The 54,917-nt window shown below is 65.0% G+C and carries 56 protein-coding genes and 2 tRNA genes (2 of these 58 cut by a window edge); 38 read left to right on the top strand and 20 right to left on the bottom strand.

The window, feature by feature from the left end:
* Window positions 1-412, bottom strand: partial view of a tRNA guanosine(34) transglycosylase Tgt gene (gene tgt, locus DB032_RS15375; protein ID WP_107800248.1) — the start only. The gene continues 704 nt to the left of window position 1, outside the view; only the first 412 of its 1,116 coding nucleotides appear in the window; it begins with the start codon at window positions 410-412; the stop codon falls past the left edge of the window.
* Between the two features lie 160 nt (window positions 413-572).
* Between tgt and DB032_RS15370 the strand changes: the two genes are divergently transcribed.
* The 11 genes from DB032_RS15370 to DB032_RS15320 all read left to right on the top strand — a co-directional run bounded on the left by DB032_RS15370 (window position 573) and on the right by DB032_RS15320 (window position 8,901).
* Window positions 573-649 (top strand) — tRNA-Ile (locus tag DB032_RS15370).
* Between the two features lie 175 nt (window positions 650-824).
* Window positions 825-2,726: a threonine--tRNA ligase gene (gene thrS / locus DB032_RS15365; RefSeq protein WP_107800247.1), complete on the top strand. Its 1,902-nt coding sequence runs from the start codon at window positions 825-827 to the stop codon at window positions 2,724-2,726.
* Window positions 2,727-2,767: 41 nt separating this feature from the next.
* Window positions 2,768-3,292, top strand: a complete 525-nt coding sequence (gene infC / locus DB032_RS15360; protein WP_081556240.1) for a translation initiation factor IF-3 — start codon at window positions 2,768-2,770, stop codon at window positions 3,290-3,292.
* Between the two features lie 167 nt (window positions 3,293-3,459).
* Window positions 3,460-3,657, top strand: coding sequence for a 50S ribosomal protein L35 (gene rpmI, locus DB032_RS15355; protein WP_019103239.1), 198 nt, complete (start codon window positions 3,460-3,462; stop codon window positions 3,655-3,657).
* Between the two features lie 12 nt (window positions 3,658-3,669).
* Complete coding sequence (rplT, locus tag DB032_RS15350) at window positions 3,670-4,029, top strand: 50S ribosomal protein L20 (protein WP_019103240.1); 360 nt, start codon at window positions 3,670-3,672, stop codon at window positions 4,027-4,029.
* Window positions 4,030-4,184: 155 nt separating this feature from the next.
* Window positions 4,185-5,168 (top strand): phenylalanine--tRNA ligase subunit alpha, encoded by a 984-nt coding sequence (gene pheS, locus DB032_RS15345; RefSeq protein WP_107800246.1) that lies wholly within the window; start codon window positions 4,185-4,187, stop codon window positions 5,166-5,168.
* Window positions 5,169-5,189: 21 nt separating this feature from the next.
* Entirely contained in the window at window positions 5,190-7,547 is a 2,358-nt protein-coding gene (gene pheT, locus DB032_RS15340; RefSeq protein WP_107800245.1) for a phenylalanine--tRNA ligase subunit beta, read from the top strand.
* A gap of 75 nt (window positions 7,548-7,622) precedes the next feature.
* Window positions 7,623-7,925: an integration host factor subunit alpha gene (locus tag DB032_RS15335; RefSeq protein ID WP_019103243.1), complete on the top strand. Its 303-nt coding sequence runs from the start codon at window positions 7,623-7,625 to the stop codon at window positions 7,923-7,925.
* Window positions 7,906-8,271, top strand: a complete 366-nt coding sequence (locus tag DB032_RS15330; RefSeq protein WP_107800244.1) for a MerR family transcriptional regulator — start codon at window positions 7,906-7,908, stop codon at window positions 8,269-8,271. Before DB032_RS15335 ends, DB032_RS15330 begins: the two co-directional genes overlap by 20 nt.
* An 18-nt stretch (window positions 8,272-8,289) precedes the next feature.
* A tRNA-Pro gene (locus DB032_RS15325) sits at window positions 8,290-8,366 on the top strand.
* 235 nt (window positions 8,367-8,601) lie between these two features.
* Complete coding sequence (locus DB032_RS15320) at window positions 8,602-8,901, top strand: putative quinol monooxygenase (protein ID WP_107800243.1); 300 nt, start codon at window positions 8,602-8,604, stop codon at window positions 8,899-8,901.
* Between the two features lie 174 nt (window positions 8,902-9,075).
* Here DB032_RS15320 and DB032_RS15315 read toward each other — a convergent pair whose 3' ends face one another.
* Together DB032_RS15315 and DB032_RS15310 are read right to left on the bottom strand one after the other, a co-directional pair.
* Window positions 9,076-10,665: a hypothetical protein gene (locus DB032_RS15315; protein ID WP_107800242.1), complete on the bottom strand. Its 1,590-nt coding sequence runs from the start codon at window positions 10,663-10,665 to the stop codon at window positions 9,076-9,078.
* A gap of 79 nt (window positions 10,666-10,744) precedes the next feature.
* Window positions 10,745-11,311 (bottom strand): GNAT family N-acetyltransferase, encoded by a 567-nt coding sequence (locus DB032_RS15310; protein ID WP_107800241.1) that lies wholly within the window; start codon window positions 11,309-11,311, stop codon window positions 10,745-10,747.
* 79 nt (window positions 11,312-11,390) lie between these two features.
* On the opposite strand from DB032_RS15310, the gene DB032_RS15305 reads away from it, so the two are divergent.
* The 3 genes from DB032_RS15305 (at window position 11,391) to DB032_RS15295 (ending at window position 14,785) form a co-directional block, all read left to right on the top strand.
* On the top strand, window positions 11,391-12,167 hold the full coding sequence (locus DB032_RS15305; protein ID WP_107800240.1) for a helix-turn-helix domain-containing protein: 777 nt from the start codon (window positions 11,391-11,393) through the stop codon (window positions 12,165-12,167).
* A gap of 86 nt (window positions 12,168-12,253) precedes the next feature.
* The gene (locus tag DB032_RS15300) at window positions 12,254-13,657 is read left to right on the top strand and encodes an FAD-binding oxidoreductase (protein WP_107800239.1); all 1,404 of its coding nucleotides are present in this window, start codon (window positions 12,254-12,256) and stop codon (window positions 13,655-13,657) included.
* A gap of 30 nt (window positions 13,658-13,687) precedes the next feature.
* The gene (locus DB032_RS15295) at window positions 13,688-14,785 is read left to right on the top strand and encodes a polyamine ABC transporter substrate-binding protein (protein ID WP_107800238.1); all 1,098 of its coding nucleotides are present in this window, start codon (window positions 13,688-13,690) and stop codon (window positions 14,783-14,785) included.
* On the opposite strand, the gene DB032_RS15290 is transcribed toward DB032_RS15295, so the two are convergent.
* Window positions 14,763-15,518, bottom strand: coding sequence for an AraC family transcriptional regulator (locus tag DB032_RS15290; RefSeq protein ID WP_158274318.1), 756 nt, complete (start codon window positions 15,516-15,518; stop codon window positions 14,763-14,765). The genes DB032_RS15295 and DB032_RS15290 overlap by 23 nt on opposite strands.
* A gap of 141 nt (window positions 15,519-15,659) precedes the next feature.
* On the opposite strand from DB032_RS15290, the gene DB032_RS15285 reads away from it, so the two are divergent.
* Complete coding sequence (locus DB032_RS15285) at window positions 15,660-16,055, top strand: nuclear transport factor 2 family protein (RefSeq protein ID WP_107800236.1); 396 nt, start codon at window positions 15,660-15,662, stop codon at window positions 16,053-16,055.
* Window positions 16,056-16,197: 142 nt separating this feature from the next.
* Here the strand turns inward: DB032_RS15285 and fabI are convergent, their stop codons facing one another.
* On the bottom strand, window positions 16,198-16,986 hold the full coding sequence (fabI, locus tag DB032_RS15280) for an enoyl-ACP reductase FabI (RefSeq protein ID WP_043591772.1): 789 nt from the start codon (window positions 16,984-16,986) through the stop codon (window positions 16,198-16,200).
* Between the two features lie 225 nt (window positions 16,987-17,211).
* On the opposite strand from fabI, the gene trxA reads away from it, so the two are divergent.
* From trxA to DB032_RS15265, 3 genes are all read left to right on the top strand, one after another.
* Complete coding sequence (gene trxA / locus DB032_RS15275; RefSeq protein WP_039755088.1) at window positions 17,212-17,538, top strand: thioredoxin TrxA; 327 nt, start codon at window positions 17,212-17,214, stop codon at window positions 17,536-17,538.
* Window positions 17,539-17,661: 123 nt separating this feature from the next.
* A complete protein-coding gene (gene rho / locus DB032_RS15270; protein WP_043591613.1) occupies window positions 17,662-18,918 on the top strand; it encodes a transcription termination factor Rho in 1,257 nt (418 codons plus the stop codon).
* Between the two features lie 204 nt (window positions 18,919-19,122).
* Window positions 19,123-19,770 (top strand): CoA pyrophosphatase, encoded by a 648-nt coding sequence (locus tag DB032_RS15265; protein ID WP_107800235.1) that lies wholly within the window; start codon window positions 19,123-19,125, stop codon window positions 19,768-19,770.
* Here DB032_RS15265 and DB032_RS15260 read toward each other — a convergent pair.
* Both DB032_RS15260 and nadC read right to left on the bottom strand, forming a co-directional pair.
* Complete coding sequence (locus DB032_RS15260; protein WP_107800234.1) at window positions 19,748-21,628, bottom strand: GGDEF domain-containing protein; 1,881 nt, start codon at window positions 21,626-21,628, stop codon at window positions 19,748-19,750. The two genes, DB032_RS15265 and DB032_RS15260, sit on opposite strands and share 23 nt — an antisense overlap.
* A gap of 86 nt (window positions 21,629-21,714) precedes the next feature.
* Window positions 21,715-22,560, bottom strand: a complete 846-nt coding sequence (nadC, locus tag DB032_RS15255; protein WP_107800233.1) for a carboxylating nicotinate-nucleotide diphosphorylase — start codon at window positions 22,558-22,560, stop codon at window positions 21,715-21,717.
* Between the two features lie 100 nt (window positions 22,561-22,660).
* Between nadC and DB032_RS15250 the strand changes: the two genes are divergently transcribed.
* Together DB032_RS15250 and DB032_RS15245 are read left to right on the top strand one after the other, a co-directional pair.
* Window positions 22,661-23,335: an energy-coupling factor ABC transporter permease gene (locus tag DB032_RS15250; protein ID WP_107800232.1), complete on the top strand. Its 675-nt coding sequence runs from the start codon at window positions 22,661-22,663 to the stop codon at window positions 23,333-23,335.
* A 33-nt stretch (window positions 23,336-23,368) separates the two neighbouring features.
* Window positions 23,369-23,749 carry an MAPEG family protein gene (locus DB032_RS15245; protein WP_107800231.1) on the top strand — a complete coding sequence of 127 codons (381 nt, stop codon included), beginning with the start codon at window positions 23,369-23,371 and terminating at the stop codon, window positions 23,747-23,749.
* Between the two features lie 11 nt (window positions 23,750-23,760).
* Here DB032_RS15245 and DB032_RS15240 read toward each other — a convergent pair whose 3' ends face one another.
* The 5 genes from DB032_RS15240 to DB032_RS15220 form a co-directional block, all read right to left on the bottom strand.
* Window positions 23,761-24,372, bottom strand: a complete 612-nt coding sequence (locus DB032_RS15240) for an HAD family hydrolase (RefSeq protein WP_107800230.1) — start codon at window positions 24,370-24,372, stop codon at window positions 23,761-23,763.
* A gap of 44 nt (window positions 24,373-24,416) precedes the next feature.
* Window positions 24,417-25,442 (bottom strand): UDP-N-acetylmuramate dehydrogenase, encoded by a 1,026-nt coding sequence (gene murB / locus DB032_RS15235; RefSeq protein WP_107800229.1) that lies wholly within the window; start codon window positions 25,440-25,442, stop codon window positions 24,417-24,419.
* On the bottom strand, window positions 25,439-26,845 hold the full coding sequence (locus DB032_RS15230; RefSeq protein ID WP_107800228.1) for an MATE family efflux transporter: 1,407 nt from the start codon (window positions 26,843-26,845) through the stop codon (window positions 25,439-25,441). The genes murB and DB032_RS15230 overlap by 4 nt, the downstream gene beginning before the upstream one ends.
* A 138-nt stretch (window positions 26,846-26,983) precedes the next feature.
* The gene (locus DB032_RS15225) at window positions 26,984-27,283 is read right to left on the bottom strand and encodes a hypothetical protein (RefSeq protein ID WP_107800227.1); all 300 of its coding nucleotides are present in this window, start codon (window positions 27,281-27,283) and stop codon (window positions 26,984-26,986) included.
* Between the two features lie 327 nt (window positions 27,284-27,610).
* Entirely contained in the window at window positions 27,611-28,369 is a 759-nt protein-coding gene (locus tag DB032_RS15220; protein WP_107800226.1) for a hypothetical protein, read from the bottom strand.
* Between the two features lie 203 nt (window positions 28,370-28,572).
* On the opposite strand from DB032_RS15220, the gene pcnB reads away from it, so the two are divergent.
* The 7 genes from pcnB to DB032_RS15185 all read left to right on the top strand — a co-directional run bounded on the left by pcnB (window position 28,573) and on the right by DB032_RS15185 (window position 33,969).
* The gene (pcnB, locus tag DB032_RS15215; RefSeq protein WP_107800225.1) at window positions 28,573-29,931 is read left to right on the top strand and encodes a polynucleotide adenylyltransferase PcnB; all 1,359 of its coding nucleotides are present in this window, start codon (window positions 28,573-28,575) and stop codon (window positions 29,929-29,931) included.
* Window positions 29,932-30,420 carry a 2-amino-4-hydroxy-6-hydroxymethyldihydropteridine diphosphokinase gene (folK, locus tag DB032_RS15210; protein ID WP_107800224.1) on the top strand — a complete coding sequence of 163 codons (489 nt, stop codon included), beginning with the start codon at window positions 29,932-29,934 and terminating at the stop codon, window positions 30,418-30,420.
* A gap of 14 nt (window positions 30,421-30,434) precedes the next feature.
* Window positions 30,435-31,070, top strand: a complete 636-nt coding sequence (locus tag DB032_RS15205) for a deoxynucleoside kinase (protein ID WP_081545536.1) — start codon at window positions 30,435-30,437, stop codon at window positions 31,068-31,070.
* A gap of 205 nt (window positions 31,071-31,275) precedes the next feature.
* Window positions 31,276-32,067: a 3-methyl-2-oxobutanoate hydroxymethyltransferase gene (panB, locus tag DB032_RS15200; RefSeq protein ID WP_107800223.1), complete on the top strand. Its 792-nt coding sequence runs from the start codon at window positions 31,276-31,278 to the stop codon at window positions 32,065-32,067.
* A gap of 25 nt (window positions 32,068-32,092) precedes the next feature.
* Window positions 32,093-32,926, top strand: coding sequence for a pantoate--beta-alanine ligase (panC, locus tag DB032_RS15195; protein WP_107800222.1), 834 nt, complete (start codon window positions 32,093-32,095; stop codon window positions 32,924-32,926).
* 22 nt (window positions 32,927-32,948) lie between these two features.
* Entirely contained in the window at window positions 32,949-33,329 is a 381-nt protein-coding gene (gene panD, locus DB032_RS15190) for an aspartate 1-decarboxylase (RefSeq protein WP_107800221.1), read from the top strand.
* Window positions 33,330-33,555: 226 nt separating this feature from the next.
* Complete coding sequence (locus DB032_RS15185) at window positions 33,556-33,969, top strand: GFA family protein (RefSeq protein WP_107801915.1); 414 nt, start codon at window positions 33,556-33,558, stop codon at window positions 33,967-33,969.
* Window positions 33,970-33,976: 7 nt separating this feature from the next.
* On the opposite strand, the gene rraA is transcribed toward DB032_RS15185, so the two are convergent.
* The 4 genes from rraA to rsxB form a co-directional block, all read right to left on the bottom strand.
* Window positions 33,977-34,465 (bottom strand): ribonuclease E activity regulator RraA, encoded by a 489-nt coding sequence (gene rraA, locus DB032_RS15180; RefSeq protein ID WP_107800220.1) that lies wholly within the window; start codon window positions 34,463-34,465, stop codon window positions 33,977-33,979.
* A 114-nt stretch (window positions 34,466-34,579) separates the two neighbouring features.
* A complete protein-coding gene (locus DB032_RS15175) occupies window positions 34,580-36,061 on the bottom strand; it encodes a DegQ family serine endoprotease (RefSeq protein ID WP_227107641.1) in 1,482 nt (493 codons plus the stop codon).
* Between the two features lie 69 nt (window positions 36,062-36,130).
* Window positions 36,131-36,778 carry an endonuclease III gene (gene nth, locus DB032_RS15170; RefSeq protein WP_048413849.1) on the bottom strand — a complete coding sequence of 216 codons (648 nt, stop codon included), beginning with the start codon at window positions 36,776-36,778 and terminating at the stop codon, window positions 36,131-36,133.
* On the bottom strand, window positions 36,775-37,470 hold the full coding sequence (rsxB, locus tag DB032_RS15165; RefSeq protein WP_107800219.1) for an electron transport complex subunit RsxB: 696 nt from the start codon (window positions 37,468-37,470) through the stop codon (window positions 36,775-36,777). The genes nth and rsxB overlap by 4 nt, the downstream gene beginning before the upstream one ends.
* 232 nt (window positions 37,471-37,702) lie before the next feature.
* Here rsxB and DB032_RS15160 point away from each other — a divergent pair, with 232 nt between their 5' ends.
* On the top strand, window positions 37,703-39,592 hold the full coding sequence (locus DB032_RS15160) for a methyl-accepting chemotaxis protein (protein ID WP_107800218.1): 1,890 nt from the start codon (window positions 37,703-37,705) through the stop codon (window positions 39,590-39,592).
* Between the two features lie 73 nt (window positions 39,593-39,665).
* Here the strand turns inward: DB032_RS15160 and acs are convergent, their stop codons facing one another.
* From acs to DB032_RS15145, 3 genes are all read right to left on the bottom strand, one after another.
* Window positions 39,666-41,630, bottom strand: coding sequence for an acetate--CoA ligase (acs, locus tag DB032_RS15155; protein WP_107800217.1), 1,965 nt, complete (start codon window positions 41,628-41,630; stop codon window positions 39,666-39,668).
* Between the two features lie 110 nt (window positions 41,631-41,740).
* Complete coding sequence (locus DB032_RS15150) at window positions 41,741-43,420, bottom strand: cation acetate symporter (protein WP_107800216.1); 1,680 nt, start codon at window positions 43,418-43,420, stop codon at window positions 41,741-41,743.
* A complete protein-coding gene (locus DB032_RS15145) occupies window positions 43,417-43,728 on the bottom strand; it encodes a DUF485 domain-containing protein (RefSeq protein WP_107800215.1) in 312 nt (103 codons plus the stop codon). Before DB032_RS15145 ends, DB032_RS15150 begins: the two co-directional genes overlap by 4 nt.
* A 451-nt stretch (window positions 43,729-44,179) precedes the next feature.
* On the opposite strand from DB032_RS15145, the gene DB032_RS15140 reads away from it, so the two are divergent.
* The 5 genes from DB032_RS15140 to DB032_RS15120 all read left to right on the top strand — a co-directional run bounded on the left by DB032_RS15140 (window position 44,180) and on the right by DB032_RS15120 (window position 48,873).
* Window positions 44,180-45,073, top strand: coding sequence for a LysR family transcriptional regulator (locus DB032_RS15140; protein ID WP_107800214.1), 894 nt, complete (start codon window positions 44,180-44,182; stop codon window positions 45,071-45,073).
* 116 nt (window positions 45,074-45,189) lie between these two features.
* Entirely contained in the window at window positions 45,190-45,660 is a 471-nt protein-coding gene (locus DB032_RS15135; protein ID WP_146176693.1) for a hypothetical protein, read from the top strand.
* A 394-nt stretch (window positions 45,661-46,054) separates the two neighbouring features.
* Entirely contained in the window at window positions 46,055-46,708 is a 654-nt protein-coding gene (locus DB032_RS15130) for an ABC transporter ATP-binding protein (RefSeq protein ID WP_233246723.1), read from the top strand.
* A complete protein-coding gene (locus DB032_RS15125; protein WP_107800211.1) occupies window positions 46,705-48,069 on the top strand; it encodes an ABC transporter permease in 1,365 nt (454 codons plus the stop codon). The genes DB032_RS15130 and DB032_RS15125 overlap by 4 nt, the downstream gene beginning before the upstream one ends.
* A gap of 33 nt (window positions 48,070-48,102) precedes the next feature.
* Window positions 48,103-48,873, top strand: a complete 771-nt coding sequence (locus DB032_RS15120; RefSeq protein ID WP_107800210.1) for an outer membrane lipoprotein-sorting protein — start codon at window positions 48,103-48,105, stop codon at window positions 48,871-48,873.
* A gap of 15 nt (window positions 48,874-48,888) precedes the next feature.
* Here DB032_RS15120 and ppk2 read toward each other — a convergent pair whose 3' ends face one another.
* The gene (gene ppk2, locus DB032_RS15115) at window positions 48,889-49,740 is read right to left on the bottom strand and encodes a polyphosphate kinase 2 (RefSeq protein WP_199226031.1); all 852 of its coding nucleotides are present in this window, start codon (window positions 49,738-49,740) and stop codon (window positions 48,889-48,891) included.
* A 358-nt stretch (window positions 49,741-50,098) separates the two neighbouring features.
* On the opposite strand from ppk2, the gene DB032_RS15110 reads away from it, so the two are divergent.
* The 5 genes from DB032_RS15110 to DB032_RS15090 form a co-directional block, all read left to right on the top strand.
* On the top strand, window positions 50,099-50,794 hold the full coding sequence (locus DB032_RS15110; protein WP_107800209.1) for an ABC transporter ATP-binding protein: 696 nt from the start codon (window positions 50,099-50,101) through the stop codon (window positions 50,792-50,794).
* Entirely contained in the window at window positions 50,791-52,167 is a 1,377-nt protein-coding gene (locus DB032_RS15105) for an ABC transporter permease (RefSeq protein WP_107800208.1), read from the top strand. Before DB032_RS15110 ends, DB032_RS15105 begins: the two co-directional genes overlap by 4 nt.
* Window positions 52,168-52,189: 22 nt before the next feature.
* Complete coding sequence (locus DB032_RS15100; protein ID WP_107800207.1) at window positions 52,190-52,960, top strand: outer membrane lipoprotein-sorting protein; 771 nt, start codon at window positions 52,190-52,192, stop codon at window positions 52,958-52,960.
* A 2-nt stretch (window positions 52,961-52,962) separates the two neighbouring features.
* Window positions 52,963-54,195 carry a hypothetical protein gene (locus DB032_RS15095; protein WP_199225911.1) on the top strand — a complete coding sequence of 411 codons (1,233 nt, stop codon included), beginning with the start codon at window positions 52,963-52,965 and terminating at the stop codon, window positions 54,193-54,195.
* Window positions 54,196-54,460: 265 nt separating this feature from the next.
* Window positions 54,461-54,917, top strand: the 5' portion of a protein-coding gene (locus tag DB032_RS15090; protein ID WP_107800205.1) for a serine hydrolase. 830 nt of this gene lie beyond the right edge of the window; 457 of the gene's 1,287 nt are visible here — the first part of the coding sequence; its start codon is at window positions 54,461-54,463; its stop codon lies beyond the right edge, outside the window.

The following is a 54,917-nucleotide window of genomic DNA, read 5'->3' as shown; positions in this document are numbered from 1 at the left end:
CGGAGTTGAGCACGGTCTGGATCTTCATCGAGATTTCCGGGCTCAGGAACAGCTTGTCGCCGTTGATCGGGCTTTGGAAGGTGCAGCCTTCCTCGGTCAGCTTGCGCATATCGGACAGGCTGAACACCTGGAAGCCGCCGGAATCGGTGAGGATGGGTTTGTCCCAGCCGATGAACTCGTGCAGGCCGCCGAACTGTTCGACGATCTCCAGGCCCGGGCGCAGCCACAGGTGGAAAGTGTTGCCCAGAATGATCTGGGCGCCGATGTCGTTCAGCTCGACCGGGCTCATCGCCTTGACCGAGCCGTAAGTGCCCACCGGCTGGAACACCGGCGTCTCCACGGTGCCGTGGTTCAGCTCCAGCGTGCCGCGCCGCGCGCCGCCGGAGGTTTTATGTACGGTAAACTTCAGCATGATTCGGGGATTGCTCTGGTATGTTTGTTTAGCAAAATCAGCCGGCTAGTATACCGTAAGCCGCGCCCGCTGGGGCTTTGTCGCGGTTTCCTCCTCGCGGCGGATGAAAAAAACGCTTGCCAAGCGTAGCGGGCTTGTTTAGTATTCGCAGCTCGACGACAGGCACGTAGCTCAGCTGGTTAGAGCACCGTCTTGATAAGGCGGGGGTCGTTGGTTCGAGTCCAATCGTGCCTACCAAAATTCAAACGCATGGAGCGTTACAAGTGTCCAACTTGCGAACTACCACAACCCGACATACTCACGCTAGCTGAGCCTTGCGGGTTGTTCCATGCAAAAAAAGTGCGGCTCAGGCCGCACTTTTTTTTTATCCTACGCTTTCTAAAAATTTCTCTCTCGCCTTGTTGGAGTTGACATGCCAGACATTCGCTTGCCGGACGGCTCGATCCGTTCGTTCGATAAACCGGTAACGGTTCATGAAGTGGCCGCATCCATCGGCGCAGGCTTGGCTCGCGCGGCGCTCGCCGGCCGCGTGGACGGCGCGCTGGTGGACACCTCTTACGCCATCGACCGCAATGCCGACCTGGCCATCATCACCGACAAGGACGCGGACGGCCTGTCCATCATCCGCCACTCCACCGCCCACTTGCTGGCCTATGCGGTAAAGGAGCTGTTCCCGGAGGCCCAGGTCACCATCGGGCCGGAGATCGAAAACGGCTTCTACTACGATTTCGCCTACAAGCGCCCGTTCACGCCGGAAGACCTGGCCGCCATTGAAAAGAAAATGGCCGAGCTGGCGAAGAAAGACATCCCGGTGGAGCGTTACGAGCTGCCGCGCGACGAAGCCATTGCCTACTTCAAGAGCATAGGTGAGGCCTATAAGGCCGAGATCATCGAATCCATCCCGCAGGGCGAAGTGCTGAGCCTGTACCGCGAGGGCGAATTCACCGACCTGTGCCGCGGCCCCCACGTGCCGTCCACCGGCAAGCTCAAGGTGTTCAAGCTGATGAAGGTGGCCGGCGCCTACTGGCGCGGCGACAGCAAGAATGAAATGCTGCAGCGCGTTTACGGCACCGCCTGGGCCAAGAAAGAAGACCTGGACGCCTATCTCTATATGTTGGAAGAGGCGGAAAAGCGCGACCATCGCAAGCTGGGCGTGCAACTGGACCTGTTCCACCTGCAGGACGAGGCGCCGGGCATGGTGTTCTGGCATCCCAAGGGCTGGCAGCTGTGGCAGAGCGTCGAGCAATACATGCGCGAGAAGCTGAACCGCGAAGGCTATAAGGAAATCCGCACCCCGATGATGATGGACGCCCATCTGTGGGAGCGTTCCGGCCACGCCGCCAACTACCGCGAGAACATGTTCATCACCGAATCGGAAAAGCGCGACTACGCGGTCAAGCCGATGAACTGCCCGGGCCATGTGCAGGTGTTCAATAGCGGTCTGCGTTCTTATCGCGATCTGCCGCTGCGCTACGCCGAGTTCGGCTCCTGCCACCGCAACGAGCCGTCCGGCGCGTTGCACGGCATCATGCGCGTGCGCGGCTTCGTGCAGGACGATGGCCACATCTTCTGTACCGAAGACCAGATCAACCAGGAGGCCAAGGATTTCCATCGCCTGGTGATGGAAGTGTACGAGCGCTTCGGCTTCGACAAGGTGGCGATCAAGCTGGCGCTGCGTCCGGAAAAACGCATCGGCGAAGAATCCACCTGGGACAAGGCGGAAGAAGGCATGCGCGAAGCGCTGCGCGCTTGCGGCGTGGAGTGGGAAGAGCTGCCGGGCGAGGGCGCGTTCTACGGCCCCAAGATCGAATACCACATCAAGGACGCGCTGGGCCGTTCCTGGCAGTGCGGCACCCTGCAGCTGGACTTCATGTTGCCGGAGCGTCTGGACGCCGAATACGTGGCCGACGACAACAGCCGCAAGCGCCCGGTGATGCTGCACCGCGCGGCGCTGGGTTCGCTGGAGCGCTTCCTCGGCATCCTGATCGAAAACCACGCCGGCGCCTTCCCCTTGTGGCTGGCTCCGGTGCAGATGGTGGTGATGAATATCACCGAAGCGCAGGCCGAATACGCGGCCAATGTGGCCGCCAAACTGCGCGAACAAGGCTTCCGCGTTGATCTTGACTTGAGAAACGAGAAGATCGGCTATAAAATTCGCGAGCACAGTCTGCAAAAGTTGCCGTATCAGATCATCGTCGGCGACAAGGAGAAGGCTGGCGAGTTGGTTGCCGTACGCTCCCGCGGGGAAGACCTGGGGCAGCTTACGCTGGATGCGCTGATTGCGCGCCTCAAGGCTGAGATGCCTGGGGCCTGATTCCGGCGACGGCAGGCATTGAGTTTAGATTAATAGGAGATTTGGCTATAGCTCAGGAACGCGAAGCACGGATCAACGGCGAGATTACCGCCCGTGAAATTCGTCTGGTAGGTAAAGAAGGTGAGCAGATTGGTGTTGTCAGTCTGCGTGAGGCAATGGCGCTGGCGGAGGAGGGCGATGTGGATCTGGTGGAGATTTCCCCGACCGCGCAGCCTCCGGTATGCAAGCTGATGGACTACGGCAAGTACAAGTACGAGCAGTCCAAGAAGCGTCACGAAGCCAAGCAGAAGCAGAAACAGGTTCAGATCAAGGAAATCAAGTTCCGTCCGGGCACCGACGACGGCGACTACAACGTCAAGTTGCGCAACTTGACCCGATTCCTGGCTGACGGCGACAAAGCCAAGGTCACCCTGCGCTTCCGCGGTCGTGAGATGGCCCACCAGAACATCGGTTTGGAGTTGCTTAAGCGTGTCGAAGCCGATTTGTCCGAAATTGCGGTGGTTGAGCAGTTTCCCAAGCTGGAAGGCCGCCAGATGGTCATGATGATTGCGCCGAAGAAGAAATAATCGGTATAATCATCAAACTGACACGGCAGGGTTCGCTCTGCCGTGTTGATTTTGTAGGTCGGCAACGATCTGCCCAAAAGCGTGACACGATGGTTTTTCAAGCGTTTCCGGATTCGTCCGGCAGCCACCTCGCGTCTAATCTAATCAAAATTCAGCAGGAGCAGTCCATGCCGAAAATGAAAACCAAGTCGAGCGCGAAAAAGCGTCTCAAAGTACTGGGCAATGGTGGTGTAAAGCGCTCTTACGCGTTCAAGCGTCACATCCTGACCAAGAAAACCACCAAGAACAAGCGCCAACTGCGTGGTACTACCATGGTAGATAGCACCAATATGGCCTCTGTTCGCGCAATGATGCCCTACGCTTAAGGAGACTAAGATATGCCACGCGTAAAACGCGGTGTAACCGCTCGTGCTCGTCACAAGAAAATCCTCGCACTGGCGAAAGGCTATCGCGGCCGCCGGAAGAACGTCTATCGCATCGCCAAACAGGCGGTGATGAAAGCCGGTCAGTACGCCTACCGTGACCGTCGTCAGAAAAAGCGTCAGTTCCGTCAACTGTGGATTGCTCGTATCAACGCAGCTGCTCGTGAAAACGGCCTGCCGTACAGCAAATTCATGAACGGCCTGAAAAAAGCCTCTATCGAAATCGACCGCAAGGTCCTGGCCGACCTGGCCGTGTTCGACAAGCCGGCTTTTGCACAGATCGTCGAAAAGGCGAAAGCAAGCCTCGCTGCTTAATCGCCCGGACGGATCAAAAGGGAGGCAATCTTGCCTCCCTTTTTTTTGATGCGGCCCGGCCGCAGGCATGACTCAAGATCAAGACGGTTGGCCAGACTCGCCCGAGTGCTGGGGCGCGTGTGGCCAGCTTTCTTTCGCATACGGTGTGGAACACGATGAACAACGTTGACGCGATTCTCCAATCCGGTCTGGCCGCGGTAGCCGCGGCGGCCGATCTTCTTGAACTGGAGCAGGTCAAGGCCCGCTATCTGGGCAAGAGCGGCGAGTTGACCGAACTCCTGAAACAGCTGGGCAAGCTGCCCGCCGAAGAGCGCAAGGCCGCCGGCGCCACCATCAATGTGGCCAAGCAGGCTTTTGAGGCCGCGCACAAGCAGCGCCTCGACCAATTGAACGCCGCCAAGCTGGAGGCGCAACTGGCTGCCGAGGCGCTGGACGTGACCCTGCCGGGGCGCGGCAGCAACGGCGGCGGCCTGCACCCGGTGGCGCTGACGCTGGAACGCATCGCCGGCCTGTTCCGCACCATGGGTTTTGAAGTGGCGGACGGCCCGGAGATCGAAACCGATTTCTACAATTTCCAGGCGCTGAACATCCCGGAAAACCATCCCGCACGCGCGATGGCCGACACCTTCTACGTGGAAGGCGGCGACGTGCTGCGCACGCATACCAGCCCGATCCAGGCGCGCTTCATGATGAACAATCAGCCGCCTATCAAGATCGTGGCCCCGGGCCGCGTATACCGCGTGGACTCCGACGCCACCCATTCGCCGATGTTCCACCAGATGGAAGGCCTGTGGGTGGAAGAGGGCGTGTCCTTCGCCGACCTCAAGGCGGTGGTGACCGACTTCCTGCGCCGTTTCTTCGAGCGCGACGATCTGCAAGTGCGCTTCCGTCCGTCCTTCTTCCCGTTTACCGAGCCCTCGGCGGAAATCGACGTGCTGGGCGAGCGCGGCTGGCTGGAAGTGGGCGGCTGCGGCATGGTGCACCCCAATGTGTTGCGCAATGTCAACATCGACCCGGAGCGTTACACCGGCTTCGCCTTCGGCATCGGTCTCGATCGTTTCGCCATGCTGCGCTATGGCGTCAACGACCTGCGGCTGTTCTTCGAGAACGACCTCAACTTCCTGAGACAGTTCAACTGATCGCGTACGGAGCCGAATACTATGCAATTTTCCGAACAATGGCTGAGAAGCTGGGTTAATCCGTCGCTGAGCACCGACGAGCTGTCCTACCTGCTGACCATGGCGGGTCTGGAAGTGGAAGAAGTCAACGCCGCCGCGCCGGCCTTCAGCGGCGTGGTGGTGGCCGAAGTCAAGGAAGTGGCCAAGCACGAAAACGCCGACCGCCTGCGCGTGACCAAGGTGGACGTGGGCACGGGCGAACTGGTGCAGATCGTCTGCGGCGCGCCCAATGTCGCCGTCGGCCTGAAAGTGCCGTGCGCCTTGCCCGGCGCCGCGCTGCCCGGCGATTTCAAGATCAAGCCGACCAAGATGCGCGGCGTCGAATCCAACGGCATGCTGTGCTCCGGCAAGGAGCTGGGCGTGCCGGACGAGGCCGACGGCCTGCTGGTGCTGCCGGCCGACGCGCCGGCGGGGCAGAGCATACGCGACTACCTGGGCCTGGACGACCAGCTGTTCACGCTGAAAATCACTCCCAACCGCGCCGACTGCCTGTCCATCCGCGGCATCGCGCGCGAAGTGGCGGCGCTGACCGGCGCAGAACTGGCGCCGGTGGCCATTCCCGCGGTGGCCCCGGTCATCGACGACGCGCTGTCGGTGAGCATAGACGCCGCCGCTGGCTGCGGCCGCTACCTGGGCCGCGCGCTCAAGGGCGTCAACGCCGCCGCCGCCACGCCGGAATGGATGCGCCGCCGCCTGGAGCGCGCCGGCCTGCGTTCGATTTCCGCCGTGGTCGACATCACCAACTACGTATTGTTGGAACAAGGCCAGCCGATGCACGCCTTCGACCTGGCCAAGCTGGACGGCGGCATCGTCGTGCGCATGGCCAAGGACGGCGAAGAGCTGCTGTGCCTGAACGAGAAAACCGTCAAGCTCAAGTCCGATTACATGGTGATCGCGGACCAGACCAAGGCGTTGGCCATCGCCGGCATCATGGGCGGCGAGCACAGCGGCGTCACCGTCGCCAGCACGGATATTTTCCTGGAAAGCGCCTTCTTCGCGCCGGAAGCGATCGCCGGCAAGGCGCGCGAGCTGGGCTTCGGTTCCGATTCTTCCTTCCGTTACGAGCGCGGCGTAGACTTCCAGCTGCAGCGCGAAGCGATGGAACGCGCCACCCGCCTGGTGCTGGACATCTGCGGCGGTCAGCCGGGTCCGGTGGTGGAGGCCGTGGCCGAACTGCCGCGGCGCGGCGAGGTCAAGCTGCGCGTGCCGCGTTGCGCCAAGCTGTTGGGCGTGAGCTTGAGCAGCGCGCAGATCGGTGAAATTCTGGGACGGCTGGGCCTGGCGCACCGTCTGGACGGCGAAGTCTTCACCGTGGAGGCGCCGTCCTTCCGCTTCGACATCGCGATCGAGGAAGACCTGATCGAGGAAGTGGCGCGGGTATACGGCTACGACGCGATCCCCGCCGACGCGCCGCGTTCCGGCATGCGCATGCTGGCGCAGCGGGAAGAGCTGCGGCCGCGCGATCAGATCCGCCATCTGCTGGCGGCGCGCGACTATCAGGAAATCGTCAGCTACGCCTTCGTCGACGAGGCCTGGGAGCGCGATTTCGCCGCCAACGAGCAGCCGGTGCGCCTGATCAACCCGATCGCTTCGCAGATGAGCGTGATGCGCTCCACGCTGATCGGCGGGCTGGTGGACGTGCTGGTGGGCAACCTCAACCGCAAGCAGCCGCGCGTGCGCGTGTTCGAAGTGGCGCGCGTGTTCAAGAAATCCGCCGACTGGTTCGATCAGCCGGAAAAAGTGGCCGGCCTTGCCTGGGGTCCGCGCTTGCCGGAGCAATGGGGCGTCAAGGCCGAACGCGTCGATTTCTTCGACGTCAAAGCCGATGTCGAAGCCCTGTTGCACCCGCGGCGCGCGGATTTCTGCAAGGCCGCGCATCCGGCCTTCCATCCGGGCCGTTGCGCCGAAGTGCTGGTGGACGGCGTGGTTGTCGGCGTGATCGGCGAACTGCATCCCAAGTGGGCGCAGCAATACGATCTGCCCAGCGCGCCGGTGCTGTTCGAACTTGACCTGGCGGCGGCGGAAGCGCGGCAGCCCATCAAGGCGCAGCCGGTGAGCAAGTTCCAGGCGGTGCGCCGCGATCTGGCGCTGGTGGTGGACGAGGCGGTGGAAACGGCCCAATTGCTGGCCTGCTTCGCCAAGCACGGCGCCGCCATCGTCAGCGAAGTGGCTTTGTTCGACGTTTATCGCGGCAAAGGCGTGGAAGAGGGCAAGAAGAGTCTGGCCTTCCGCGTGATGTTGCAGGACAATAGCCGCACGCTGACCGACGAAGACGTGGAGCCGGCGCTCAAGGCCCTGCTGGACGGCGTTGCCGCCGAGCTGGGCGCTCAGTTGCGCTGAGCCCAAGGCGTGGAGCCCGCCGCGGAGTCGGCGGGCTTTTGAATGATTAGAAATATTGATGTGTGAGAGGGTGACATGACTTTGACCAAGGCTGAGCTGGCCGACATGCTGTTCGATCAAGTGGGTTTGAACAAGCGTGAAGCCAAGGACATGGTTGAATCGTTCTTTGAGGAAATTCGCCAGGCCCTGGAGTCCGGCGACTCCGTCAAATTGTCCGGTTTCGGCAATTTCCAATTGCGCGACAAGCCGCAGCGTCCGGGTCGCAACCCCAAGACCGGGGAAGAGATTCCCATCACCGCGCGACGTGTGGTAACGTTCCACGCTAGTCAGAAACTCAAGGGAATGGTCGAGCAATTCCATGCCAACAAGCAAGGCTGATCTGCCGCCGATACCGTCCAAGCGCTACTTCACCATTAGCGAGGTGAGCGAGCTCACCGGCGTCAAGCCGCATGTGCTGCGCTATTGGGAGCAGGAGTTTTCCCAATTGCGCCAGGTGAAGCGCCGCGGCAACCGCCGTTATTACCAACATCACGAAGTGTTATTGGTCAGGCGCATTCGCGGTCTGTTATATGACGACGGGTTTACCATCCACGGCGCCCGCCAGCGTCTGGGCGCGGACGGCCAAGAAGTGCGCCCGGCAACGGCCCAGGAGGTCAGGACCGAGTTGGAGGCGATTTTGGAATGGCTTGATTCAGGGCTTGGCAAAAATCAAAAAGCAGTTTAGAATACGTTTCTCTCGAGTCGGGGCGTAGCGCAGCCTGGTAGCGCACCTGCATGGGGTGCAGGGGGTCGGAAGTTCGAATCTTCTCGCCCCGACCAAAGAATTCCAAAAGTATCAAATATTTAAAAGCTCTGCGTTTGCAGAGCTTTTTTTATTTTCCCCTCCAAATATTAGAAATCCTTCTAATTCCATCCCCTTCAATGAGTCGAATTCGGCGGGCGATTTTTATTGCCCGATAGACGGCGGCGAACCATTTGTTTCTGCGCCTGCCGTATTCCTGTGGCCGCCGCGGAGATGCGCGGCGGCGTATCGCCGACTTTTGTGAGGATTGCCATGTTGCATGTAGTAGCCGTGATTACCGCCAAGCCGGACCAGCGCGCCGTGATTTTGCGCGAGTTGAATGCGATCGTGCCCCTGGTGCGCGAGGAAGAGGGCTGCATCGAGTACGGCCCGGCGCTGGACCACGCGGATTCGCCGCAGCCGTATGGCGCGGACAGCCTGGTGGTGATAGAGAAGTGGACCAGCAAGGCGGCCTTGGACCGCCACCTGGACGCGCCGCCGCTGCGCGCCTTCGTCGCCGCGACCGAGGGCGCGGTGGCCGGCTTGGCCGTGCATGTGTTGAACCCGGCCTAAGAACCTGTTTACGACCTGCTACGCGTCGGCGATGCGGCGTTGAAAACCGCCTAGAAATGCTCATGCACCACGAGTGCATTCCGCTTTCTCAGCGGTTTTCGCCTTGTCCGCCCTCGCTCGCGAGACGCTGAACAGACCCAAACGCTGCTTACCGTTCCCCGCCGGCCTTGCCGGCTATTTTTCTGGGCGGATGTCGGTCAGAGGCGCTTCGATGGGCAGCCGTTGCAGCTCGCTGTTGAAAAAGCTGCGCTCGCCGCGCCGCAGCGACGGCAGCAAGGCTTGGAGGCGGGACAGCGCGTCCGCGGCCTCCCGGCCGGCGCCCTGCTCATGCAGCAGGAACCAGGCGGCTTCCAGCAATAGATTGGCTTGTTGCAGAGGAGGGAAGGCGGCGTTGCCGGCGAGTTGCTCGTCCAGCGCCAGGACCGCCGCCGAGGACCAGCGGCTGAAGCCCTTGGCCGGAGACAAGGAGGCGTGCAAGGGCTGCAAGGCCGCGATGGCGTCTTCCAGCGCCAGCGGTTGCTGGGCGCGGAAGGCCGAGAGGCTGCGCGAACGCGGCGGCGGGCAGTTGCCGCGGGCGATGCGCAGGATGAAGATCAGATTCCAGGCTGAGCCGCTGCCGTAGCCGAAGCGGTCGCAAATCCATTCGGACAGCCCAAGCCAGCGCATCGCCTGCAACTGCACCGCGCCCACGCGCTGCTCGCGTTCCGGGTCGACCAGCCCCTGCTGCCAGAACAGCCACAAGCACCAGCCGATATTGGCGGCCACATGTTGGGCGGCGTCGATGGAGTCCGCCTCGTAAGCCGCTTCCAGCGCGCCGCTCAAGGCTTGCAGCGCCGCGCCGGCCTCGTCCCGTTGGCGCGCGGCGCCGGCGCCGCTGGTGGCGGCGTGCTTGTGCAGCAGGGCCAGCAGGTTCAGGCATTCGAAGCGCACGCGCGGGTTGTAGCGGAAAACCGGCTGCAGCTCCGGCGAGGTTTGCAGGTGTTCCAGCGCGGTCCGCGCCGCGTCGGCGTCGCCTTGGGAGTAACGCTCCCAGGCTTTGACGATGCAGGCCATCGCGGCGAAGGTGGGATGGGCGTGATGGACGCTGCCGGCGTCCAGCACTCGGTCCAGCCGCTTCAGCGCGCTGCGGCTGCCGTCCAGTTGGGCGCTGCGGCGCAGGGCCAGGCTTTCTTTCATCAAGGCCAGCGCTTGCTGAAAATCGTCTCCGGCGAATTGACGCGCGACGTGGAAGGATTCCGCCACCTGGCGGCTGGGGCGGCGTCCGAAGCCGTCGTATTCGTCGCGGATGGCCTGCGCCATCTGTTGCCAAAAGCGCATGTCGCGCATCAGATAGGACAGATCGCCGGCCGGGCTTTCCGGTTTTTCCCGGGGAAGACCGAGGAAGTGCTCCAGCCAATCCCGCTCCACCTCGACGCCGGCGGCGCGGAAGCGCAGCCGCGAGGCCATGTCGGCCGTCAGCCAGAACGGACCGCGGCTGCGTCCGTTCAGCGGCAGGGTGGCGATGGGCCGGCCGCGCGCGGCGCCCCAGCCGGCCTGCACGCCCCAGCGGGCGAAGTCGGCGAACGCGCGCGAGATCAGCATGCGGATATTGTTCTGGCCGGGAAAGCCTAGCCGCAGGGCGGCGGCGGACACCGCGCCGTCGCCGAACTGCTGGGCGTGCCAGAGCCGGGCCAGCAGCCAGACGGATTGGCCGCGGGCGGCCTCGCCCTTGACGCGGTAGGGAGCGGACAACTCGATTTCGATGAGGTCGGGAGCTTCTGTCATGGTTGGAATGGGAGCTGAACAGGAGGCCGGCAAGGCGGGGAGCGCTTGCTGGCGAGGAGGCGATGTCGCCGCGGGACGCTTACCACAGCCGGTCGATGTCCCCCGGATGGAGCGCGATCTCGCAATCTTCGAAACGCGACGCCAGCCGCCTGGCCTTGTCGCTGAAAAAGCAGGCCATGGTCGCCTTGTCGAACTGGCTGCTGGGGAAGGGCGCGGCCGGCGTGCCGCCGATCAAGACGGCGCCCGGCAGTTCGCTCCAGCCGCAGCTTTGGTAAAAGCGCCGCAGGGGGCGGTCGCAAGTGAAGATGCCGAGATCGGCGCCGTTGGCCTGCATGGTTTCGCGCGCGGAGGCGGCCAGCAGCCGGCCCAGGCCGCGGCTGCGGTCCTCGGGCTGGGTGACCATGCAGCTGATGCCGCTGGCCTGGAAGTCCTCGCCGGCGTGGCGCAGCGTTTTGCTGAGGATGTCCAGCGCCGACAGCACCCGGCGGTTCTCCACCAGCAGCAACGACAAGGGCGCGAGCGCCGGGTCGTGGATGGGCTCGGGACCGGCCGGCGGCTCCCCGGGCCAGGCCAGATTTTGCAGCGCCAGCACTTGCATGCGCAGTTCCGCGGGCACTTCCGCTTCGGGGAAGATCAGTATCTCCATCGGCTGGCTCTCCTCGCAATGGACGGGTATGGTCAAGCTATATGATAACAGCCGCCAAGGGCGCGGGAGAGAGACAGTCATGGCGGAAACGACGGCCGGCCCGCGGGCGGCTTGGGATGCCGAGAGCCGGGCCACCTGGGAGGTGGCCCGGCGCTACCACGAATGTTGGCGCGCGCGCGACGCGAGGGCGGCGCTGGCCTTGTTTCATCCGGAAGTCGAATACTGCGATTTCTACCGCAATCTGACGCTGACTTACGCCGATTTGCCGGCCTATCTGGCCGAGAGCATGCCGGACGGCGGCAAGGAGAGTTTGCAGCACACCGACCGCATCCGCGTCGACGGCGACACCGCCTTCATCCAATACCGCTATGTGATCCGGCTGGCCTCCAGCGGCAAACTGGCCAGTTTTCAAGGCGGCGAGGCGATCCGGGTGCGGGACGGCCTGATCGTCTCCGTGCATGAGTACTGTACGCCGGTGCGTTTGAGCGGGGAGCGGACCGGCGATCGCATCGGTTTGAACCCGCAGCGGCTGGCGCGGCTGCTGGCGGACCTGCAAGCCTATTTCGCCGAACAGCGACCCTATCTGGACTGCGAGCTGAGCCTGGGCCAGGTGGCGCAGGCCACCGGCTACACCCGCAATCAGATCTCCCACGTCTTGAACCAGGCGCTGGGCCTGAGCTTCTACGCCTGGCTCAATCAGCAACGCGTCCGCCATCTGCTGGCGCTGCCGCGGCCGCCGGCCGCTCCGCTGGACATGGCCTTCGCCGTGGGCTTCAAGTCCGCCTCCACGTTCTACAAGGCTTTCCGTCTGGAAACCGGCACCACGCCGCAGCGCTACTTTTCCGCCGATTCCTAGCGGTCCCGCGCGCACGACGCGGCGCGGGCGCCGGCTTAGTCTGTTCGGGTCCGCCCCAGGTTCGGGGCTATCGCCAAGGAGCATTCATGGGGATCGAGTCCCAAGCCTGTCTGTGGCTGGATCAAAGTCCCGCGGCGCGGTCCTGGCCGCCGTTGACGCAGTCGGCCAGCTGCGACGTGGCGGTGATCGGCGGCGGCTACACCGGCCTTTGGACGGCTTACTACCTCAAGCGCATGGCGCCGGAGCTGGACGTGGCGGTGTTGGAGGCGGAAACCTGCGGCTACGGCGCGTCCGGACGCAACGGCGGCTGGCTGATAGGCGGGTTGGCCAATCAGAACGTCCATTTGCTCAGTCTGGACGGCGAGCGGCGCGAACGCGCGCGGCGGCGGCTGTTCGGCATCGTCGACGAAGTGGCCGCGGTGTTGGCGCGCGAAGGCGTCGAATGCGATTTCGCCCATGGCGGGGTGCTGTACGCGGCGGCGCGCTATCCGGAGCAGGAAGCGATGGGGCGGAACTGGCTGCGCGAACTGCGGCGGGCGGGCCACGGCGAGGCCGACTTCCGTTGGCTGGACCGCGAGGAAGCCCGGGCGCAGCTGGGCGCGAGAGACGTGCGCGGCGGGGTGTTCTCCCCGCATTGCGCGGTGGTTCAGCCGGCCCGGCTGGCGCAAGGCCTGGCGCGGGCCGCGGCGCGGCTGGGCGTGCGCATTCACGAGCATAGCCCGGTGCGCCGGCTGGCTCCCGGGGTGGCGGGGCTGGACGGCTGCGACTTGAGCGCGGACGTCATCGTGCCGGCGTTGGAGGGCGCGGCCGGGCAGTTTTCGCGTTTGGGCCGTTGCCTGCTGCCGGTGCAGAGCCTGCTGCTGGCCACCGAACCGCTGTCGGCGGCGCAGTGGGACGAGATCGGACTGGGGCGCCGCCAGGCTTTCGGCGATTTGAGCCGGATGGTGACTTACGGCCAACGCAGCGCGGACGGTCGCCTGGTGTTCGGCGCGCGCGGCGGTTACCGGCTGGGCGGCCGCGCGCAGTGGGACTTCGACCCTAACGGCGCCGAGTTCGCCTGGCGCGAGCGCTTGCTGCGTCGGCTGTTTCCGGCCTTGGGCGCGACGGCGGCGCCCTACCGCTGGGGCGGCACGCTGGGCGTGGCGCGCGCTTTCACGCCCTACGCCTTGTTCGACCGGCGCGCCGGCATCGCCATGGCCGGCGGCTACGGCGGCGAGGGCGTGGGAGCCGCCAATCTGATGGGGCGCACGCTGGCGGAATTGATTCTGGAGCGCGACGGCGATCTGGCTTCCATGCCCTGGGTCATGCCGGAAGGGCGTTTGGAGCGGGTGCGCCGCTGGGCGCCGGAGCCGGTGCCGTGGCTGGGTTATCACCTGGTGCGCAGCGCTTACGGGCTGGAAGAGAAACTGTGCGCCGACGGGAGCGCGCCGGCCTGGGCCCGGCGCGGCGCGGGCAAGCTGGCGGCGGCCCTGGAGGCTTTGCTGGCCTGATGGCCGGCGCGCGATATCGGGAGAACATTCATGTGGCGACGCATTGGGGTGGGGATCTGGGTCTGCTGTCTGGCCGTTCCGGCGCAGGCGGCCGAAGAGAAGGTGCTGAACGTCTACAACTGGAGTCATTACATCGGCAAACAGACCTTGCGGCGTTTCGAGAGCGAGACCGGCATCAAGGTGCGTTACGACGTATACGACAGCAATGAAATCCTGCAAGGCAAATTGCTGACCGGCCGCAGCGGCTACGATGTGGTGGGACCGTCGATGAGCTTCCTGGCCAATCAGCTGGCGGCGGGCGCCTTCCGGCCGCTGGACAAGGGCAAGCTGCCCAATTACCGCCAATTGGACCCGGCGCTGCTGCGGCAGCTGGCCGCGGCCGATCCCGGCAACCGTTACGCGCTGCCCTATCTGTGGGGCACCACCTCGGTGGCCATCGACGAAGACCGGGTGAGGCGGGCGCTGGGCGGCGCGCCGCCGCCGGCCGACGCGCTGGCCCTGTTGTTCGACCCGGCTTACGCGTCCAAGCTGCGCGGCTGCGGCGTTTCCATGATGATGTCCCCCAGCCAGGTGGCGGTGCAGGCCTTGATCTACCTGGGCAAGGACCCTGGCCGGAACCGGCCGGAGGATCTGCCCGCCGTCGCCGGCCTGCTGCGCGCGGTCCGGCCCTATGTGCGGGTGTTCACCTCCACGCCCATCAATGATCTGGTCAACGGCGAGCTTTGCGCGGCGATGATCTATTCCGGCGACGCCTACATCGCCGCGCGTCGCGCGGGCGAGGCCAAGAGCCCGCGCAAGATCCGCTACCTGCTGTCGCCCAAGGGCGCGGAGTTGTGGGTGGACACTTTCGCCATCCCCAAGGACGCGCCGCATCCGGACAACGCGCATCGCTTCCTCGATTTCATGATGCGGTCGGAGGTGATGGCGGAAATCAGCAATGAATTGTTCTATCCCAACGCCTTGCCGGCGTCGCGGCCTTTGCTGGATGGCGCGCTGACGGCGGACCGCAACCTCTATCCGGACGCGGCCGGCATGAGCAAGCTGCGCGGCCAGGGACGGGTGCCGCCGGCGCTGCAAAGGGAGCGGGTGAGGCTGTTCAATCAGTTTAAGAACAATAGCTATCGCTGAGGCGCTCCGAGGGCCGGCCCAGCAACTGGGCCGGCGTGCGGCCGAAAGTCTGTCGGAAGGCGGCGATGAAGGCGCTGGGGCTGTCGTAGCCGCAGCGCCAGGCGGCGGCGCCGACCGGCTGGCCGGCCGATAGATATTCCAGCGATTTCAACAGCCGCAGCCGACGGCGCCAGGCCTGGAAGCTGAGACCGGTCTGCTCCGGAAACAAACGGCTCAGGCTGCGCCCGCTGAGGCCGGCCCATTGCGCCCAGTCGTCGCGCGAGCGCGGGTCTTCGGGGGCCTCCGTCAGCGCGTCGGCGACCCGGCGCGCGCGCCGGTCTTGCGGCAAGGGCAGGCTCAGGCGCAAGGGCGGGCAGTGTTCCAATTCATCCAGCAAGACCTCCAGCAGCCGCAGCTCTCTGGGAAGGGGCGGCGTGGAAAAATCCAGCGCGCGCCGCATGATGGCGGGCGGCAGCGCGTCGCAGGAGATGGCTTGCGCGTCGGCCGGCAGCCGCGCGCAGGCCGCGGCGGCGAAGTGCAGGCTGATGCCGTCTATCAGGCCGTGGCGGTGCGAGGCGTGGCGCACGCCGGGAGGAATCCAGGCCAGGTGGCCGGGCGGCAGCCAGAGCCGGCCGCCGTCGGTGGCGATGTTCAGCACGCCGCGGCGCAGCAAGCTGAGCTGGCCGCTGTCATGGCTGTGCCAGGCTTCGGGGTCGGCGTCGTCGTGACGGATGCGGGCGGCGGCGAGCAGCATGGTTTGGCCTGTTTGAGATATTGAATGACATTGTAGCGATAACGCGCTATCAGCGCCGGGACGGATACTGGCCATTGTGGCGGGACGGGCTTCGGCCGCGCCGCCCATCGTCGATATCACCCCTCTATAAGGAGTCAAACCATGCAAGACAGCGCTATCGCCGTGGTGCGCGAATTATTCGAATGTGCATTGCTGCGCCCGGAACTGGACGAAAACCGTTTGGCGAAGCTGGTGCATCCCGATTATCGCCAGCAGGCGGACGGCCGCAGCTTGGATTACGCCGATTTCATCAAGCATTTGCGCCATCTGAAGCAGACGTGCAGCCGGGTCGATCTTGAAATCCTGAGCTGGGCGGAGCAGGGCGAGCGCGTGTTCACTCGCCATCGCGTCGCCGCGGACAAGCGGGACGGCGGCCGGGTGAGCATGCTGGTCATCGCCGAATTCCGCGTGCGCGACGGCATGGTGCGCGCCTGCGACGAACTGACGCATATGCTGAGCGGAACGACCGAGGACCGGGATCTGGGGTCCCGCCACTGATGCGGGCTTGACCGGGTTCGCAAGCGCCCGGCGGCCTGCCGGGGCGGATCGTCGTCCTGGAGGCCGTTGAAGTCCGCGGCGCAGCGGCGAGGGCAAAAAAAAATGGACCCGGCGGGTCCATTTTCATTTGGAGGCGATCGAATCAGGCTTCCGGCACATTCAGCGAGTTGATGCTGAAGCCGGCGTCGACATAAGTGATTTCGCCGGTGATGCCCGAGGACAGATTGGACAGCAGGAAGGCGGCGGTATTGCCCACTTCCTCGGTGGTGACGTTGCGGCGCAGACAGGATTGTCCGGCGGCCATGGCCAGCAGCTTGGAGAAGCCGGAAATGCCGGCGGCGGCCAGGGTCTTGATCGGGCCGGCGGAAATGCCGTTGACGCGGATGCCGTCCTTGCCCAGGCTGGCGGCCATGAAGCGCACCGAGGCTTCCAGGCTGGCCTTGGCCAGGCCCATCACATTGTAGTTGGGGATTGCGCGCACCGCGCCCAGGTAGGACAGGGTCAGCAAGGCGGCGTTGCGGCCCTGCATCATCGGGCGCGCGGCCTTGGCCAGCGCCGGGAAGCTGTAGGCGGACACATCGTGGGCGGTCTGGAAGGCTTCGCGGCTCAGCGCGTCCAGGAAGTCGCCTTCCAGCGATTCGCGCGGGGCGAAGGCGATGGCGTGGACCAGGCCGTCCAGGCCGTCCCATTCCTTGCCGAGATCGGCGAACAATTTATTGATTTCTTCGTCGTTCTGCACGTCGCAGCGGAAAACCAGCTTGGAGCCGAAATCCGCGGCCATTTCACGCACGCGGTCTTCCAGTTTGTCCACCACATAGGTGAACGCCAGTTCTGCGCCTTCGCGATGACAGGCCTGGGCAATGCCGTAAGCGATGGAGCGGTTGGAGATCATGCCGGTAATCAGAATCTTTTTGCCTTGCAGAAAGCCCATTTGGAGTCCTTCTCGGAATAAACAGCTGCGCATTATACCGAAGCCGGGCCGTTTCAGCAGCGGCATTGTCGGCCAGGTCGGACGCTTTCCGGTGGTATATAAGGAAAGAGCGAAGCGCGGAGCGCGCCGCGCGCGCCGGATTTCCGGTTGCCCCGGCACTCCGCGCTTGCTACCATCACACATCAATTGCAGTAGTTGCGCCACCATATAAATAGCGAGGAAACCATGAGCGATCTGATCCACCACGTAAGCGATGACAGTTTCGATACCGATGTTCTGAAAGCCGACCTGCCGGTGCTGGTCGATTACTGGGCCGAGTGGTGTGGTCCGTGCAAGATGATCGCTCCCATCCTGGACGAAGTGGCCAAGGAATACGAAGGCCGCCTGAAAGTGGTCAAGCTGAACATCGACCAGAACGAGCTGACGCCGCCGAAATTCGGCATCCGCGGCATCCCGACGCTGATGATTTTCAAGGACGGCCAGGTTGCCGCCACCAAGGTGGGCGCGCTGGCCAAGAGCCAGTTGACCGCCTTCATTGACAGCCAACTGTAAAGCGTCTATTCTCCAGCAAAATCTCAAAACGGGTAGCGATTGACGCGTTGCCCGTTCCATTTTTACGCCACCCTCCGAATTCAGCGTTCCGCTAAATCGTTACCGAGTCGACCTACGGCTGCTATGCACTTATCTGATCTAAAACATCTTCATGTTTCCGAACTCGTTGAAATGGCCATTTCCAACGAGATCGACGGGGCCAACCGACTGCGCAAGCAGGACTTGATCTTCGCCTTGCTGAAAAACCAGGCCAAAAAAGGCGAGAGCATTTTCGGTGAAGGTACCCTGGAAGTGCTGCCGGACGGTTTCGGTTTCCTGCGCAGCCCGGACACCTCCTACCTGGCCGGCCCGGACGACATCTATGTCAGCCCGTCGCAGATTCGTCGCTTCAACCTGCATACCGGCGATTCGATCGAAGGCGAGATCCGCACCCCGAAAGACGGCGAGCGTTACTTCGCGCTGGTCAAGGTGGACAAGGTCAACGGCGAAGCGCCGGAGAACTCCAAGCACAAGATTCTGTTCGAGAACCTGACGCCGCTGTTCCCCACCGAGCAGTTCAAGCTGGAACGCGACATCCGCGCCGAAGAGAACATCACCGGCCGCATCATCGACCTGATCTCGCCGATAGGCAAAGGTCAGCGCGGCCTGCTGGTGGCGCCGCCGAAGTCCGGCAAGACCGTGATGCTGCAGCACATCGCCCACGCCATCACCGCCAACCATCCGGAAGCGGTGCTGATCGTGTTGCTGATCGACGAGCGTCCGGAGGAAGTGACCGAGATGCAGCGTTCGGTCAAGGGCGAAGTGGTGTCTTCCACCTTCGACGAGCCGGCCACCCGCCACGTGCAAGTGGCCGAGATGGTGATCGAGAAGGCCAAGCGCCTGGTGGAACACAAAAAGGACGTGGTGATCCTGCTGGACTCCATCACCCGTCTGGCGCGCGCCTACAACACCGTGGTGCCGGCCTCCGGCAAGGTGCTGACCGGCGGCGTGGACGCCAACGCGCTGCAGCGCCCGAAGCGCTTTTTCGGTGCCGCGCGCAATGTGGAAGAGGGCGGCAGCCTGACCATCATCGCCACCGCGCTGATCGATACCGGCAGCCGCATGGACGATGTGATCTATGAAGAATTCAAGGGCACCGGCAACAGCGAAATCCATCTGGAACGCCGCATGGCCGAGAAGCGCATCTTCCCGGCGCTGAACATCAACCGTTCCGGCACCCGTCGCGAAGAGCTGCTGATTCCGCAGGACCAATTGCAGCGCATCTGGGTACTGCGCAAGCTGCTCTACCCGATGGACGATCTGGAGGCGATGGAATTCCTGCAGGACAAGATCAAGGCCACCAAGTCGAACCAGCAGTTCTTCGACTCGATGCGCCGCTGAGCGGAAATGCTCGCAAGAATGCCAGGCTGCCAGCCTGGCATTTTTTTTGCCCGCGTCGGCCGGCGTCGTTCAGGCGCCGGCGCGCGGGTTTTTTGTTAATACCGATGGCGGCGCCGACAGCGGGGCCGCGATTTAGCCTAAGATGGAGCAAGAACATCGCCGGCGCGTTGGCCCGGCGAGCGGATGACGGCAGGGGACAATAAAATGTGGTCGATGGAGGCGGGAGAAGCGGCCGACTGGATTGCCGGTCGGCTGTCGGCTTATGACTTTACCGGCAGGGTGGGCGATTTCAGCTTCCGTCCGGCCGACGGCGGGCTGCGGCCGGCGGCGGTGCTGGTGCCGCTGGTGTGGCGGCACGAGGGGCCGACGGTGATGTTGACCCGTCGCGCGGAGAACCTGCCGGCGCACGCCGGCCAGGTCAGCTTTCCGGGCGGCAAGCTGGAGCGGGACGACGGTTCGGCCGAGCGCGCCGCGCTGCGCGAAACGCGGGAGGAGACCGGGCTGGCGGAAAGCCATGTCCGGCTGCTGGGCCGCTTGCCGGATTATGTGACGATTACCGGCTTTGTGGTGACGCCGGTGGTGGGTCTGGTGTTGCCGCCGTTCGAACTCAGCCCGGAGCCGGGCGAGGTGGCCGAGGTGTTCGAGGCGCCGCTGCCGCTGCTGATGGATACCGGCGCTTACCAGCGCCACAGCCATCAGGGCGACGACGGCCAGCTGCGGGCCTATCTGTCGCTGGATTGGCAGCGCCACCGCATCTGGGGCGCCACCGCGGCGATGTTGTGGCTGCTGTCCGACGCCTTGGGCGTGGCCGGGCAGGAGCCGCCGCCGTTCAGATCATGTCCAGATCGTTGAAGAGGATGTTGCGGCCGGCGACCTTGGCTTCGTAGAGCAGGCGGTCGGCGCGCGCCAGCATCAGTTCCGGCGTGTCGTGCGGCCGCCAGTCGGTCAGCCCGCCGCTGAAGGTCACGCTCTGGTCCACCAGCGGGAAGCGAGTCTGGCTCAGCACCACCTGGACCCGTTCCATCACCTTTTGCGCGTCGCGCAGACGCGTGCAGGGGAAAATCACCAGGAATTCCTCGCCGCCCACCCGCGCGCTGATATCGGTGTTGCGCGTGGTGTCGGTCAGCGCGTTGGCCACCGCCACCAGCACATTGTCGCCGGCCTGGTGGCCGTGGCGGTCGTTGAATTGCTTGAAGTGGTCGATGTCGAACACCGCGATGGTCATCGACTGGCCGTAACGCTCGCAGCGGCTGATTTCGTCTTTCAGCATCATGTCGGCGTAGCGCCGGTTGTACAAATGGGTCAGCGGATCGGTGGCCGCCATTTCGCTCAGTTGCTGATTGCTTTCCTGCAATTGCTGCTCCAACTGCTTGCGGCTGGAAATATCGTAGAGCGCCACCAGCGTGGACGGCGGGGTGCGTTCGCCCAGGGGCCGCAACGAGACGATGACCCAGAGCCGGCTGTGGTCCTCCAGCTCCAGTTCCATTTCCTGATTCTCTATCTCCTGGCCGGCTTCCAGCCACTGCTCCAGCGGCTGTAGTCGAAAAGGCAGGTTGAGGATGTCCGAATCCTCCTTGGTGCCCGGCGCGCGCGGCGGCAGTTGCAACATGGCGCGCGCGAGCGCGTTGGCCCGCTGGATGCGGCGGGTTTTGGGGTTGACCAGCAACAGCGCCAGCGGCGCGGTGTCCAGAATCAGCTTCGCCTCTCCCTCGCTTTGCCGGATCAGATCGGTGCTGCGGCTCAGCAGGGTGTGCTGGCGCAGATTGGACAGATAGTTGCGCAGGGCCAGCAGCGTCATGCCGGCGATGAACAGCCAGCCCAGCAGGGCCAGCATCGCCTTCTCCTGCACCGAGCGGGTGAAATCCTTGCGGGCGAGGCCCACGGCCACTTGGAAGGGATAGCGGCCGGTCTGGCTCTGGCTGTACAGGCGGGTGACGCCGTCGATATTGGACGGCGCGCTGAATTGCGCCTGATTGCCGTCGCGGCTGAGTAGCTTGGCCGGCTGCAGCGGCCGGAATTGCCGCTCCAGTCCCTTGGGGGGCTTGGGCCAGCGCGCCACCATCAGCTGGCGTTGGTCCAGCACCAGGATCTCCCCGTGCTCGCCCACGGTGACGCGTGAGACCTCGTCCTGGAAGAAATTGTTGGCGATGACGCCGGCGGCCATGCCGATGACGTTGCCGCCTTCGTCGCGCAGCTTGCTGGCCAGGACGATGCCGTGTTGTTCGGGATTGTGCTGGGCGGCGGTGTAATTGTTTTCCGGGTCTTCGTTGCGATGCAGCCAGCGGCAGAATTCATTGTGGGGCTGACGCACGATGGCGGCCTGGCGGCTGGTGAAGATGGCCTGGCAGGCGCTGTCTATGATTTCGATCCGGCTCAGATAGGGCGCCAGCTGCAGTTGCTGCTGCAGCTGCTGATACAGCTTCTGCTGTCCCTCCTCGCCGCTTGTGCCGGTGTGAAGCAGGGTCTGGACCTGCGGCAGCTGGCTGCTGCTTTGCAGGATCAGGCCGGCTTCGCTGATGCCGGCGGCCAGCCGTTCCGCCAGCAATTGGCTGAGGCCGTTGGCCTGGCGCAGCGCGTTTTCCTCTTCCTGGTGATAGGTGTTGAGCAGTTCCAGGGCCACCAGCGCCAGCGTGCCGAGCAGGAAGAGGATGGAACCCCAGATCGCATAGCGTGCCGGGCGTTTGTTCCGTTTGCGGAGGTTGAAGTCCATGACGCTCGTTATTGGGGGTTATGAACCAGTTATAGCGCTAGGCGGCGGAGTATGACAGGGGCCCGCCGCCGGGCCCGGACGGCGCCTCAGGCCGCGGTGAAGCGCATGGAAAGGTCGACGGCGCGGACGTCCTTGGTCAATTTGCCCACCGAAATGCGGTCGACCCCGGTTTCCGCAATCGCGCGCACGGTGTCGAAGTCCACGCCGCCGGAGGCTTCCAGCTGGGCGCGGCCGGCGGTCAGCCGCACCGCTTCGCGCATTTGCTCCAGCGACATATTGTCCAGCAGGGCCAGCTTGGCGCCGTGGAGCAGCGCTTCTTCCAGTTGCTCCAGCGTTTCCACTTCGATTTGCAGGCTGACCTCGGCCGGGGCCAGCCGCTGCGCGGCCCGCAGCGCGGCGGCGATGCCGCCGGCGGCCATGATGTGGTTTTCCTTGATCAGGATGCCGTCGAACAAGCCGACGCGCTGATTGTCGCCGCCGCCCGCGGTCACCGCGTATTTCTGCGCCAGCCGCAGGCCGGGCATGGTTTTGCGGGTGTCCAGTATCCGGGCGCGGGTGCCGGCCACGGCGTCTACGTAGCGGCGGGTTTCGCTGGCGACCGCGGACAGGGTTTGCAGGAAGTTCAGCGCGGAGCGCTCCGCGGTCAGCAGCGCGCGCGCCGGGCCGTCGATTTGGCACAGCACGTCGCCGGCGGCGACCTGCTCGCCTTCGGCGGCCAGCCATTCCACCCGGCAGCGGGGATCGACCTGGCGGAAGCATTCGTCGAACCAGGCCTGGCCGCACAGCGTGGCCGCTTCGCGCGCCGTCACCCGCGCCGCGCCGGCGCTGTGTTCGGGAATCAACAGGGCGGTCCAGTCGCAACGGCCGATGTCTTCGGCCAGGGCGGCGGCGACCTGTTGGGCGATCAGGTGAGGGGCGGGCAAGGCGGGCATGCGGGACTCTCCAAGAAAACGTCATTGTACCCAATGGCGGCGGATTGGTGCGCGCGCTCTGGTATCATTCGAAATGGATATATAAGCCGATAGGTAGGCCATGGATTTACCCGCATCGTTTTTCCCCGACGCCGCGCTTTGGCTGAGCAACGGCGCGGCTTTGTCCTTGTTGGCGCTGGCGGCGCGGCGGGTGGCCTGGCGCGGCCTGCCCTTGCCGGCCTGCAACGCCTGGATGGGCGCCTGCGTGCTGGCGCTGGCCTTGTGGCTGCTGCGCGGCGGCGTGGCCCCCGGCCTGTCCTTCCATTTGCTGGGCGCCGGCCTGTTCACCTTGATGATGGGGCCGTGGCTGGCCTTGCTGGCGCTGGCGCTTCCCTTGCTGGCATTGGCTGTGAGCGGACAGGCCGATCCGCAGGCGCTGGGCCTGAACTATCTGAGCATGATTGTGCCGCCGGTGGCGCTGTCGGCCGCGGCGCTGCGTTTGAGCCAGCGCGTCCTGCCCAGCAATCTGTTCGTCTATGTCTTCGTCAACGGCTTCCTCGCCGGCGGGGCCGGCATGTTCGCCGCCGGCTTGTCGGGTTTGCTGGCCTTGGGCCTGGCCGGCGCCTATCCCTGGGACCAGTTGTTGGAGGAGACGCTGCCGTTCTATTTTTTACTGTCGTGGTCGGAGGCCTTCACCACCGGCTTGTTGGCGGCGGTGCTGGTGGTTTACCGGCCGGAATGGGTGGCGACCTTCGACGACGGGCGCTATCTGGGACACAGGCGCCGCTCGCCGTGAGCGGGCGGCCTTTTACACGCTAAAGGAGAAACCATGCCCTTCGCTTTATGGAGCATTTTGCTGGCGGCCTTGCTGCCCTTGATCTGGGCCGGGGTGGCCAAGGCCGGTTCGCGAGTGGACAACCACAAGCCTCGGGAGGCGATGGCCCAGGCCAGCGGTTACCGGCTGCGCGCCAATTGGGCGCAGCAGAACGCCTGGGAGGCGTTCCCGACCTTCGCCGCGGCGGTGTTGGTGGCTTGGGGGATGCATGTGCCGCCGGCGTTTCTGGACGCCGCCGCCGCGGTTTTCATCGCGGCGCGGATCGCGCACGGCTTGCTGTATCTGGCCGACCGGGCGGCGCTGCGTTCCCTGTCCTGGTTGATCGGCCTGCTGACGGTGGTGGCGATTTTCTGCAAGGCCGGCGGGGTGTTCTAGCGCGGTTAGGCCTAATCCAGCCAGCCGTTGGCGCGCAGCGCGGCCTGCACCTGGTCCAGGCCCTTGGTGTGGAAGGCCTGCCAGCCGGCGCGGCGGGCGGCGTCCACGCATTCTATATTGTCGTCGAAAAAGGCGATGCGCTGCGGGGCCGCGCCCAGCTCGTCCTGCACATGGCGGTAAACCGCGTCGTCCGGCTTGCGCAGGCCGATCAGGTGGGAGGCGAACAGCCGGTCGAAGCGGTGCAGCAGATCGAATTCGCGTTCGATCTTGCCCCAGTGCAGCGCATTATTGTTGCTGAGCACGGCCAGGCGGTGGCGTTCGCCTAGCCGGGCCAGCATTTCTGCCGCGCCGGGGTAGGCGCCGCGCAGCCAGCTGTCCAGTTGCGCGGTCATGTCCGCCGCGCCGATGTCCAGTCCCAAGTGCTCGGCCATCGCCGCGCTGAAGGCCTCCGGCGTGCAGGCGCCGGTGTCCAGTTCGGCGATCCACGGCGTTTCCATCCAGAAGCGCCGGGCCTGTTCCGGGTCCAGCTTGCCCTGGGAGAGCCGCACCAGCGGATCGATGCCGTTCCAGTCCACCAATACTCCGCCCAGATCGAATACCAGCACATCTACGCTTGAATGCATTGCTTAGCCTTTTGTCTAGGGCGCGAACGGCTCGCGCCTGCAGTTTAGAGAACGATGGGTTCCGGCTCCAGTTCCACGCCGAAGCGTTGATGGACTTCCGCGCGCACCTTGTCGGCCAGCGCGCGCATCTGCTCGCCGCTGGCGGCGCCGTAGTTGACCAGCACCAGGGCCTGGCGCGCGTGCACGCCGGCGTCGCCGTCGCGATGGCCTTTCAGCCCGCACTGATCGATCAGCCAGCCGGCGGCCAGCTTGACCTTGCCGTCGGCGGCCGGGTAGTGCGGCAGCGTCGGATGGCGCGCCAGCAGCGCCTGCGCCTGTTCCGCCGGCAGCACCGGATTTTTGAAGAAGCTGCCGGCGTTGCCCAGCTCGGCCGGGTTGGGCAGTTTGCTCGAGCGGATGCGGATCACCGCGTCGCTGACGTCTTGCGGCGTGGGCGCGGCAATGCCGGCGGCGTCCAGTTCTTGTTGAATGTCGCCGTAGCCGGTGCGCAGCCGCGGCGCGCGCGACAGGCGGAAACGCACGGCGGTGACCAGCAGTCGGCCGGCGGCCTCGTGCTTGAACACGCTGTCGCGATAGCCGAAGCGGCAGTCGGCCTTGCTTAGCGTCAGTTCGGCGCCGCCGCGCTCTAGATCGGCGCAGACGACTTGATGAATGTGGTCCTTGGCCTCGACGCCGTAGGCGCCGATGTTCTGGATCGGGCTGGCGCCGACGGTGCCGGGGATCAGGCTGAGGTTTTCCAGGCCGTACCAGCCTTGCTCCAGGGTGCGGAGCACGAAATCGTGCCAGTTTTCGCCGGCGGCGGCCTCGACGATCACGTCCTCGCCGCTCTCCTCCAGCAGACGGACGCCGCGCAATTCCAATTTGACCACCAGGCCGGGGTAGTCGCGGGTGAACAGCAGATTGCTGCCGCCGCCCAGCCACAGCACCGGCCCGGCCCGGTAGGCCGGGCTGTCCAGCAGCGCCGGCAGCTCCGAGAGCGCGTCCAGCCGGCAGAAGTCGCGCGCGCGCGCGTCCATGCCGAAGGTGTTCAGCGATTTGAGCGGATGATGGTGGCTGAAGCTCAGGCTCATGGCGCCGGTTCCGTTTGAAGTTGTCGATGCAGGCGTCGGCGGCTTTCGCCGGCCAGGTAGCGGGTCAGGAATAGCGCGGCCACGCTCAGGCTGATCACCAGCGCGGTCCAGAAGCCGAACACGCCCATGGGCTTCTTGCTCAGCCAGTCGGTCAGGCCCAGGGTGATGCCCAGGCCCAGGCCGACGCACCAGAACGACAGGATGTGAATGATCATCGGCACCGTGGTCAGCTTGTAGCCGCGCAGGGCGCCGGAGGCGATGGTCTGGGCGGCGTCGGTCAGCTGGTAGACGGCGGCGAACAGCAGCAGGGTGGAGCCCATCGCGATCACGCGCGGGTCCGGCGTGTACATGCGCATGATGGGCTCGCGGAACAGCAGCACCACCAGCATCGCGCAGAAGGCCATGCTCAGGCCCAGCAGCAGGCCGACGCCGGAGCTGAAGCGCGCGGCGCGGTAGTCGCCGGCGCCGACGTGGTGGCCGACGCGAACCGACATCGCGGTGGCCACGCTCTGCGGCAGCATGTAGATGATGCTGGAAAAATTGAGCACGGACTGGTGAGTGGCCACCACCACGGTGCCCAGTTCGGCGATCAGCAGCGCGATGAAGGAGAACAGGCTGACTTCCACGAAAAAGGACAGGCCGATGGGCACGCCCAGCTTGAGGAAGCCGCGGTACATGCGCCAGTCCGGGCCGCGCAGCCGCTCCAGCAGCCGGAACTGGCGGAAGTTGCGATGCCAGCTGACATAGGCGAGCAGGGCCAGGCAATTGAACCAGAACACGATGCCGGTGGCCCAGCCGCAGCCGGCGCCGCCCAGCTTGGGCAGGCCGAACAGGCCGTGGATCAGGATGTAGTTGAGCGGAACGTTCAGCGCCAGCGCCAGCAGGCTGACCACCATGATGGCCTTGGGGCGGCCCAGGCTGGACGCGTAAGCGTGCAGCGCGCGGTGGGTCATCGCCGCCGGCATGCCCACGGCGGCGCCGGTGATGAAGAGCATCACCTTGTCGGTCACTTCCGGCGGCAGGTGCAGCCACAGCCGCAGCGCCGGCTCCAGCGCCATCATCATCGCCGCGCCCAAGAGGCCGATCAGCAGGCTGAACCACAGGCCCTGGCGCGCGGTGTCCTTGAATTTGTCGTGCTCGCCGGCGCCCAACTGGTGGGCCAGGATGGGATTGAGCGCGGTGACGATGCCCATCAGCGTGACGTAGAAGGTGATGAAGACGCTGGCGCCCAGAGAGACGGCGGCCAGGTCGTCGGTGCTGACGCGGCCGGCCATCACCGTATCGACGAAGGCGGTGGCCACCTGGGCGATCTGGGCGATCATCATCGGCAAGGCCAGCCGGCTGATTTGACGGGCTTCCAGCAGCACGGCCCCGCGCGGGGCGCGATTGATTTCAAACAGCATGGGAGTAGGGCGGGATGGCACGGAGAACTGGCCATTATACCGGCTGCGGGGCGGGCTTGTCTTTGTCGCGGCATGACAATGGGGCGACATGGCGCGTGCCGGGAACGCAAGGCGCTCCCGGCGGCGCGGGAGACGGGGTCAGAAGCGCGCGGGCGGGTCGCGGCGCAGATCGCAGCTGATCAGCAGCTCGCCGCCGAAGCGGGCGTTGATGCTGAGCGCGTCCAGCAGGGAAATGTCCCGCACGGTCAGTTGTTCGCCGTTGCGGTCCAGGTCATAGCCCAGTTCATGGGCGAAATCCGCCAGCTGCTGCAGGGCGGGGGCGTCGGCCGGCGTGAGCGGAGAGGCGCTCAGGCTGCCGCAAAGGGGGCGAGGTCTTCCCACGGCGTCGAAATTGGCAAAAGAAAAATCGGTATAGCTGTCTTGCAGGCAGTCGTACATGGCGGTTCTCCAGTCGGTTCGGTCGCGGTTTGCGCGCCGGTCCTGGGTATCGCCGGCGACGCTTTAGCAGGATTTTTGGGCGCCCTGCAAGTTGTCATTAACTCGGCGCCAGCCGCGCATGCCCGAAATGGAAACGGGGCGCGGCTCATGCATCGATCCGAAGCGACGGGTCCGCTTAACTGCCTGTACGGGTAAAACAAAACCCGCCTACGACTAAGAGCGCAAGCGGGTTGACCGTTTTAACGCTTTAGCTGGCATTTGTTAAGCGCCCGCAAGCTGTGTCAAATCGGCGCATGAACGTCAGCCTATGCCTTTGGCTTTTGGCTGTCAATCCCCTTGCGGGGCGTCCGCGGGCCAGTCGGCCAGCCAGCCGCGCCAGTGCGGCTCCGGCTGCGCGACGACGACGGCGCGCAGGCCTTGCCTACAGGCCTGGTGGGCGCCTGAATCCAGCGCGCCCTCCACCCATTGCTGGCGCAGCCACAGCAGATGGCAGCTGGCGGCCTGGCGCGCATTGTGTTCCGCGAGCGCGCCGACGTCGCCGGCGCGGTACAGTTCCCAGCGCCGCGGGCCGTTGAGCTCGGCCTCGCCGGGCAGGCCGCACAGCCGGGCCAGTTCGCCCTGCGGGGTGGCCAGCTCCGCGTGGCCGCCGCTCAGGATCTCGCTCAGCGAGACCTGGGACGAGCTGTCCGCTCCGGCGCGCAGCTGTTCCGCCAGCGGCAGGCCCAGCGCCAGCGCGCGGTGGCGCAGCACCGGCAGTTCCAGTCGCGCGCCGTTCCAGCTGACCAGCCGCGCCCGGCTGTCGCGCAGCAGGCTCAGCCAGTCCGCCAGCATCGCGGCCTCGTCGCCTGCGTCGGCGGCGAGCCCTTGGACGAGACGGGTTTGCCCATCCTGTTGCAGCACGCCGGCGATGGCGACGACGCGGTGCAAGTGGAAGGGGATGAAGTCGGTGCCGCTCTGGGCGCGACAGCGCTGCAGCACGAAATCGGCGACGTCGGCCTCCCCGATTTCGCCGTCCAGCTGGTAGAGCTGGCGGATGGCGGGCACGTTGGGAATGGTCTGGAGATGAAAGCTGAGAGTAGGGCGCACGGGAGGGGTCTTGTCGGAGTCGGCGAATCGGCAGCGATTGTATGCCTATCGCCGATGGGGGGCAATTGGCGGTCATGGGCGCTGCGATGCGGCGGGATATGGCGGCGAATTGTATTTTCTGCAAAGAATAGGGATATAATCGCCGGCTTGACTACCTACTAGTCTTGCGAATCCTGGCATTCCAAGTCGACTATCTTCTCATAATGATCCGCAAGTTTATCCGTAAAGTACTGGACCTGCCCGCCGGCATGGGCAAGCGCCGCACCAAGGCGCGCGTGATTCCTCTGCCGCAACACGGCATCCGCCGAGACCAGCTCAGCTCCGCTGCGCTGAAAGTCACCACCCGACTGCAGGAGGCCGGTTTCGCCGCCTATGTGGTGGGCGGAGCCGTGCGCGACTTGATGTTGGGCGTGTCGCCGAAGGATTTCGACGTCGCCACCAACGCGACGCCTGAGGAAGTGCACCGGGTGTTTCGCCGCTCCCGCATCATCGGCCGGCGTTTCCGCATCGTCCACGTGATGATGGGACCGGAAACCATCGAGGTGACCACTTTCCGCGGCGGTTCGGTGGACGACACCAATGAAACCGGCCGCATCATGGCCGACAACAGCTTCGGCAGCCAGGAAGAGGACGCGCACCGCCGCGACTTCACCGTCAACGCGTTGTTCTACGATCCGTCCGACGAAACCGTCATCGACTATCACCACGGCGTCAAGGACTTGCGCGCCCGCAAGCTGGTGATGATAGGCCAGCCGGCGCGCCGTTATCAGGAAGACCCTGTGCGCATGCTGCGCGCGGTGCGCCTGGCGGCCAAGCTGGGCTTCGATATCGACGAGGCCACCCGCAAGCCGATCCGCACCCACGCCCATCTGCTGAAGAAAGAGCCGCCGGCGCGCCTGTTCGACGAAATGCTCAAGCTGCTGATGTCCGGCCAAGCCTACGGCTGCCTGAAAAAGCTGCGCGAGGAAGGCATGGCGCGCGGCGTGTTCCCGCTGCTGGACGCGGTGCTGGACGATAAGGGCGACGACCTGTTCTTGAAGCTGGGCCTGGAAAGCACCGATCAGCGCATCCGCGCCGACAAGCCGGTGTCGGTGGGTTTCCTGCTGGCCACCCTGTTGTGGAAGCAGGTGCATCAGCGCTGGCAGAAACGCCTGAACGCCGGCGACCGCGCGGTGTACGCGCTGGCGCAGGCGATTGCCGACGTGGAGTCCGAGCAGGACAACGATTTCGCCATTCCGCGCCGCTTCAGCGTGACCATGCGCGAAATCTGGATGCTGCAGTCGCGCTTCGACAGCCGCAGCGGCCAGCGAGCCTACCGTTTCCTGGAGCAGCCGCGCTTCCGCGCCGCTTACGATTTCTTCGCCCTGCGCGGAGAAGCCGGCGAGGTGGACATGAAACTGGTGTCCTGGTGGAATGACTTCCAGCGCGCCGACGAGGACGAACGAGAGCAGCTGCTGGACATCGCCAAAGCCAGCGGCGAGCCGGACCCGGCCAAGAAACGCCGCCGCCGCCGCCCCGCCAATCGCCGCAAAGCCGCGGACGAGCCGGGCGGAGAGGCCTAAGTGGCGCAGGCCTTCATCGCGCTGGGCAGCAATCTCGAGCAGCCGGCGGCACAGATCCGCGCCGCGCTGGCCGCGATCGCCGCCTTGCCCGACACCGCGCTGACCCGGCAGTCCGCCCTGTACCGCACCGCGCCGGTGGGCTATGCCGATCAGCCGGACTTCATCAATGCCGTGGCGGAAGTGGACACCGCGCTGGCGCCGCGCGAATTATTGCGCCGTCTGCTGGCGATAGAGGCCGAGTTCGGCCGGGTGCGCACCTTCCGCAACGCGCCGCGGGTGCTGGATCTGGATCTGCTGTATTACAGCGGCGTCGCCCTGAGCGACCAAGACCTGACCCTGCCGCATCCGCGCATGCATCTGCGCGGCTTCGTCATGATCCCGCTGGCGGAGATCGCTCCCGATCTGGCGCTGCCGGCGCTGGGCACGGCCGGCGAACTGGCCGCAGGGCTGGCCGATCAGGGCGTGGAGCGCCTCAAAACAACTAGCTAATAAGGAAGCGAGCGATGAGTCAATTGCGTTATGTCGTGGTCGAAGGGCCGATCGGCGCGGGCAAATCCTCTCTGGCGCGCCGACTGTCGGAATACTGGGGCGTGCGCCTGCTGGCGGAAGATCCCGCCGCCAACCCCTTCCTGCCGCGCTTCTACCGCAACTTGCCGGCCCACGGCCTATCCACCCAGCTGTCCTTCATGCTGCAACGCGCCGAGATGGCCAAGAGCATGCTGGACGGCGAGCTGCTGGCCAGCCCGTTGGTGTCGGACTTCCTGTTCGAAAAAGACGCGCTGTTCGCCAAGATCAATCTGGACGAGGCCGAGCTGGCGCTGTACAAGCGCCTGGCGGGGCTGGCGATGCCCGAGCATCCGGTGCCGGATCTGGTGATTTATCTGCAGGCTTCCGAAGAGAACCTGCTGAGCCGGGTGGCCGCGCGGGCGGCGGAGTACGAAGTCAATTTCCCAGAAGGCTATCTGAAGCGCGTGCATCAGGCCTATAGCGAGTTTTTCCATCAGTACGAGGCCGCGCCGTTGCTGATCGTCAATACCGATCATCTGAATCTGGTCGACGGCGACGAGGACTTCGAACTGCTGATCCGCTGCATCAGCGAGGCGCGAGGCCAGCGCAACTATTTCAACAAGAGCGTCTGAGCCGCCGAGCGCTCAGAGCCGGTTTGCGATGATGCGAGCCAGGACGGGTGACGGCCTTGCGGCCGAGACGGCGGAAGGGCCCAGCCCCGTCCGCGCGTTTCGACGCCGCGCTCGCCGCGCGACCTTCCTGAGGCGCAGCAGATCGTAAGCGGGTTCTAGGCGTCCCGCCGGTCGATACGGACGACTGAAACGAGGAAGAACGGGCATGAAAATTACCGTCAACACCCTGCAGAAAATGGCGCAGGAAGGGCAGAAGATCGCCATGCTGACCTGTTACGACGCCAGCTTCGCCGCCTTGCTGGAACAGGCCGGCGTGGAAATTCTGCTGGTGGGGGATTCGTTGGGCATGGTGGTGCAGGGCATAGATTCCACGCTGCCGGTGGCCGAGGAGGAAATGCTCTATCACGTGCGTTGCGTGGCGCGGGGCGCCAAGCAGGCGATGGTGCTGGGCGACATGACGTTCGGCGCCTATCAGGAAAGTCCGCAGCAGGCGTTCGCCCACGCCGCCCGCATCATCCAGGCCGGCGCGCATATGGTGAAGCTGGAGGGCGGCGCCTATATGGCCGACACCACCCGCTTCCTGGTGGAGCGCGGCGTGCCGGTGTGCGCCCACATCGGTCTGACGCCGCAGTTCGTCAACACCTTCGGCGGCTATCGGGTGCAGGGCAAGAGCGAGGAAGACGCGCGCCGCATCGTCAACGACGCCAAGGCGCACGCCGAGGCCGGCGCCAGCCTGGTGCTGATGGAGTGCGTGCCGGCCGAGCTGGCGCGCGAGATCACCGAGTCGATTTCCGTGCCCACCATAGGCATAGGCGCCGGCGTCGACGTGTCCGGCCAGGTGCTGGTGCTGCACGACATGCTGGGCGTGTATCCGGGCAAGAAGGCGCGCTTCGTCAAGGACTTCATGAACCAGGCGGGCAGCATCCAGGGCGCGGTGCAGGCCTATGTGCAGGCGGTGAAGGACAAGTCCTTCCCGGCGGCGGAACATACTTTCTGATCGGCCCGGTCCAGGACATCAAGCAATGGAAATCATTCGTACCGTGGCGCAGATGCGCGCCTGGCGTCGCCAGGCGGGCAAGCTCGCCTTCGTGCCCACCATGGGCAATCTGCATGCCGGCCATCTGGCCCTGGTCAAGGCGGCGCGCGAGCGCGCCGACAAAGTGGTGGTCAGCATCTTCGTCAATCGGCTGCAGTTCGGCCAGGGTGAAGACTTCGGCGCCTATCCGCGCACCTTCGACGCCGATTGCGACAAGCTGCGCGCCGCCGGCGTGGACGCCTTGTTCTTCCCCGAGGAGCAGGAGCTGTATCCGCGCGTGCGCCAGGACTTCAACGTGGAGCCGCCGAATATCCAGAACGAGTTGTGCGGCGCCTTCCGTCCCGGCCACTTCCGCGGCGTCGCCACCGTGGTGACCAAGTTGTTCAACATCGTGCAGCCGGACCTGGCCTGTTTCGGCAAGAAGGATTTCCAGCAGCTGCACGTGATCCGCGCGATGGTGGAGGATTTGAACTCGCCGATCGAGATTGTGCCGGTGGACACCGGCCGCGCCGACGACGGCCTGGCGCTGTCCTCGCGCAACGGCTATCTGAGCGCGGAAGAGCGCGCCGAGGCGCCGCGCCTGTATCGCAATCTGACGCAGGTGCGGCAGCGGCTGCAGGACGGCGACAATGACTACGCGGCGCTGGAGCAGGGCGCGCGCGACGATCTGGCCCAAGCCGGCTGGACCGTGGATTACGTGGAAATTCGCCAGGCCGACACCCTGGCGGTGGCGCACGCTGGCGAAAAACGCCTGGTGGTGCTGGCGGCCGCCCGACTGGGGCGCACCCGCCTGATCGACAACATCGAAGTGTTCCGCTGATCAGCGGACGAAGGATGCAATCATGCAGCGCAATATGCTCAAATCCAAGCTTCACCGGGTAACCACCACGCACAGTGAGTTGCACTATATCGGCTCCTGCGCCATCGACGAGAACCTGCTGGAAGCGGCCGACATTCTGGAATACGAAGAAGTGCAGATCTGGAACGTCACCAACGGCGAGCGCTTCGCCACTTACGCGATCAAGGCCGAGCGCGGCTCCGGCACCATCTCGGTCAACGGCTCCGCCGCGCGCCGCGCCGCGCCGGGGGATTTGCTGATCATCGCGTCTTTCGCCCAGTACGAGGCCGCCGAGCTGAAGGATCACCAGCCCAAGCTGGTGTTCGTGGACGCCGGCAACCAGATGACCGAGGTCAAGGGCGCGACCCCGACGCAGGCGGCCTGATCCGCTTCCGGTTTCGCCAGCCAGCGGCCGCCTTAGGGCGGCCGTTGTTTTTTTGTTGCAGCACAGCATCCATTCCGGGGCCGGAGCCGGTTTATTTCGGCTTGGCGCTTGGCGCTGGCGCGGGCGGTGAATCATATTTAAAAAGCGGCGTTGTCTGGCTGCCGGCTTGAGCCGGCCCGGCAACCGCTTCCTGATCCATCGTCAATCCAGCAGCGAGGGAGGCATCATGAGCGCAGGCCAGAATCTGACCGGGGGCTGCTTATGCGGCGCAGTGCGTTACCGTTTGCGCGCCGAGCCTTACGATGTGGTGCATTGCCATTGCAAAAGCTGTCGTCGCGCCAGCGGCGCGGCCTTCGTCACCTGGTTCACCGTACGCGTGGCCGATCTGGACTGGCGCGGGGAAAAGCCGGTGCTGTATCACTCCTCGGCCGCGGTCAGCCGCGGTTTCTGCCCGCATTGCGGCTCCACCCTGACGTATCGCCATGAGTCGGACCCGGAGGAACTCGACATCACCGTGTCCTCGCTGGACCACCCGGAGCGGGTGGCGCCGGCCGGCCATATCTGGTGGGAGCAGCACCTGCCCTGGGGCAGCCCCGCCGCGCAACAGGAATTGCCCGTCTATCAACGCAGCGAGGCCTGAGGCGCGGTCACTTGGTTTGATGCAGCGCGCCGGGGGAGACCACCACGCCGTCTTCGTCGGCGTACAGCCAGTGGCCTGGGCTGAAACGCGTCTGGCCGAACTCCACGCTCAGATTGCGCTGGCCTTCGCCGCGCTTCACCGATTTGCGCGGGTGGGTGCCCAGCGCGCGTATGCCCAGCGCCAGCTTGTTCAGGGCGGCGGAGTCGCGGATGCAGCCGTTGATCACCACGCCGGCCCAGCCGTTGGCCACCGCCAGCACGCCCAATTGGTCGCCCAGCAGCGCGCAGCGCAGCGAGCCGCCGCCGTCCACCACCAAGACCTTGCCGGTGCCGTGCTGACTCAGCGCCTCCCGCACCAGGCTGTTGTCCTCGAACAGCTTCAGGGTTTCGATGCGGCCGAAAAATCGGGCCTGGCCGCCGTAGCGTTGCAGCGAGGGCGTCAATACCTGCAATTGTTCGTCGAACTGATCGCATAGATCGGCGGTGTGAAAGTCCATGGCGGCTCTCCTGTGGCGGACGCGAAAGCTCAATCCTAACAGCGCGGGCGGTATGCCATCAAAATGAAAAAGCCGCCTGACGGCGGCTTTGGGCAATGCGGGTCGAGACGACGCTTATTCCAGCCGCAAGGGCACGAACAACACGGCCTCGTTGCGGCGCACCAACAAGGCGATATGGCCCTTGGCGCTGGCCAGCGCTTTTTCGAAGTTGGCGATGGTGGAGACTTCCACCTGGTTCAAGCCCAGGATCACGTCGCCGGCCTGCAGGCCGGAACGAGCGGCCGGACCTTGCGCCTTCTGGATCAGCAGGCCGCCGCGCACGCCCAGCTCCGAGCGCTGGTTCGGCGTCAGCTCGCTGAGCGTCAGACCCAGTTTGCCGAACTGGAAGCCTTGCGGCGAGCTTTCTTCCTGAGACTGCTGCGCGCTCGGCGCTTCCTGCGCCAGTTCCGCCAGCGTGGCTTCCAGATCCTTTTCCACGCCCTTGCGCCACACCGTCAGCTTGATCTTGGTGCCCGGCTGCAGCGAGCCGACCAGCACCGGCAGATCCTTGGAGCTTTCTATGGACTTGCCGTCCAGTTTCAGGATGATGTCGCCGGCCTGCAGGCCGGCGCGAGCGGCCGGTCCCTTGGGATCGACGCGCACCACCAGCGCGCCGCTGGGGCGCTGCAGACCGAAGGACTGCGCCAGCTCCTGAGTTACTTCCTGGATATTGATGCCCAGCTGGCCGCGGCTGACCTTGCCCTTGGCCTTGAGCTGGTCGACCACGCTCATCGCCAAATCGATGGGGATGGCGAAGGAGATGCCCATGAAGCCGCCGGAACGGCTGTAGATCTGCGAGTTGATGCCCACCACTTCGCCGCGCAGATTGAACAGCGGACCGCCGGAGTTGCCGGGGTTGATCGCCACGTCGGTCTGGATGAAGGGGACGAAGTTTTCGTCCGGCAGGCTGCGGCCCTTGGCCGAGACGATGCCGGCGGTGACGGTGTTGTCGAAGCCGAAGGGCGCGCCGATGGCGGCCACCCATTCGCCGACTTTCAAGTCCGCCGGGCTGCCGATCTTGACCACCGGCAGATCCGCCGCCGCCACTTTCAGCAGCGCCACGTCGGTGCGCTTGTCCACGCCGACCAGCTTGGCGCGCAGTTCGCGCTTGTCGGTCAGCATCACCTTGACCTGCTGGCTGTCCGCCACCACATGGGCGTTGGTCAGGATGTAGCCGTCGGCGCTGATGATGAAGCCGGAGCCGAAGGAGACGCTTTCTTCCTGCGGCTGTTCGCGCTGAGGCGGATGATTGGGGATGAAGCGGCGGAAGAAGTCATACAGCGGATCGTCTTCCGGCACCGGAATCGGCAGGTTGCTGGGTTGGGAGGCCCCGCTGTCTTCGCGGCTGGCCTGGATATTCACCACCGCCGGTCCGTCGCGGCTGACCAATTGAGTGAAGTCCGGCAGCAACATGGCGACGCGGCCATCCTGTTGCGCGGGAATGGCGACCGGCGCGGGCTGGGAGTTGCCTTTGAAGAAGCGCTCGACCTTGTCGCAGCCGGACAGCAACGAGGCTGCGAGCAAGGCGCCAACCAGGGTGCGCAGATACGTTGTCACAGGCTATCCTTTTAGGTTGATGTCTATGCGGAAAATAAGGGCGGAACCGGAGTTTTTCCAGTATTTGATTCAGTTGTCTTTAATCATAACGGTTTTTGCCGGATATTCGCAGAGGTCGGCAATGACGCAGCGCTCGCATTCCGGTTTTCTGGCTTTGCAGACATAGCGTCCGAGCAGGATCAGCCAGTGATGCGCATCGACTTTGAATTCGTCGGGGATGTATTTTACCAGTTTATCCTCGACTTCTCGCACGTCTTTGCCGGGCGCGATCCGGGTGCGGTTGGACACCCGGAAAATATGGGTGTCCACCGCGATGGTGGGCTGGCCGAAGGCGGTGTTCAGCACCACATTGGCCGTTTTGCGGCCGACGCCGGGCAGCGCCTCCAGCGCCTCGCGGGTTTGCGGCACTTCGCCGCCGTGCTTTTCCAGCAGCAGGTGACAGGTGGCGATCACGTTCCTGGCCTTGGTCTTGTACAAGCCTATGGTCTTGATGAAGTTGGCCAGCGATTCCTCGCCCAGCGCCAGCATGGCCGCCGGCGTATTGGCCACCGGATAGAGCCGGCGCGTGGCCTTGTTGACGCCGACGTCGGTGGCCTGAGCCGACAGCAGCACCGAGATCAGCAGTTCGAACGGGCTGCTGTATTCCAGCTCGGTGGTGGGATGCGGATTGGCGTCGCGCAGGCGGGTGAAGATTTCTTTGCGTTTGACGGCGTTCACGGCTTGTCCTTGTCTGCTTGTTCGCGGGCGGCGCGCATGGCGGCGGCGCGCTCCATCGCCTTGCGGATCAATTCGTTCTTGTCGACCGCCGGCGCGGGCGCGGCGGAAACGGCCGGCGCGGCGGCGGGGGAGGCCGGCGCCGCGTTCACCGCCGCGCGCTCGGCCAGGCGTCTGGCCTTGTCCGCCTGATCGCGCGCCTTGCGCGCCTGCCGCCGTTCATAACGGACGCGGGCTTGGGCGGCGCGGGCCATGAGTCGCTCGCGCTCGCCGTCGGCCGGGTCGGCCACCGGCTCCAGGTCGATGCAGTCCACCGGACAGGGCGCCAGGCACAGTTCGCAGCCGGTGCATTCGGCGGCGATGACGGTGTGCATCTGCTTGGCGGCGCCGACGATGGCGTCCACCGGACAGGCCTGGATGCACAGGGTACAGCCGATGCAACTGTCTTCGCGTATCACGGCCAGCGCGCGCGGCTTGGGCTGCGGGCCGTCGGCGGCGAAGGGAATGATGTCCCGGCCCAGCAGTTCCGCCAGCGCCCGGATGCCGTCGTCGCCGCCCGGCGGGCAGCGGTTGATCGGATCGCGGCCATCCGCCAGCGCCTCCGCATACGGGCGGCAGCCGGCGTGGCTGCATTGTCCGCACTGGGTCTGGGGCAGTAGGGCGTCTATCCTTTCGACGAGTGTGATCACGGGCATGCTGTGGGATTCCGCTTCAAAAACCGCTAATTATCGACGCTAGGGGCCGCGGCTTCAACTCCCGGCGCGGGCTAGGCTTCGGGAGGTCCTTGCCGGCGCGCGCGCTTGAAGCGGGGAATCGGGCGTCGCTGGGGGCGCGGCGCGCGATTTTCGTAAAAAACAAAGCGGCGGGGCTTGGAGCGGCGCGCGGGTGCGCTATGGTGAAAATACTCACTTTTCCGGACCGTCCGCCATGAAAATCGCTCACAAAGCCGGCCTGATTTCCGCGCTGGTGCTGGCCGTGACCTTGTCGACCCTGTCCTGGATGCAATACCTGAGCGTTGCGGACAGCATACGCGCGGGCAAAGAGCAGGAAGTGACCCAGACCAGCCAGGTGCTGGCCGAGCAGATCGCCAATTGGCTGAACGGCAAGCTGGCTCAGATCCAGCTGATGTCGGAGACCATAGACGCCGGTTTCAGCAACGAGCGCATTTTGGAGGTTTTCCAGCGGCCCATGCTCAAGAACGAGTTCAAGCTGGTGTTCGGCGGCTTGGACAGCGACGGCAAGAGAATCTCCAACGATCCGTCCTGGAATCCCCCGCCCACCTGGGACGCCCGCAAGCGGCCATGGTATCCGGTGGCCAAGGCGGCCGCCGGCGTCGGCCTGACCGATCCCTATCCCGACGCCGCGTCCGGCGAAATCCTGATTTCGGCGGTGGCCAAGCTGACCGACAAGGGCGCGTTCAAGGGCGCTTTCGGCGGCGACCTCAGCCTGAAGTCGGTTTCGGACGCGTTGAACACCGCCACCTTCAACGGCGCGGGCTATGCCTTCCTGTTGTCCGCCGACGGAAAAATCATCAGCCACCCGGACGCCAAGCTGAACGGCAAGAGCGTTGCGGAGTTGTTCGGCGGCAAAGCGCCGGCCCTGGACGGCAAGGTGCAGGAGGTGGAGGTCAACGAGCAGCGCCTGATGGTGGCGTTTCAGCCGCTGTCGCATCTACAGCCGGCCAAGTGGTTGGTGGGCGTGGTGCTGGACGAGGGCAAGGTGATGGCCGAGGCCAAGCAGATAGGCTGGCGCGGCTTTTGGGGCGCGGTGATAGGCGTGCTGCTGAGCATGGTCATCCTCAGCACCCTGATGCAGCAGATCCTGCGGCGCCCCTTGCAGCAGCTCAAGCAGTCGCTGACCGAGCTCAACAGCGGCAACGGCGATCTGACGCGGCGCATAGACGAAAGCTCCCGCGACGAATTCGGGGAGGTGGCGAAGGAATTGAACCGCTTCATCGCTTATCTGCAGCGGCTGATCGGCGATATCCGCCAGATTTCCACGCGCGTCCACCATGGCGCCGAGCAAAGCGCGGAAGAGGCGCAACAGAGCAGCGGCGAGGCCAGCCGTCTGCAAAGAGAGCTGGAGCAACTGGTGGCGTCCATCGGCCAGATGGCGGAGGCGTCCGGCGAAATGACGTCCAACGCCGGCGCGGTGGCCGAGGCCGCGCGGCAGGCGCACGAGGAAACCGGCAGCCGGATGGCGCTGGTGACGCAGTCCAGCCAGGCGATACGGCGTTTGGCCGACACCCTGGAGCAGACCTCGCTGTCCATGAACGAACTGGCCGAATTCAGCAAGAACATCGAATCCATCGTCAGAGTGATCACCGGCGTGGCCGAGCAGACCAATCTGCTGGCGCTGAACGCCGCGATCGAAGCGGCGCGGGCGGGGGAAATGGGACGCGGCTTCGCCGTGGTGGCGGACGAGGTGCGCAAACTGGCTTCGCAAACCCAGGAGGCGACGCAGGAGATCCGCAGCATGATTGAGCAACTGCAGCGCGGCGTGAACGAGGCCCGGGACAAGATGGACGAAAGCCGCGATTGCGCCAGCAACACGGTGAAGGACGCCGAGCAGATCAGCGAGATGCTGACGCGCATCCGGGACGTGATCTCCGACATCAACGCCAAGAACAGCGACATCGCCGGCGCGGTGAGCCGCCAAAGCCAGATGACGCGGGACATCAACGACAGCGCGGGCAGCATTCAGCACATCGGCCAGCGCGTCAGCGACGCGGCGCAAGTGCAGTTGCGGCATTGCCAGGGCACCGCCGCCGACGTGGCCGAACAGGATGAGATGATCGCGCGCTTCCGGCTGGAGTAGCGCTGGGACGGATAGGCGGGAGGCATGAAAAAGCCGGAGCCGCATGGCGGCTCCGGCGCGGCGAATCCGGCGTTTATAGCGGCTGTTGCAGCTGTTGCAGGATTTGCGGGTTTTCCAGCGTGGACACGTCCTGGGTGATTTCCTCGCCCTTGGCGATGGAACGCAGCAGGCGGCGCATGATCTTGCCGGAGCGGGTCTTGGGCAGGTTCTCGCCGAAACGGATATCGTCCGGCTGGGCGATCTTGCCGATTTCGTGCGCCACCCAGTTTTTCAGCTCGGCCGCCACTTTCTTGGCTTCCTCGCCCTGAGGGCGAGCGCCCTTGAGCACCACGAAGGCCACTACCGCCTCGCCCTTGACCTCGTGCGGCTTGCCGACCACGGCGGCCTCCGCCACCAGCGGGTTGGCCACCAGCGCGGATTCTATCTCCATGGTGCCCAGGCGGTGGCCGGACACGTTCAGCACGTCGTCGATGCGGCCCATGATCCAGAAATAGCCGTTCTCGTCGCGGTTGGCGGAGTCGCCGGCCAGATAGTATTGGCCGTTGAACTCTTCCGGGAAATAGGTTTTCTTGAAGCGTTCCGGATCGTTCCAGATGGTGCGCACCAGGCTGGGGAAGGGCTTCTTGATCACCAGGAAGCCGCCGCGGCCCGGGTCCACCTGAGCGCCGGACTCATCGACGATGTCGGCCATGATGCCCGGCAGCGGCAGCGTGCACGAGCCGGGTTTGGTGGCCACCGCGCCCGGCAGCGGCGAGATCTGGATGGAGCCGGTCTCGGTCTGCCACCAGGTGTCGACAATCGGGCAGCGGCCGCCGCCCACGGTTTCGTGATACCAGATCCAGGCTTCGGGGTTGATCGGCTCGCCCACGGTGCCGAGCAGGCGCAGGCTGGACAGATCGTGCTGCTTGGGCAGGTCCGCGCCCAGCTTGATCAGCGAGCGGATGGCGGTGGGCGCGGTGTAGAAAATGCTGACCTTGTGCTGTTCTATCATGCGCCAGAAGCGGGAGGCGTCCGGGTAGGTGGGCACGCCTTCGAAGATGACCTGGGTGGCGCCGTTGGCCAGCGGGCCGTAGCAGATATAGCTGTGGCCGGTGATCCAGCCCACGTCGGCGGTGCACCAGAACACGTCGTTGGGCTTGTAGTCGAACACCCAGCGGAAACTGTTGGCCGCGCCCAGCAGATAGCCGGCGCTGCTGTGCTGGATGCCCTTGGGTTTGCCGGTGGAGCCGGAGGTGTAGAGGATGAACAGCGGATCCTCGGCGTTCATCCACTCCGGTTCGCATTGTTCCGGCTGGCCGCTGACCAATTGATGCCACCACACGTCGCGGCCCTCGCTCCAGGCCACCTCGTTCTGGGTGCGCTGGTAGGCGACCACGTGTTTGACGCTGTCGCAGCCGTCCATCGCCAGCGCTTCGTCCACCGTGGCCTTCAGCGGCACGCTCTTGCCGCCGCGCAGGCCTTCGTTGGCGGTGATCACCAGCTTGGCGCCGGCGTCCTGGACGCGGTCGCGCACCGCGCCGGCGGAAAAGCCGCCGAACACCACGGAGTGGATGGCGCCGATGCGGGCGCAGGCCTGCATCGCCACGACGGCCTCGATCACCATCGGCATGTAAATCACCACGCGGTCGCCCTTGCTCACGCCCAGGCTCTTCAGGCCGTTGGCGAACTGGCAGACGCGGCGGTGCAGCTCGGCGTAAGTGACGCGGGTGACCGCGCCGTCGTCGGCTTCGAAAATCAGCGCGATGCGGTTGGCGTTGACCGCCAGATGGCGGTCCAGGCAGTTGTAGGAAACATTGAGCACGCCGTCGTCGAACCACTTGAAGAACGGCGCCTGGCTATCGTCCAGCACGCGGGTGAACGGTTTTTTCCAGGAGATCTGATCGCGCGCCAGATCGCCCCAGAACGACAGGTAATCGGCGTCCGCCTGCTCGCACAGCGTGTGGTACGCCTCGATGCCGGAGATCGTCGCCTTTTGGCGGAAATCGTCGGAAGGCGGAAAGCTGCGGGTTTCCTTGAGGACGGATTCTAGCGTGGACATAAACTTCTCCTGGATTAACGGTGTAGCGATGCCGCCGCTCCGGAACCGCTGGAGCGGCGCGGTGGGTTGTAAAGACAGGCCGACATCCTCGGCCCGGCCTTATGTCATTGTCAATGTTTGGAGGCGCCGGACGCGCCGATGCCGGTCATCGCGCGCACGAACTGGGCTTCGAACTTGGCTTTTTCCTCGTCGGCCTGGCGGGACTTGTCCAGCACCGAGATCAGCCAGGTGGAAACGAAGGCCAGAGTCATCGAGAAGATGGCCGGGTTCTTGTACGGGAACACCGCGTGCTCGTGCTTGAGCACCTCCACCCAGACCGTCGGGCCCAGCACGATCAGCACCACCGCCGACAACAGGCCGATGAAGCCGCCGATCACCGCGCCGCGCGTGGTCAGCCCCTTCCAGAACATGGAGAGGAACAGCACCGGGAAGTTGGCCGAGGCGGCGATGGAGAAGGCCAGGCCCACCATGAAGGCGATGTTCTGTTTTTCGAACACCAGGCCCAGCACGATGGCCACCACGCCCAACACCACGGTGGTGATCTTGGACACGCGGATCTCGTCGGCCTCGTTGGCCTTGCCCTTCTTGATCACGCTGGCGTACAGATCGTGCGACACCGCCGACGCGCCGGACAGTGCCAGGCCGGCCACCACCGCCAGGATGGTGGCGAAGGCCACCGCGGAGATGAAGCCCAGGAACATGTCGCCGCCCACGGCCTCGGCCAGGTGCACCGCCGCCATATTGTTGCCGCCGATCAGCTGGGTGACGGATTTGCCGTTCTTGACCACGGTTTCCATCATGCCCGGCTGGTTCAGCACCAGCATGATGGCGCCGAAGCCGATGATGAAGGTGAGGATGTAGAAATAGCCGATGAAGCCGGTGGCGAAGAACACCGATTTGCGCGCTTCCTTGGCGTCGGACACGGTGAAGAAGCGCATCAGGATGTGCGGCAGGCCGGCGGTGCCGAACATCAGCGCCAGGCCCAGGGAAATGGAGTCGATCGGATCGGCCTTGCCCGGCGCCATGATGGCGACGCCCTTGCTATGCGCGGCCACCGCTTTTTCAAACATGACTTCCGGGCTGAAACCCACGGTGGCCAGTACCATGATGGCCATGAAGGTGGCGCCGGAGAGCAGCAGCACCGCCTTGATGATTTGCACCCAGGTGGTGGCCAGCATGCCGCCGAACAGCACGTAGCACACCATCAGCACGCCCACCATCAACACCGCCGAGCTATAGCTCATGCCGAACAAGAGCTGGATCAGCTTGCCGGCGCCCACCATCTGCGCAATCAGGTAGATGGCGACCACCACCAGGGTGGAGGTGGCGGCGAAGCTGCGCACCGGCGTCTGTTGCAAGCGGTAGGAGGCGACGTCGGCGAAAGTGTATTTGCCCAGATTGCGCAGGCGTTCCGCCACCAGGAACAGGATGACGGGCCAGCCCACCAGGAAGCCCATCGAATAGATCAGGCCGTCGTAGCCTTTTTCGAACACCATCGCGGAAATGCCGAGGAAGGACGCGGCGGACATATAGTCGCCGGCGATGGCGAGACCATTCTGGAAACCGGTGATGCCGCCGCCGGCCGCATAAAAGTCGCTGGCGGACTTGGTGCGGCGCGCAGCCCAATACGTGACGCCCAGAGTGAAGGCCACGAAGAGCAGGAACATGATGATGGCGTGCCAGTTGGTGGCCTGTTGCTTGACATCGCCCTCAATGGCCCCGGCCGCCATGGCCAAGGAGGGCAGCAGAAGGCCGGAGACGCAGGCCAGTTGCAAGACGCGTTGCTTCATTGTTTGGACTCCTCGACGATTTGCTGGTTGAGCAGATCGAACTCGGTGTTGGCGCGGCGCACATAGATGCCGGTCAGCGCGAAGGCCGAGACGATGATCAGCACGCCGATGGGAATGCCCACCGTCATGGTGGCGCCCGCGCTGACGGGATGGCCCAGCGTGGCCGGCGAGAACGCCAGCACCAGGATGAAGCCGTAGTAGATGACCAGCATGACTAGGGTGAGCTGCCAACCCAGGCTGGTTTTCTTGTGCACCAGTTCCTTGAATTTGGGGTTGGACTGCACTTTCTTGAGTATGTCCTCGTTCATTGCATCCTCCTTTGTGGTCGCGACTTGGGTTGTCGCTGCTGAAAACATAAGGGAGGTGACGGAGGCGAATCTAATCGCTTTTTTTGATGCGGAAAATTATTCAGGCCGATGATGCGGTGCAAAAAATAAATAAAATCAATAACTTGAATTAGAATTTTTGCTCTTAATTCGGCGGCGAAATAAGGCTGATCGAACCCAAAAATCCAGGCCCGGACCGGACGTCGCCGTCGCGGCGCGCCTTGCCGCAAATGCTTGGCGGGGCCGGCGGCGGGGCATAAAGCGCTTGTTATTTAGCCGGCATTGCGCCGAAAATGGCTCGCACAAGAGAAAACCATCATCGGCCGGGCTTAGCTCAGGCCGCCGCATCCGCCGCAGACCCGCCATCATGCCGCCCATGCCTGCCGCGTACGGCGATCCGGCCCGCCGCCAAGCATCCAAGTCAGGGGAGAACATGGAAATCTATCAGTTGCGCACCTTTGTCACCGTCGCCCAGCAAGGGCACCTGACACAGGCCGCCGAATTGCTGCACCTGTCGCAGCCGGCGGTCACCGCGCAAATCAAGGCCCTGGAAGAAGAAGTGGGCATGCAATTGTTCGAACGCAGCGCGGGCGGGGTGTCGCTGACCCGGACCGGCCAGGAATTGTTGCCGCAGGCGCAGGCGATACTGGGCGCGGCCAGTGGCATCATCAACCACGCGCGGCAATTGAAGGGCCAGTTGTCAGGCAAGGCGCGGATAGGCGTCACCCTGACGCCGGACACCTTGAAGATCGGACCCTGGGTGGCGGGCCTGGTGGAGCGTTATCCCTTGCTGGACATCCAATTGCGCCACGGCGTCACCGTGGACGTGCTGAACCTGGTGCGCAAGAAAGAACTGGACGCCGGCTTCTATCTGGGCAAAAACCCCTATGTGAACGTCTCCACCGTCAAGCTGGCGGAATTGCCGTTCCGCATCGTCCTGCCCGCAGGCTGGGCGTCGCGTTTGGCCGGCGGCGGCTTGAGGGAATTGGGCAAATTGCCGTGGATAGGCATTTCGCAGTTTTCCAGTCTTTCCAAAATCACCGCGGAGTTGTGGCGAGAACTCAACATTTCGCCTAAGAAGGTAGCGGAGTGCGATCATCTCGACGCCATCCTTGAATTGGTGGCCTCCGGGGTGGGGGTGGCGCTGGCGCGGGAAGAGGCGGCGCAGGCCTGGCAAGACGCCGGCAGGTTGACAGTGCTGCCGGATGTGCGCAAATTGGCCGAGTTGCAATTCGTCTACCCGGCGGACCGGGCGGGCGATCCCGTGTTGGAAACCTTGTTGCAAGAATTGCTGCAGGTGTGGCGTTTGCCCGCCGTTGCGGCTTAGAACCTGCTTGTGATCCGCTGCGCGTCTTCAGGGCCGCGGCGCCTTCCTTGCAAGCAGGCGCTTAGGGCGGCTGCCGCGAGATGAGGCGGCCCGCCGGGTTTGATCGAGGAGTGGCAATGACCCGTAGTTGGTTGATCGGCGCGATGGAGAGTTACCGCAGCGCAGTGGAGCGCGGCCAGCAGCGCATGCTGGACGCCCAGCACGAGGCCTGTATCGTCTGGTGGTCGGCTTTTGCGCCGGCGTATCCGATGTCCCAGGGCGATTTGGAGCGCAGGCTGGACGACACCCTGTTGGTGGGCGCCAATCTGGTGCAGGCGCAAGCGGATACTCAGCGCGATTGGATGTTGCTGACCGAGCGTTGGCTGTCCGAGATGAACCGCGACGTGCAGGCCAGGCTGGACGCCGCCAGCGACGACGCGCCCTCGCTGCACCCGCTGTGTCGCGCCTGGCAGGTGGGCAGCCTGTCCGGCACCGCCTTGTCCAAGGTTTCCCGCCAAGTGGGGCATTTCGCCGCCACCAGCCTGTCGTCCACGCCCTTGCGCGCCGCTTGCGACGCCAGGCGGGTGTGGAAGCGACAACGCTCCTGATTCTCTTTCCCATAACACTAGCGCACGCCATGCCTCGATATCCATCGAGGCATTTTGTTTTTATACCGAGTGCGGCGCTGTCTGATTTGAAGTCGGAACCGCCTGGAGTGCGTGGCCTGGCTGTATTTGGTTTGATTTTTAATATTAATTAGAGTTTTATTTAAGAATTTAATTTTTTAATTCATAGGGCGTTTTGTTGGTTTATTGCTTTGTTTTTCAATTGAAAATTTAGAGCGGGTTTTCAGGTATATTCAAGCGGTATCAGTGGTGGAACCTGTTCAAAGCTTTGCGCAGCGCGGCAGACCTTGAAACGCTTCGCGAAATTTGGGCGGCGCCGATTTTCAAGGAGCGGGCGATGGCGGCGGAAATGCGCGGCGTATTTAAAACATACCGGATGGACCAAGTGGAAGTGCCGGCTTTGCACAATGTGGAATTGAAAGTGGCCGCCGCCCGATTCACTGTTTTGGCCGGGCCGTCCGGCAGCGGGAAAAGCACGATTTTGCATTTGCTGGGGGGCGTGGACCGGCCCGACCGCGGCGAGGTCGTCGTCGCCGGGCAGAGCATGGCGGCCTTGAGCGACGACGCGCTTAGCGATTTTCGCGCTCGCCACCTGGGCTTTGTGTTTCAAAGCTTCAATTTGCTGCCGGTGCTGTCCGCGCTGGAAAACGTGGAATATCCGCTGCGGCTGCAGGGCGCGCCGGCGGCGCGGTGCAAAGCGCGGGCGCTGGAGATGCTGGCGGCGGTGGGCTTGGCGGACAAGGCGGCGCACCGGCCCGGCCAGTTGTCCGGCGGCCAGCGCCAGCGGGTGGCGATTGCGCGCGCGCTGGTGCACGAGCCGGCGCTGGTGTTGGCCGACGAGCCCACCGCCAATCTGGACAGCGGCACCGGCGCCGCCATCCTGGCGCTGCTCAGGCAGTTGCAGCGCGAGCGCGGCGTGGCGGTGGTGTTCTCCTCGCACGATCCGCTGGTGATCGCGGCGGCGGACGAGCGTTATCGGGTCAGCGACGGCCGGGTCCGCGCGCTGGCCGCCGGGGAGGCGCCGGCATGAATGTTCTGCAACTGGCCTGGCGCAATCTATTGCGCAATCGCCGCCGCACCTGGGCAAGCGCTTTGACCATGGCGGTGGGCATGGCGGGCGTGCTGTTGTTCGGCGGCTATCAGCGCGCGGTCCAGTACGGGCTGGAAACGGCTTTTGTCCGCAAGCTCGGCCATTTGCAGGTGCAGCATCGCGATTATCTGCAATACGGCAGCGGCAACCCGGCCGCTTACGGCATCCGCGACTACCGGCGCATCCAGCGCGAGATCGAGTCGGACCCGGAACTGAAGGACATGCTGGCGGCCGTCACGCCGACCTTGACGCTGGGCGCCATCGCCGGCCATTACGCCAGCGGCACGTCGCGCACGGTGCTGGCGCAAGGCAGCGAGCCGGAAGGCCAGAACCGCTTGCTGCGCTGGGACGCGCGCGGTTTGCGCCAGGCGGCCAAGCCGATGGCCTTGACCGGCAGCGACGCCAACGCCGCGGTGCTGGGCGGCGGCGTCGCCAAGACTCTGGGGCTGTGCCTGTCCGACGGCGACCGGGCTTGCGCGGCGGCGGCGGCGGAAGGCGAGGGGCTGCCGCCGGACCTGGCGGCCTTGACCGGGCCGGCGCGCGCGGTGGACGGCAAGCGGATCGAACTGTTGACGGCCACCGCCGCCGGCGCGCCCAACGTCGCCCGCTTGCGGGTGTTGGGCGTGGAGCGGCAAGGCGCCCGTGAATGGGACGACGTCTATGTGGGCCTGCATCTGTCGCAGGCGCAACGGCTGCTGTACGGCGAGGGAGAGCCGATGGCGACGGCGATCTTGCTGCAGCTGAAGAGCAGCGGGCAGATCGAGGCCGCGCGCCGGCGGCTGCAGCAGCTGTTTCAAGCCGGTTTGAGCGCGCAGCCGCTGGCGGCCCACGATTTCGCTGCGCTGCAGCCGCTGTACGAGCGCATCGTCGACATGTTCGGCGCCATTTTCGGCTTCATGGCGGCGCTGATCGCCAGCGTGACGCTGTTCACCACCGGCAACACCATGAATATAGCGGTGATGGAGCGCACCCGTGAAATCGGCGCGCTGCGCTCCATCGGTCTGAGACGCGGCGGCGTCCAGCGGCTGTTCTTGTGCGAGGGCGCCCTGCTGGGCGTGATCGGCGGTTTGGGCGGCCTGCTGCTGTCGCTGGGCCTGGCCTGGCTGATCAACCGCGCCGGCCTGAGCTGGCTGCCTCCGGGCGTGGTGGATCCCAGCCCCATCCTGATCCGGGTCTGGGGCGAGACGCCGCTGCTGGCTTCGTGCATGGGCGGTTTGATGGCGGTGGCGCTGCTATCGTCGTGGTGGCCGTCGCGCCGGGCTGCGCGCTGGAACATCGTCGACGCCTTGAGGCAGGCCTGAGTCGGCATGGCGGATGAGGGAAGGGAGCGGAAAATGAAGCGCGCGCGCATATTGGGCTTGGTTTTGTTGGGCTGGCAGGGTTTGGCCTGGGCCGCGCCGGACGCGCAGCAGATACTGGCCTGGAGCGACGAGGTGCGCAATCCGGGCAAGTCTTTCAGCCTGAAGGTCGACCTGCTCAGCTATAAGCAAGGCAAGCCTAGCGAAGCCAGCTCGCTGGTGTTGTATTCGCGGGCCGATCCGCGGCGCGGCCAGTTTCGCAGCCTGTTGCGCTTTGTCAGCCCCAGCCGCGACGCGGGCAAGCTGACCTTGAAAAGCGGCAAGGATTTATGGGTGTTCGACCCGGCGAGCCAGGCCAGCGTGCCGATTTCGCCGCAGCAACGGCTGCTGGGCCAGGCGGCCAACGGCGACGTGGTGACGGTGAACTGGACCCTGGACTATCTGGCCACCCTCGCGGCGGAGGAAACGGTGATGGACGGCGACCGCCAGCCGCGCGCCAGCTACAAGCTGCGGCTGAGCGCGAGGCGGCCGGACGTGACTTATCACGCCATCGAGCTGTGGGTGGATCGCGACGGTTACCGCAGCCGCAAGGCGCAGTTCTACGCCGCCAGCGGCGAGTTGCTGAAAACGGCTTATTACCGCGGCTACCGCCAGGCCCTGGGCCGGGACCGCCCCACTGAGACCGTCATCATCGACGGCCTCAATCCGCAGTGGGTAACCGTGATGCGCAAGAGCGGTTTCGCTTGGCGCGAGGTGCCCGAGGCCTGGCTGCAGCGGGATTATCTGCCGCGGTTCCGGGTGGAGTGAGTGGCTGCGGTACGCTCAAATCCGCAACAAGGCGTCGCTGTCCTCCGCGTCCATGGTGTGCGGCTCGCCCACCAGCAGCGGATCGGCCGCTCGGGCGACGCGCGCGTCCTTGTCCGGGTAGTCCAGCCGGGACAGGAAGTAGCGGATGCAGTTGAGGCGGGCCCGCTTCTTGTCGTCGGATTTCACCACCGTCCACGGCGCGTCGCCGGTATGGGTGTGGAAGAAGGTCGCTTCCTTGGCCGCGGTGTAGTCGTCCCATTTGTCCAGCGACTGTATGTCTATGGGCGACAGTTTCCAGTGCTTCAAGGGATCGTCGCGGCGCGAGATGAAGCGGCGCAGCTGTTCCTCGCGGCTGACCGAGAACCAGAACTTGAACAGACGGATGCCGCTGTTGACCAGCATGCGCTCCAGTTGCGGCGTCTGGCGCATGAACTCCAGATATTCGTGCGGATGGCAAAAGCCCATCACGCGCTCCACGCCGGCGCGGTTGTACCAGGAGCGGTCGAAGAAGACGATCTCGCCGGCGGTGGGCAGGTGTTCGATGTAACGCTGGAAGTACCATTGGCCGCGCTCGCGGTCCGACGGCTTTTCCAGCGCCACCACGCGCGCGCCGCGCGGGTTCAGGTGTTCCATATAGCGTTTGATGGTGCCGCCCTTGCCGGCGGCGTCGCGGCCTTCGAACAGGATCACGATCTTCTGGCCGCTTTCCTTGACCCAGTTCTGCACTTTCAACAGTTCGATCTGCAGCGCCTGCTTCTGCAACTCGTACTCCGGGCGGCGCATCCGCGTGCGGTAGGGGTAGCTGGCCGGCAGTTCGGCGCTGACGCTGTCCTCCGCGCTGCCTTGCGGCGCGGCGGCCACTTGCAAGGCCACCGGCTGCTGACTGACGGTTTCGATGGCTTGCACCGATTCCTGGTGCGCGCGCTCCACATTGTTGCGGCGGTGGGAGGCGGTTCGGCGCGGCGGCTTGACGGCCGGCGGCTGGGCGTCGGCGTCCGCTTCCGCGGGCAGGGGGGCTTGGGGCTGGTTTGTGTTTTGTGTCATGCAAGCTCCTTTGCGAGGGATAAAACCATGCTACTCCCATGGAAAACCGGTGTCGATGCGCGCGCTTTGGCGCGGCCGGAACACCGTTGGAGTCCGCAATGGGCGTTTTGTCACAAGGCAAAGCTTTTCATGCCGATTTCATGCATATTCATGCCATTGTGTTTTGACGGCGGAGCGGACTATGTGGGCGGTTGAGGTGAACGGGGTGTCGAAGAGCTACTGGATGGAGCAGGTGAGGGTGCCGGCGCTGGCCGATGTCAGCCTCAAGATCGCCGCGGCGCGCTTCACCGTGCTGTCCGGCCAGTCCGGCAGCGGCAAGACCACGCTGCTGAATCTGATCGGCGGCATAGACCGCGCCGACGTTGGAGAAATCGAGGTGGCGGGACAGGCGCTGAGCCGTTTGAGCGATGACGCGCTCAGCGATTTTCGCGCGCGCCACATCGGCTTCATCTTCCAGAACTTCAATCTGATGCCGGTGTTGTCGGCTTTCGAGAACGTCGAATACCCGCTGCAATTGCAAGGCGTGCCGGCGCGGCAGCGGCGCGAGCGGGCGCTGGAGATGCTGGCGGCGGTGGGCTTGGCGGACAAGGCGGCGCACCGGCCCGGCCAGCTGTCCGGCGGGCAGCGCCAGCGGGTGGCGATTGCGCGCGCGCTGGTGCACGAGCCGGCCTTGGTGCTGGCCGACGAACCCACCGCCAATCTGGACAGCCAGACCGGAGCGTCCATCCTGGCTCTGTTGCGCCAATTGCAGCGAGAACGCCGAGTGGCGGTGGTGTTCTCCTCGCATGACCCGCAGGTGATCGCGGCGGCGGACGAGCGTTACCTGGTCAGCGACGGCCGGGTCGGCGTCTTGAACGCGGGGGAGGCCTTGGCGTGAACACCTTGAAACTGGCTTGGCGCAATCTGCTGCGCAACCGTCGCCGCACCTTGGCGACCTTGTCCACCATGATCATAGGCCTGGTGGCGGTGCTGCTCTTCGGCGGTTACAACCGCACGGTGCAATACGGCTTGCAAACCGGCATGGTGCGAGCGGGCGGCCATCTGCAGGTGCAGCACCGGGATTACTTCCTGTACGGCAGCGGCAATCCGGCCGCTTACGGCATCCGCGACTACCGCGCGGCGATGCGGCTGATCGAGAACGATCCGGTGCTGCGGCCCATGCTGACTGTGGTCACGCCCACGCTGAGCCTGGGCGGCATCGCCGGTCATTATTCCGCCGGCGCCTCGCGCACGGTGATTGCGCGCGGCAGCGAGGTGGACGCGCAGAACCGCTTGCGGCGCTGGGACGATTACGGCTTCAACGACAAGCGCAAGCCGGTGGCGCTGACCGGCACCGCGCCGAACGCGGCGGTGATAGGCACCGGGGTGGCGCGGGTGCTGCAACTGTGCGCGGCCTTCAAGCTCAAGGATTGCGCGCCGCCGCCGGCTCCGCCGGGCGGCAAGGATCTGCCGGCCGATCTGGAGGCCTTGGCCGCGTCGGCGCCGCCGGCCAGCGTCCGCGACGATCAGATCGAACTGCTGGCCGCCACCGCCGCCGGCGCGCCCAATGTGGCCCGCTTGCAAGTGGCCAAGGTGGAGAGCCAGGGCATCAAGGAGCTGGACGATATGTATGTCGGCCTGCATCTGCGCCAGGCGCAACAGCTGGTGTACGGCCAGGGCGAGCCGATGGCCACCGCCATCGTGTTGCAGCTGCGGCACACCGCGCAGATTCCGGAGGCCGAGGCGCGTTTGCGTCAGCTGTTCGCCACCAGCTTGCGCGGCCAGCCGCTGGCGGCGCACGACTTCGCCACGCTGCAGCCGCAATACGGCCAGATCACCGGCATGTTCGGCACCATTTTCGGCTTCCTGGCGGTGTTGATCGCCTGCGTGGCGCTGTTCACCATAGGCAACACCATGAATATGGTGGTGCTGGAGCGCACGGTGGAGATCGGTACGCTGCGGGCGATGGGCCTGCGCCGCCGCGGCATCCAGCGGCTGTTTCTGTGCGAAGGCTGGCTGCTGGGCCTGGGCGGCGGGGTGCTGGGCATCGCGCTGGCGCTGTTGCTGGCCTGGCTGATCAATCACGCCGGGCTGACCTGGCTGCCGCCGGGGCAGGTGGACCCCAGCCCCATCCTGGTGCGGGTATGGGGGGAGTGGCGGATGATGGCGGTGACCGCCGGCGGTTTGATGGCGATGGCGCTGCTGTCGTCGTGGTGGCCGGCGCGGCGGGCGGCGGCGGCCAATATCGTGGAGGCTTTGCGTCATGCGTGAAACGTTTGGAATCTCTACCGGCATGAAGACGACACGCTGGGCCGCGTTGAGCGTTGCCCTGTGGGCGGCGTCGGCGCTGGCGGCGCCGGACGCGCAGACCATCCTGGCCAATAGCGACGCGGTGCGCAATCCGGAACGCTCTTTCGGGCTGGTGGTGTCCCTGGTCAGCTATAAGGACGGCAAGCAGAACGAGGCCAGCGCGCTGGCGGTGTATTCGCGCGCCGATCAGAAAAGCGGCCAGTTCCGCAGCCTGCTGCGTTTCATCAATCCCAAGCGGGACGCCGGCAAGCTGATGCTCAAGAGCGGCAACAATCTGTGGTTTTTCGATCCGGCGAGCAAGGCCAGCGTGCCGATTTCGCCGCAGCAGCGGCTCTTGGGCCAGGCGGCCAACGGCGACGTGGTCACCGTCAATCTGGCGCTGGACTATCAGGCGGCGCTGGCCGGCGAGGAAACGATACAGGACGGGGACCGCCAGGCGCGGCTTTGCTACAAGTTGCGGCTGAGCGCGCGCAATCCCGGCGTCACCTACCACGCCATCGATCTGTGGGTGGACCGCGACGGCTACCGCAGTCGCAAGGCGCAGTTCTACGCCGAAAGCGGCGGTTTGCTGAAGACCGCGTATTACCGCGCTTACCAGCCGGTGCTGGGACGCGAGCGCCCAACCGAGACCGTGATCATAGACGGCCTCAATCCGCGCTGGATCACCGTGCTGCGCAACAGCCAGTTCGCCTGGCGCGAGGTGCCGGAAGCCTGGCTGCAGCGCGATTATCTGCCGCGCTTCCGGGCCGAATGACGATGCGGCGGCTGGCGTTTGGGCTGGCGCTGGTCTGCGCCGCCGCGCGGGGCGCAGACGCGTCGCTGGAGGAGGACGCGCTGCGGCTGGCCGATCAGACCCGGATGGAGGATGACAAGCCGCGGGATCTGAAGCTTCAGCTGGAGGCCGCCGCCTTGTCGCCGCGGCCGGGGGAGGACGGCCAGCGGCTGTCCTTCGATCTGCGCTGGGACGGCCGGCTGAGCCCGGCCTGGCGCGGCGTGCTGGCCAACCGGCTGGATTGGCGCTTCGCCGGCTCGCCGCGGCGGGACCACGGCGTCAACACCTTGAAGGAAGCGTATCTGAGCCGCGAGTTCGGCGTCGAGACGATGATGGACCTGGGGCGTATCAATACCCGCTACGGCGTGGCCGTCGGCTACAACCCCACCGATTTTCTCGGCGCGGGCACCGTGCGCTCGGTGGTGTCCGCGGACCCGGACAGCCTGCGGCAAAACCGCTTGGGCAACGCCATGTTGCGCTGGCAGAAGCTGTGGGACCGCGGCTCCTTGACCGCGATCTGGTCGCCCAAGCTGGGGTCGGGGCCGAATCCGGACGGTGCCAGCCTGGACTGGGGCGCCAGCAATCCCCGGCAGCGGCTGCTGTTGGCCGGCAGTTATCGCTTTGCGGAGAACCTCAATCCGCAATGGCTGCTGTTGCAGGAGCAAGGCCGTTCGCCTCAGCTGGGCTTCAATCTGTCGCGCGTGCTCGGCGACGCCACCGTGGTCTATCTGGAATGGGCCGGCGGCCGGCAGCGGACCGATTGGAGGCAAAGCCTGGGACGGCCGGATTCGGCCTGGCGCAATCGCCTGTCCGGCGGTTTGAGCTGGACCGGCGCCAACAAGCTGAGCCTGACGCTGGAGGGACAGCAGGACGGGGCGGCGCCGGACCGGGACGAATGGCGCGCGCTGCGCGCGAGGCCCGCGCTCTACGCCGCCTATCGGGCGGGGGTGGGCGCCGGCGGCGGCCTGCCCACCCGGCGCGCCGCCTTGCTGCGCGCGCATTGGCAGGATGCGCTGGTGGACGATCTGGACGTGACCGCGATGCGCAGCTTCGACCTGGTGGACCACAGCGGCATGAATTGGGCGGAGGCCCGCTATCACCTGGGGCCGGCGGATCTGGCCTTGCAGTGGCAACGCTTCGACGGCGCGCCGGACAGCCGTTACGGCGCCAGCCCGGCGCGGCGGGTCTGGCAAGTGCTGTTCGACTATTTCTTCTGAGCGCCTGTTCACGATCCGCCTCGCTGCGGCGAAGCCTTGCAAACCCCTTCGAAATTCCCGTGCTTCGTACGGCTATTCCATTTTCTCCGCCGCAGCGCCCTGTCTCGTCCCGGCTCGCGACCGCGCGGACAGCCCTGAGTCGGCGCGCGTGATGACCGCCGCGCCGCGGGAAGGCATGGCGAGCGGCGGGGAAAGCAACCATAGTGATGTGTGGGCGACGCGATGTCGCTAGGCGTCGATAGGATCCTGACGGAGGGGGACGGGCATGGGCATGAATACGGCGGCCGCTTTGCAAACGTATCTGCGTTCCTGGAATACGGCGGGCTGCCTGCACGGCGTGGCCGCCGTCTCGCTGGCCGACGGCGAACGGGTGGCGGTGGCCGGCGGCATGGCCGATCCCGGCCTGGGCGTGGCCAACGAGAAGGACACCGTGTTTCGCATCGGCTCGCTGAGCAAGAGCTTCACCGCGGCCGCCTTGCTGCAGCAGGTGGCCCAGGGGCGGCTGGAGCTGAGCGACAGCCTGGAGCGCTTCTTCCCCGATTTCCCCAATGCGGCGGGCATCAGCCTGCATCAATTGCTGAATCACAGCGCCGGCACCGCCAATTTCACCAGCGCGGCCGAGTATTGGCCGACGCGGATGCGGCTGGCGCACCGGCCGCAGGAACTGCTGGACTGGGCGCACGCCTTGCCGCCGGCCTGCCCGCCCGGCATCGCCCACGCTT

Origin of the sequence: Chromobacterium sp. Panama (assembly GCF_003052555.1) — a bacterium.
In the GTDB taxonomy this organism is placed as follows: domain Bacteria; phylum Pseudomonadota; class Gammaproteobacteria; order Burkholderiales; family Chromobacteriaceae; genus Chromobacterium.
Note: the sequence above shows the minus strand (reverse complement) of the source record. Positions and strands in the feature narration are given on the sequence as shown.

What these genes read in the sequence shown, in the direction of transcription:
- DB032_RS15285 (WP_107800236.1), top strand. Translation starts at nt 15,660, where the DNA reads ATGCAAGACAGCGCTATCGCCGTGGTGCGCGAATTATTCGAATGTGCA.
- DB032_RS15145 (WP_107800215.1), bottom strand. Translation starts at nt 43,728, where the DNA reads ATGAACGAGGACATACTCAAGAAAGTGCAGTCCAACCCCAAATTCAAG.
- acs (WP_107800217.1), bottom strand. Translation starts at nt 41,630, where the DNA reads ATGTCCACGCTAGAATCCGTCCTCAAGGAAACCCGCAGCTTTCCGCCT.
- thrS (WP_107800247.1), top strand. Translation starts at nt 825, where the DNA reads ATGCCAGACATTCGCTTGCCGGACGGCTCGATCCGTTCGTTCGATAAA.
- DB032_RS15300 (WP_107800239.1), top strand. Translation starts at nt 12,254, where the DNA reads ATGGGGATCGAGTCCCAAGCCTGTCTGTGGCTGGATCAAAGTCCCGCG.
- DB032_RS15315 (WP_107800242.1), bottom strand. Translation starts at nt 10,665, where the DNA reads ATGACAGAAGCTCCCGACCTCATCGAAATCGAGTTGTCCGCTCCCTAC.
- DB032_RS15245 (WP_107800231.1), top strand. Translation starts at nt 23,369, where the DNA reads ATGCCCTTCGCTTTATGGAGCATTTTGCTGGCGGCCTTGCTGCCCTTG.
- DB032_RS15260 (WP_107800234.1), bottom strand. Translation starts at nt 21,628, where the DNA reads ATGGACTTCAACCTCCGCAAACGGAACAAACGCCCGGCACGCTATGCG.
- panC (WP_107800222.1), top strand. Translation starts at nt 32,093, where the DNA reads ATGGAAATCATTCGTACCGTGGCGCAGATGCGCGCCTGGCGTCGCCAG.
- rplT (WP_019103240.1), top strand. Translation starts at nt 3,670, where the DNA reads ATGCCACGCGTAAAACGCGGTGTAACCGCTCGTGCTCGTCACAAGAAA.
- DB032_RS15205 (WP_081545536.1), top strand. Translation starts at nt 30,435, where the DNA reads ATGAGTCAATTGCGTTATGTCGTGGTCGAAGGGCCGATCGGCGCGGGC.
- pcnB (WP_107800225.1), top strand. Translation starts at nt 28,573, where the DNA reads ATGATCCGCAAGTTTATCCGTAAAGTACTGGACCTGCCCGCCGGCATG.
- pheS (WP_107800246.1), top strand. Translation starts at nt 4,185, where the DNA reads ATGAACAACGTTGACGCGATTCTCCAATCCGGTCTGGCCGCGGTAGCC.
- fabI (WP_043591772.1), bottom strand. Translation starts at nt 16,986, where the DNA reads ATGGGCTTTCTGCAAGGCAAAAAGATTCTGATTACCGGCATGATCTCC.
- DB032_RS15295 (WP_107800238.1), top strand. Translation starts at nt 13,688, where the DNA reads ATGTGGCGACGCATTGGGGTGGGGATCTGGGTCTGCTGTCTGGCCGTT.
- rho (WP_043591613.1), top strand. Translation starts at nt 17,662, where the DNA reads ATGCACTTATCTGATCTAAAACATCTTCATGTTTCCGAACTCGTTGAA.
- DB032_RS15310 (WP_107800241.1), bottom strand. Translation starts at nt 11,311, where the DNA reads ATGGAGATACTGATCTTCCCCGAAGCGGAAGTGCCCGCGGAACTGCGC.
- DB032_RS15110 (WP_107800209.1), top strand. Translation starts at nt 50,099, where the DNA reads ATGTGGGCGGTTGAGGTGAACGGGGTGTCGAAGAGCTACTGGATGGAG.
- DB032_RS15150 (WP_107800216.1), bottom strand. Translation starts at nt 43,420, where the DNA reads ATGAAGCAACGCGTCTTGCAACTGGCCTGCGTCTCCGGCCTTCTGCTG.
- panB (WP_107800223.1), top strand. Translation starts at nt 31,276, where the DNA reads ATGAAAATTACCGTCAACACCCTGCAGAAAATGGCGCAGGAAGGGCAG.
- DB032_RS15095 (WP_199225911.1), top strand. Translation starts at nt 52,963, where the DNA reads ATGCGGCGGCTGGCGTTTGGGCTGGCGCTGGTCTGCGCCGCCGCGCGG.
- DB032_RS15335 (WP_019103243.1), top strand. Translation starts at nt 7,623, where the DNA reads ATGACTTTGACCAAGGCTGAGCTGGCCGACATGCTGTTCGATCAAGTG.
- DB032_RS15230 (WP_107800228.1), bottom strand. Translation starts at nt 26,845, where the DNA reads ATGCTGTTTGAAATCAATCGCGCCCCGCGCGGGGCCGTGCTGCTGGAA.
- nadC (WP_107800233.1), bottom strand. Translation starts at nt 22,560, where the DNA reads ATGCCCGCCTTGCCCGCCCCTCACCTGATCGCCCAACAGGTCGCCGCC.
- DB032_RS15265 (WP_107800235.1), top strand. Translation starts at nt 19,123, where the DNA reads ATGTGGTCGATGGAGGCGGGAGAAGCGGCCGACTGGATTGCCGGTCGG.
- DB032_RS15250 (WP_107800232.1), top strand. Translation starts at nt 22,661, where the DNA reads ATGGATTTACCCGCATCGTTTTTCCCCGACGCCGCGCTTTGGCTGAGC.
- DB032_RS15140 (WP_107800214.1), top strand. Translation starts at nt 44,180, where the DNA reads ATGGAAATCTATCAGTTGCGCACCTTTGTCACCGTCGCCCAGCAAGGG.
- DB032_RS15125 (WP_107800211.1), top strand. Translation starts at nt 46,705, where the DNA reads ATGAATGTTCTGCAACTGGCCTGGCGCAATCTATTGCGCAATCGCCGC.
- DB032_RS15185 (WP_107801915.1), top strand. Translation starts at nt 33,556, where the DNA reads ATGAGCGCAGGCCAGAATCTGACCGGGGGCTGCTTATGCGGCGCAGTG.
- DB032_RS15290 (WP_158274318.1), bottom strand. Translation starts at nt 15,518, where the DNA reads ATGCTGCTCGCCGCCGCCCGCATCCGTCACGACGACGCCGACCCCGAA.
- trxA (WP_039755088.1), top strand. Translation starts at nt 17,212, where the DNA reads ATGAGCGATCTGATCCACCACGTAAGCGATGACAGTTTCGATACCGAT.
- DB032_RS15135 (WP_146176693.1), top strand. Translation starts at nt 45,190, where the DNA reads ATGACCCGTAGTTGGTTGATCGGCGCGATGGAGAGTTACCGCAGCGCA.
- DB032_RS15100 (WP_107800207.1), top strand. Translation starts at nt 52,190, where the DNA reads ATGAAGACGACACGCTGGGCCGCGTTGAGCGTTGCCCTGTGGGCGGCG.
- DB032_RS15240 (WP_107800230.1), bottom strand. Translation starts at nt 24,372, where the DNA reads ATGCATTCAAGCGTAGATGTGCTGGTATTCGATCTGGGCGGAGTATTG.
- rpmI (WP_019103239.1), top strand. Translation starts at nt 3,460, where the DNA reads ATGCCGAAAATGAAAACCAAGTCGAGCGCGAAAAAGCGTCTCAAAGTA.
- pheT (WP_107800245.1), top strand. Translation starts at nt 5,190, where the DNA reads ATGCAATTTTCCGAACAATGGCTGAGAAGCTGGGTTAATCCGTCGCTG.
- DB032_RS15120 (WP_107800210.1), top strand. Translation starts at nt 48,103, where the DNA reads ATGAAGCGCGCGCGCATATTGGGCTTGGTTTTGTTGGGCTGGCAGGGT.
- DB032_RS15160 (WP_107800218.1), top strand. Translation starts at nt 37,703, where the DNA reads ATGAAAATCGCTCACAAAGCCGGCCTGATTTCCGCGCTGGTGCTGGCC.
- DB032_RS15305 (WP_107800240.1), top strand. Translation starts at nt 11,391, where the DNA reads ATGGCGGAAACGACGGCCGGCCCGCGGGCGGCTTGGGATGCCGAGAGC.
- DB032_RS15130 (WP_233246723.1), top strand. Translation starts at nt 46,055, where the DNA reads ATGGACCAAGTGGAAGTGCCGGCTTTGCACAATGTGGAATTGAAAGTG.
- murB (WP_107800229.1), bottom strand. Translation starts at nt 25,442, where the DNA reads ATGAGCCTGAGCTTCAGCCACCATCATCCGCTCAAATCGCTGAACACC.
- DB032_RS15225 (WP_107800227.1), bottom strand. Translation starts at nt 27,283, where the DNA reads ATGTACGACTGCCTGCAAGACAGCTATACCGATTTTTCTTTTGCCAAT.
- panD (WP_107800221.1), top strand. Translation starts at nt 32,949, where the DNA reads ATGCAGCGCAATATGCTCAAATCCAAGCTTCACCGGGTAACCACCACG.
- DB032_RS15330 (WP_107800244.1), top strand. Translation starts at nt 7,906, where the DNA reads ATGCCAACAAGCAAGGCTGATCTGCCGCCGATACCGTCCAAGCGCTAC.
- rsxB (WP_107800219.1), bottom strand. Translation starts at nt 37,470, where the DNA reads ATGCCCGTGATCACACTCGTCGAAAGGATAGACGCCCTACTGCCCCAG.
- DB032_RS15320 (WP_107800243.1), top strand. Translation starts at nt 8,602, where the DNA reads ATGTTGCATGTAGTAGCCGTGATTACCGCCAAGCCGGACCAGCGCGCC.
- rraA (WP_107800220.1), bottom strand. Translation starts at nt 34,465, where the DNA reads ATGGACTTTCACACCGCCGATCTATGCGATCAGTTCGACGAACAATTG.